The organism is Actinomadura rifamycini DSM 43936 (assembly GCF_000425065.1).
In the GTDB taxonomy this organism is placed as follows: Bacteria; Actinomycetota; Actinomycetes; order Streptosporangiales; family Streptosporangiaceae; genus Spirillospora; species Spirillospora rifamycini.
In genome coordinates, this window is record NZ_AULB01000020.1 from 1 (window position 1) to 56,587 (window position 56,587).

Genomic DNA, 56,587 nt, shown 5'->3' on the forward strand with positions numbered 1-56,587 from the left:
CCGACGCCGAACTCGGCGCCGAGCTGCGCGAACGTTTCGCCCTTCTTCAAGTACGCCAGCGTCATCAGCGCCTGCATGCCCGCCGTCAGTGCCCGGCCCTTGCTGCCGGCCTGCTTGCGGTGGCGGCCGACGACCCCGGTCACGTACTGCAGCGTCTGACGCGACAACGGCAGCGAAGAACGGTAGAAAAGCATGTGAAGCCTCTGGTGGGATCGGGCGGTGGTGAGAGACCACCCGTCCTACCAGGGGTTCTTTACGTTCCGGGGCCCGCCACACCGCCCGCGATCATGATGTGATCACCCCCCGCAGGACGCTGCTGGAAAAGGTTCAGTGGGTGGGACCGCGTTGGCTACCACGTCGAGAAGGTCGGCGTAAAACTGCACTTCGACGTAAACTCGCGGCTGGCGGCCGTCGCCAGCGATATGCGGACCGGTCCTCAGGTAACGCTGGACGGCGTCGATTTGGTGGCGCGGGTGCCGTCGGTCATGGAGCGGTGGGTCGAGGACTACGTCACCGCCAAGGGCTTACCTTTCTACTATGGTGGCAACTATTCCCCCGGGTCGCCCGACCTCGGGTTCTACCTACTGGTCCAGCGGGCCGGAGACCGCCTCCTCACCCGCCCTCTCATGTTCAACGAGGTGGTTGCCGACAACAGTGAACTGATTCCCCGCATCGAATGGTCAATCGTCTAAAGACCGTGTCTTGCGCGGTGGGTTTGATTAGGCGCTTGTAGCAGGTAGGGGAAGCGAGATCGAGAAGGGCCAGGTAGCTGCGGGCGTTGCGTTCGTAGCGCGGGGACAGGATCCAGTAGCCGGTCAGCCAGGAGATGGCGCGCGCAATCCAGCTGACGGTGGTAGTTCCCGGTTGCTAGCGGGGTGCCCCGTCGCGCTCGTCTCTTTGGGTGAGGCGCTGGAGTTGCCCTTCGTGCACGTCGCTCACCCACTCCCAGCCGGGCTTGGCCGATGGACCGACCCGTGGGTCGGCGGGGTCTTGGCCGTTCCGCAACGCCAGTACGTACGCCCGATCCCGGTCGATCCGTTCCTGTACCTGGTCGGCTCCGCCGACGGAACCGTGGCCCGGGACGACGACATCGACGTCGCCCGCCACGCCCTCCAGCAGCCGCAGCGCGGTGAGGTGGTCCTCGATCGGGTTCGCGGTAGCGCCCAGATTGAGCATCGGAACCAGGACATCAGAAAGCATGTCGCCGGCGACGAGAACCCCACGTTCCTCGATCAACAGCGCCGCGTGGCCCGGGGCATGCGCTTGATGCTCAATGATCCGGACTTGAGGGCCCTCCCAAGGAATGTACGTGGTTTCGGCGGGCAGGCCGGTGATGAGGCCGAGTAGTTCCAGCGGTACCTGACCGGCGATTTCCGTTTCGAGTAGGTGATCGGCGATGCGGGCCTTCGCGCCCGAGTCCGACAGTTCCGCTGCGATAGTTGCTGCGCAGCGCGCCGTGCCGTAACGGGGAGCTGCGCCGAGGCGGGTGTGCCAGAGCAGGTGATCCCAATCCGGATGCGTGGAAAACCCTGCCACAACGGACTCGCCCAACTCGCGAAGGTCGTTCGCCAGGCAGTCGAGCTCGGAGCCGGTCACCCCGGGGTCGATGAGCAAAACACCGGACCGACCCTGCACCACAACGGCGTTGCTCTGCACGAACTCGCTCTCGTGGACCAGCACACCCTCCGCGACCTGCCTCAGCACGAGCAGCCGCCGTCCGGCCCGACGGTGCGGCCGCCAGGCGAGACGCTCATCGAACGCGAAACGCTGCGCATCAAAAGACCTCCTTGGTCACGGGTACGACACTAAGACCACCGGACACCGCAGAACTCATCGCGACCCCACGGGAAAGACCCGGAACCACATCCAGCCGGATACCGACGAGACCGGTACCCGAGAGCGCCGACGTCCCGAGCAGGCCCAGGGGCGGTGAAGTCGATGTCCTTCAGCATCGGGTCGGGGACGAGTGCCTCGATCGACGTCACTCACGTGGGCCCTTCCCAGGCCGTCGCCCCTTCGGACTTACTGAATCTGCCTTTCCTGCTGGGGCGCTGAATCCGGCTGGTTGGCGAGGTGCTCTCGGCGGTAATGAGAGTCCTGTGGACGACGCCCGCCCGAGACCTTCACGCCGGCTGCGATGGTGCGGATGGACTCGCCGCGCCCGCGGCGGGCGAGGATGGCGGCGCGTTCGTCGGCGTCCACTCCTGGTTGACGTCCGCCGACCAGGGCCACGGGCGCGGGCGGGCCGCCGTCAGGCTGGGCCGGTCCTCGATGGCGTGCTTGCCGCTGATCTTTTCCTCGAACACCCGGATGCAGTCCACTGCGGCAAGGGCGTCGTGCTGCCGGTCAGTGTTCTGCTTGTCGGTGCTGACGCGGACCATGCTGGCCAGGGCCACCCGAACCCGACCACGGCTTCCAAGCCTGTTACCGCACCAAACGCGCGACCCCTGGAACGAGAGAAGGGATGGACCTGGATCCCTTGTCCTCGTTAAATGACTTCACCCTGCCCTGGTGTTGGACCGGGCCACCCCGATCACGGTGCCGACGGTCGCGGCGGCGTCTCCGCAGTGCTGCAAGTACGTGTGAGTGGCACCGGCCGATCAGCCAACTCCGCCTGCGCACCGAGCCGCGACCTACGGGCTGGAGCCGATCGTGGTCCGGTGGCGACGACGGGCGACGCCGTCCACACGATGCGCGGTCTCTGGGTGTTTGCTGTGAAAAGAGCCGGTGCGGCGTGGGTGGATGGGCGGTGTGCCTCCCGGTAGTCGGGTGTCGCGGGCCGGGCTCACATGGTTCTCCCAGGAGTACTCAGAAACCGGCCATATCGCCCAATCATGATCTGGCCATGACAGGAATCGAGATACAGGGGCTGACCAAGCGCTACGGGGCCGACACCGTGGTGGACGACGTGTCGTTCACCGTCGAGCCCGGACAGGTGACCGGGTTCCTCGGGCCGAACGGCGCCGGCAAGTCGACGACGATGAGGATGATCATGGGTCTGGCCGCTCCCACCCGGGGGTCGGTCACCATCGGCGGGCGCCGCTACCGCGACCTGCCCGTGCCGCTGACCGAGGTGGGGGCGCTGCTGGACGCGGGGGCCGTCCACGGTGGCCGGAAGGCGTACGACCACCTGCTGGCGCTGGCCGCCGGCAACGGCCTTCCCCGGCGCCGGGTGGACGAGGTGCTGGCCAGTACCGGAATCGAGAGTGCGGCCGGGAAGCGGGCCGGGGGCTTCTCGCTCGGCATGCGGCAGCGGCTCGGCATCGCGGCGGCGCTGCTCGGCGACCCGCGGGTGTTGATTTTCGACGAGCCGGTGAACGGGCTCGACCCCGAGGGGATCCGCTGGGTCCGGGACTTCATGCGTTCGCTCGCCCGCGAGGGAAGGGCGGTGCTGGTGTCCAGCCACCTCATGAGCGAGATGGCGCAGACCGCCGACCACCTGGTCGTCATCGGCCGCGGCCGGCTCATCGCCGACACCGGCATGAGCGCGTTCCTGCGTGCCAACGGGGAGGGCACCGTGCTCGTCCGCACGCCCGATCCGGGTTCCTTCGCGGTCCAGTTGACCGCGGCCGGCGCCACCGTGCGGGAAGGGCCGGAAGCCTCGCTGGTCGTGTCCGGCATGACCGGTGAAGAGATCGGCAGGCTCGCCGCCTACCACGGCGTCGTGCTCGGCGAGCTCGCGCCGCAGCGGCCCTCGCTGGAGGACGCCTTCATGGAACTGACCAAGGACAGCATCGAGTACCAGGGAGCATCGGCATGAGCTCGCCCGCGACGACGACCGTCGGCACGCCCGCCACCGGGCACAGGGTGGGCTTCACCCACTCCCTGCGCGCCGAGTGGATCAAGCTGCGCAGCCTCCGCTCCACCTGGTACACGCTGGCCTTCCTCTTCCTGGTCGGGCCCGGCATCACCTTCCTCGCCATGAGCTCCGCGGGTGAGGGGTACTCGGCGCTGACGGCCGAGGAAAAGCGGTCGTGGGATCCGGTCGGCCTCAGCCTGAGGTCGTTCATCGTCGCCCAACTGATCGTCAGCGTGCTGGGCATCCTGGTCGTCACCTCCGAGTTCGCGACCGGCCTGATGCAAACGTCGCTGGCCGCCACGCCCCGCAGGCACCGGCTGCTGGCCGCCAAGACGGTGGTGGCCGCCGCGCTGGCGTGGGCGGCGGGCCAGTTGCTGATGCTCGCCTCGCTCCTCCTCGGCCAGTCCCTTCTGGCGGCGCAGGACGTGCCGTACGCGAAGCTCGGCGATCCGGGTGTGCTGTCCGCGGTGGCGGGCGGGGGGCTCTATCTCGCGGCGATCGCGCTGCTCGCGGTCGGCCTCGGCACGATCATGCGGGCCACGGCGGGAGCGCTGGCCAGCCTGGTGGGGGTCGTGCTGCTGGTGCCGGCCCTCGCGGAAATGTTCCCCTCCTGGCTCCAGGGCCTCTTCGACTTCTGGCCGACCCTGGGCGGAGCCGCGGTGCTCGCCGGCGTCCCGGATCCCGAGTACCCGCACCCCTGGCTGAACCTGTTCGGGATGTTCCTCGGGGCGGCCGCCGTCCTGGCCGTCGCGTTCGCCGTTTTCCGGCGCCGGGACGTGTGACGATTTACCAGGGTTCGGGTGCCAAGCGTCCATATCCTGGCTGACATGGGAGGGGCGGGGGCGATGACATCCAGGGGCGGTGACGAGCGGCTGCTGGTAGTAGATGACGAGGACACCGTCCGTGAGTTGCTCTCGGCGACGCTGCGTTTCGCGGGTTTCCAGGTGACCTCCGCGGCGGACGCCGCCGAGGCGGTCGCCGCGGCCACCGCGGAGCCTCCCGATCTGGTGCTGCTCGACGTCATGCTGCCGGACATGGACGGCTTCGAGGTGGTCCGGCGGCTGCGCGAACTGAGCCTCCCGGGCCGGGTCGGGCCGGTCCCGGTCCTGTTCCTCACCGCGCGTGATCAGCAGGCCGACAAGGTCACCGGGCTGTCCCTGGGGGCCGACGACTACGTGACCAAGCCGTTCGACCTGGAGGAACTGATCGCCAGGATCCGCGCGATCCTCCGCCGCACCACCGGTCACCAGGCGGACGTCCTGCGGGTGGGCGAGCTCGCGCTGGACGTGGAGGGGCACCAGGTGACGCGGGCGGGGCGGCCCGTCCGCGTCTCTCCCACCGAGCTGCGGTTGTTGCGCTTCCTGATGGAGAACGCCGGGCGCGTGGTGTCCAAGGCGCAGATCCTCGATCGGGTGTGGCACTACGACTTCGGCGGCGACGCCAGCATTGTCGACACCTACATCTCGTATCTGCGGCGCAAGGTCGACACCGGGGAACCCAAGCTCATCCATACCGTCCACGGCGTGGGCTACGTGCTCCGCGAGTCCCGGAGGTGAGGGATGTGCTCAGCCGGTTCTCGCTGCGGGCCAGGCTGCTGCTGCTCACCGCGTGCCTGCTGCTGGCAGGACTGACCCTCGTCAGCGCGGTCGTCTCCGACCACCTGGAGCGCTACCAGCTCGGCCGGATCGACGGCCAACTGCGCTCGCTGACCGCGATCATCGCCCGCCTGCCGTCCACCGGTCCGTCCCCGGCCGGAAACCTCCGCGACCGCAGCGACCTCCTCGACCCCGCGCTCGACCTGGTCGGCGCCCCCTACCTGGTGTACCTGGACCCGAACGGCGCGGTGGTGTGGGGCGCCCGCTCCACCAGGCTGGGCACCGCCGCCCTGCCGCCACCCGGCGAGCTGCGCGCGATCCCCACCAACGGAACGGACGTGACCCTGCGGGCCGCCGACGGCTCGGGGCGCTGGCGCGCCGTCGCCCGCCCGACCGCCGGATGGGACGGGACGGTGATCGCCTCCGCGCCCCTCACGGAGGCCGACGCCACCATCGCCAGGCTCCGGACCAGCAGCCTGGTCAGCGGTGCGGCGCTGCTCGTCCTGCTGACGGCGGTCGGCTGGTTCGCCCTCGGCCGGGGCCTGCGCCCGCTGCGCCGGATCGAGCACACGGCCGCCGCGATCGCCGGTGGCGACCTCACCCGGCGCGTGCCCGGGATCGCCCCGCCGAGCACGGAGATCGGGCACCTCGCGGCGTCCCTCAACACCATGCTCGGCCAGCTCGAACAGGCCTTCGCCGACCGGGCCGCGTACGAGGCCCGGATGCGCGCCTTCGTCTCGGACGTCAGTCACGAGCTGCGCACCCCGCTCTTCGTCATCAAGGGCTCGACCGACCTCTACCGGATGGGCGGGCTGCCCGGCCGCGCCGACGTCGACGAGGCGATGCGGCGCATCGACCGCGAGGCCGCGAGGCTCACCGCCCTCACCGAGGACCTGCTGCTTCTCGCCAGGCTGGACGAGGCGCCGGAAGGGCAGCTCGACCGTGCCCCGATGGACCTGCGCACCCTGGCCAACGACGCCCGGCACGACCTTCGCGCCCTGGACCCGTCCCGTCCGGTCGACCTCACCGGGCCGGGCGGCACCGGGACGCCCGGCCCGGCCCCCGTCCACGCCGACGAGTCCCGGCTACGGCAGGTCGTCACCAACCTCGTCGGCAACGCCGCCGCCCACACCCCGCCGGGCACCCCCGTCCGTATCGGGGTCGGCACGGTGAACGGTCAAGCCGTGTTGGAGGTCGCCGACGAGGGCCCGGGAATGACGTCCGAGCAGGCCGATCGAGTCTTCGACCGCTTCTACCGTACCGACCGCTCCCGAACCCACGCGGACGGCGCCAACGCCGGACTCGGCCTGCCCATCGCCCGCTCCCTGGCCCGAGCCCACGGCGGCGATGTCGAACTGGAGACCACCTTGGGCGAGGGTGCCCGCTTCCGCCTGACACTGCCACTTCTGGACGCTCAGCAGGCGTAGCCTGCCACCAGGTCGCCCGGTGCACCGTCGAGCGGTGGTCGGCGCACCGACGGTGCCGCGCCGCCTTGTCGGTACAGGCCGGTCTCAGGTTCTCCGTCACTGATTCTTCGACGTAGTGATTCTGTCAACCCTCGCATCGTGGTCGGCATGGGATTACGCGGAGAGCAACTCAAACACCACTCCGCTGGATGTGACCCGCATGAGGTTGAGCCGCTGGTCGTGGTGTCAGCGCGGGGCTCGCTGGTCGTAGTCGCGCTGACGCGCTTGGATTTCGGAGGCGTTCGCGACGGTCCAGTCGTAGAGGTGGGCGAACGGCTCGCGCAGGGATTCGCCGAGGGAGGTCAGCGAGTATTCGACACCCACCGGCGAGGTCGGCAGCACGCGGCGTTCGATCATGCCGTTGCGTTCGAGGCGGCGCAAGGTCTGCGTGAGGACGCGTTGCGTGATGCCGTCGAGGCGGCGCTTGATCTCGTTGAATCGGCGTGGTTCGACCAGGACCGCCATCACCATCATCGACCACTTGTCGGCGATCTGATCGAGGATCGGCCGGCTCGGACAGTCGGACCGGAACACGATGTCGTGCTCGGCGATGGTCCGGTAGACGGCCTCGGAAGTCGCCATAGCGGTATCCTCCACGATCCCTAGGATGCCTGAAGTGCGTTATTGACGCAGGTCAGAGACAGTTTCACAGTAGGTATACAGCAGGAACCAGAGTCCTGCCAGATACCTAGGAGAAAAGCCATGGGCCACGACGCGTACCAGACCTTGCGGGTCAGCCGGAAGGACGGAGTCGCGCACGTCACGATCGACAACCCGCCGGTCAACGTCCTCAGCGTCGCGGTCATGACCGATGTGCGGCGGCTGCTCACCGCGCTGGCCGGCGACGACGGCGTACGCGTGATCGTGTTCGGCAGTGCGGACCCTGACTTCTTCCTCGCCCACGTCGACATGACCGCCACCCCGGACGCCCTCGCCGAACTCATGGCCGACCTGCCGGACGGCGTCAACGTCTTCCAGGCCGTCGGGGAGCAGCTACGCCGCCAGCCTCAGGTGACCATCGTCAAGCTCGCGGGCAAGGCGCGCGGCGGCGGTGCCGAGTTCGTCGTGGCCGCGGACATGGCCTTCGCGGCGATCGACAAGGCCGGGCTCGGCCAGGTCGAAGCCCTCATGGGCATCGTCCCCGGCGGCGGCGCTACGCAGTACCTCAGCGAGCGCGTCGGCCGAAACCGTGCCTTGGAAATCGTGCTCGGTGCCGACCTGATGGACGCCGAGACCGCCGAGCGGTACGGCTGGATCAACCGAGCCGTCCCCGCCGACCAGCTCGACGAGTTCGTCGACCGCCTCGCCGGTAACATCGCCGCGCTGCCCGACGGCGTCGTCGCCGCAGCCAAGCGCACCATCGTCCCCCACGATCATGCTGATGGCCTGGCGCGGGAAAACGATGCTTGGGCCGGGCTCGTATTCCGCCCCACCACGGCACAGCTCATGGGCGCCGGGCTGGCCAACGGTGCCCAGACCCGGGACGGCGAACAGGACCTCGAGGGTCTGTTCCGCAATCTCGCCGGGCAGATGAATAAGCGCCTGTGACAAGCCGAATACCTTGTCGGTGGCGGGCGACCGGGTCAAGATGCCAGTGCAGCGCAACGGTGTCGGTTGACCCGCCGGCACCGGTAAAGGCCCCGGCGGTCTACGTCGGGATCCGTTGCGCGTCGGCGGGTCCGGATGCGGCCGCGGCGCGGTCGAGCAGCTCGGTCAGGAGCGCGCGCTCACCGGGGGAGTAGAGGCCGGTGTCGTCCATGACCGCTTTCAGGGCCACGGCGCGCCAGGCGAGGTCGGGCGGGCTGCTCGCGGCGGCTGTGGTGATCGCCGCGAGGACCGCTTCGCGCAGCCGGTCCGCGAGGGCGGGATCGCGTTCCTCGGGCGGCGTCGCGATGAGGTTCATCGTGACGCCGACGCAGGCGGAGTGCATCATGCTGACCGCCGTGTCGACGCCGACGACGAGGCGGCCGGCCTCCGCGATGCGTTCGACGAGCATGTGGAGCCGCGCCACGCCCTGTTCGGCGGCGGGGTGCCGGTGCCCGGGGTTGGGCTGGGCGTACATCAGCAGGTAGTGCGCCGGATTGTCCAGGCCGAACCGGACGTGCAGATCCCACCCGCCGCGCAGGTCGTCGACCGGATCGTCGGACAGCTCCTGGGCCTGTTTGCCCGCGAGGTAGCGCTCGAAGCCGTCCGCGGCGACGGCTTCGAGCAGCCCGTTCATGTCGGAGAACTGGCGGTACAGGGTGGGGGACTGCACCCCCGCGGCCGCGCTGACGGCGCGGGTGGTCACGGCTTCGCGGCCCTGCTCGTAGAGCAGCCGGGTCGCCGCGTCGATGATCCGCCGGCGGACCTCACCTCGTTCGCTCACGTAGCGATGCTAACAGAATTGTGTTGCCAACGGTTGCGTTGGCGTTGATAGTTGTTTAGCGTTAGCGATGACAACTAGGAGTGGTCATGAACAGATCGGTACCGACGCGGATCGTCATCGCGGCGTTCCTGGCCGGGGCCTTGGTGCTCGGCGTGGTCGCGTGCGGCTCCGGCACAGACGCAAGAGACGCCGCCGTCCGCCCGGCGGCGTCCAGCACGGGCGACTCGTCGACGCTGCGCGACCGCACCGAACTGGTGAGGGGGCTGGAGGCGCCCTGGGGGCTTGCGTTCCTTCCTGACCGCTCGGCGCTGGTTTCCCTGCGGCTGTCCGGACGGATCGTCCGCGTACCGGCGGACGGCGGCGAGGCGCAGACCGTGGGCACGGTCCCCGGCGTCCGGACCAGTTCGGAGGGCGGGCTGCTCGGGCTGGCCGCCTCGCCCCGGTTCGCGTCGGACCGCACCGTGTTCGCCTACGTGTCCAGTTCACCCACCAACCGCGTGGTCGCGCTCCGGATCGCCGAGGACTACCGGTCCCTCGGCCAGACCCGCGTCCTGCTGGACGGCATCCAGACCGCCGACCGGCACCACGGCGGCCGGCTCCGCATCGGCCCCGACGGCAACCTGTGGATCGGGACGGGCGACGCGTTCGAGCCCGAGAACGCCGCCGACGACAGCTCGCTGAGCGGCAAGATCCTTCGGATTCGCCCGGACGGGTCGATCCCTCGCGACAACCCGTCCGGCACCGCCGTCTACTCCAGTGGACATCGCAACGTCCAGGGCATCACCTTCGCACCGGACGGCACCATGTACGCGTCCGAACTCGGCCACCGCACCTGGGACGAGGTGAACGTCCTCCGCCCCGGGCGGGACTACGGCTGGCCCGAGACCGAGGGCGTCGAGGGTGACACCGGGGAACGGCCGATCGCCACCATCCATCCCGACGAGGCGTCCCCCTCCGGAGTCGCCTACGCGCGCGTCTCGCTGTGGATCGGCGCGCTCGGCGGGCAGCGCCTCTGGCAACTGCCAGTCGAGGGCCGGCGCGCGACCGGACGGCCGATCCCGCACCTGGTCGAGACGTATGGACGAATCCGCACGGTCGAGGCGGCACCGGACGGGTCCCTGTGGATCATGTCGTCCAACACCGACCGCGCCACCTGGGGCGGCACCGACGCGCGCCCCGGCGACGACCGCATCATCCGGATCCAACTCCCCGCACAGAGCCGAGGAGGAGCGCGATGAGCAGCCACGGCGACCGGTTCACCTCCGAACCCGATGTCACACCCGAACGGAAAACGGAGTTCCTCCCCGAATCCACTCGCCGGACGGTGCTCAAAGCCATGGCGGCGACGGCGGCGGGAACGGCCGCGGTCGGGACGGGTGCGGCCGCCGCCCCGGCGGCCGCGGCCGAAACGGCAACGGCCGGGGCCGCCACCGCACCCGCCCAGTCCATCGCCGCCGGGTCGTCGGTGGAAATCTCGCTGAAGATCAACGGGCAAGCGCGCAAGGTCACCTTGGAACCGAGGGTGACGCTGCTCGACGCGTTGCGTGAACGCCTCGGCTTGACCGGCACCAAGAAAGGCTGCGACCGGGGTGAATGCGGAGCGTGCACGGTGCTGGTCGATGGTGAGCGGGTCAAATCCTGCCTGACCCTGGCGGTGATGCAACGCGACGCCGAGGTCACCACGATCGAGGGGCTCGCGGACGGCGACGACCTGCACCCGGTGCAGGAGGCGTTCATCGAGCACGACGCGTTCCAGTGCGGCGCCTGCACTCCCGGTCAGATCATGTCCGCCGTCGCCTGTATCAACGAGGGCCGTACGGGTTCGGAGACGGAGATCCGCGAGTGGATGAGCGGCAACCTGTGCCGCTGCGCGGCATACCAGAACATCGTCGCCGCCGTCGGTGCGGCCGCCAAGGAGGTACGGCGGTGAGGGCCTTCGGATACACGGCCGCGGGCAGCCCGGCCGAGGCGGTGCGGATCGCCGCCGCCACGCCCGGTTCTACATTCGTGGCGGGCGGCACCGACCTGCTGAACCTGATGCGGGACGGTGCGGAGGCCCACGACCACCTCATCGACCTCAACGCTCTCGACCTCGACGGCGTCGATCTCGCCCCCGGGACGCTGCGCGTCGGGGCGCTGGCCAGGATGCGGCAGGTCGCCGAACACCCCGCAGTGCGCCGGGAGTTTCCCGTCCTGTCGGAGGCACTGCTGGCCTCGGCGTCCCCGCAAGTCCGCAACATGGCCGCGATCGGTGGAAACCTGCTGCAGCGCACCCGGTGCGGGTACTTCCGGGACGCCGGCTCGGCGTGCAACAAGCGGACCCCGGGCAGCGGTTGCCCGGCGCTCACCGGACACAACCGGGGACACGCGATCCTCGGCGGCAGCGACCACTGCATCGCCGCACACGCTTCGGACATGGCGGTGGCACTGACCGCGCTGGACGCGTCCGTGCACCTGCTCGGCCCCGGCGGCGAACGGGACGTCCCGATCGGCGACTTCTTCCTCCTTCCCGGATCGGCGCCCACCCGGGAGACCGCGATGCGCCCGGGCGAACTGATCACCCGGCTGGACGTGCCGCGCACGCCCCTGGCCGCGCGTTCGCGCTACCTGAAGCTGCGCGACCGCGCCACCTTCGAGTTCGCGGTGGTGTCGGTGGCGGCCTCGCTGCGCACCAGGGGCCGCGCGGTCGAGGACGTACGGCTGGCGTTCGGCGGGGTGGGAACGCGTCCGTGGCGCGACGTCCGCGTCGAGGCGGTTTTGCGCGGCCGTCCTCTCACCGCGGCGTCGATCACCGAGGCGGGACGCGTCCTGGTTCGGGACGCGCGCCCGCGCGAAGGGAACAGGTTCAAGGTCGAACTCGTCCAGCGGGCGCTGGAGAGCGTCCTCGGCGAGCTGGGAGGGGTCCGATGACCGAGCTGGTCGGCCGGGGCGTTGAGCGGGTCGATGGCCGCGCGAAGGTCACCGGCGCCGCCCGCTATGCCGCGGACAACGAGGTGGCCAACCCGCTGCACGGATTCCTGGTGATGAGCACCATCGCCCGGGGCGAGGTCACGCAGATCGACACCGGGGCGGCACTGGCGCATCCGGGTGTCGTTCAGGTCTTCACGCACACCACCATGCCGCGGTTCAGGACGGTGCCGGGCTTCCCCTACAACAGGACGTTCATTCCGATCCAGGACGCGCGGATCCACCACAGCGGGCAGCCGGTCGCCTATGTCGTGGCCGAGACCCTGGAGCAGGCACAGGAGGCCGCCACCCTGGTGAAGATCCGCTACCGGACGGAAAAACCCACCGCACGACTGGAGGACGCGATCGACGAAGCGTTCCTGCCGGACGCTTTCCGCGAGCGGCCCAACGAGGTCGAGCACGGTGACGCCGAAGCGGCGTTCGCGCAGGCCGACGTTCGGATCCAGCAGACCTACACCAGCCCGATGCAACACCACCACCCGATCGAACCGCACACCACCACCGCCGTCTGGGGCGACGGCGGCCTCACGCTGTACGAAAGCGCGCAGGGCGTGATGCTCACCCGGATAGCGGTGACGAACGCCTTCAGGGATGCCGATGGCAACGCTCCCGATATCCGGATCATCTCGCCCTACCTGGGCGGCGGCTTCGGCGCCAAGGGACCCACCTATCCGCACACGCTGCTCACCGCCGCGGTGGCGCGGGAGCTCGGCCGCCCCGTGAAGCTCGTGCTGTCGCGCGCGCAGATGTTCACGTCCACTGGTCACCGCGCCGAGTACCGCCACCGCATCCGGCTCGGCGCCACGCGGCGCGGCGAGCTGACCGCCCTCGTCGACACCTCGACGGCACAGGTGACCCGCACCGACGAGCGCGTCTTCAACGCCAGCGACTCCGCCCTCAACCTCTACACCTGCCCGAACATCCACGTGCGACAGATGGGCGTGCGGCTGGACCTGCCTACCTCCAGCTACATGCGCTCACCGGAGACCACCGCGCACTTCGGCCTGGAGACCGCGCTGGACGAACTGAGCTACGAGCTCGGCATCGACCCCGTGGAACTGCGGACACGCAACCACCGCACCGTCATCAACCCCAACACTGGCGAGCCCTACGAGAAGCACCTGCTGGAGTGTTACCGGGTGGCCGCCGAGGCGTTCGGCTGGTCGCGCCGCAACCCCGAGCCGGGGGCGACCAGGGACGGCGACGAGTACGTCGGCTGGGGCATGGCCACCGAGACCCACACCTACTCGGCGAACCCGTCCCAGGCGCAGATCGTGATCGGCGTGAACGGGCGGGCGACCGTCCGGGCCGCCACCCAGGACATCGGCACCGGCACCTACACCGTGCTCACCCAGGTCGCCGCCGACGGGCTCGGCATGCCGCTCGGCCACGTCACCACGCTGCTCGGCGACACCGCCTTTCCCAACGCGTCCCTGTCGGCGGCGTCGGCCACGATGGCCAGCGTGGCCGGGCCGGTCTCCGATGGCGCGGAGCAGGCACGCAAGGCCGTGATCGAGCTCGCCGTCGCCGACCCGCGCTCCCGGCTGCACGGCGTGCCCGCCGAGAACGTCATCGTCGAAAACGGCCACCTGTTCGCGCGCGGCGACCGCCGCCGGAGGGACAGCTACCACGCCGTCATGGCTCGCCATGGCGGCGAGATCCGGGTGCTCGGCAGCAAACCCAACACCGGCGGGCACACGTTCGGCGCGGTGTTCCTGGAGGTCCGGATCCGACCACGACTCGGCAGCATCCGCGTGAGCCGGGTCGTGACCGCCTACGACCTGGGACGGGTCCTCAACCGCCGGACCGCGCACGGCCAGGTCATGGGCGGCGTCACCTGGGGCATCGGCTTCGCGCTGCTCGAGCAAACGATGGTGGACCCGAACACGGCGCGCGTGGCCGACCCCAGCCTGTCCGGCTATCTGGTGCCGGTGAACGCCGACACGCCCAAGCTGGAGGTCATGTTCGTGGACCGCCCCATCGGCGACAGCGAGGCACTGGGCGCCCGAGGCTTCGGCGAGACACCGGGGACGGGTGTACCCGCGGCCATCGGCAACGCGATCTACCACGCCACCGGACGCCGCCTCCGCGACGTCCCCTTCACCCGGGACAAACTCCTCTGACCGCAGGCCCCGGCGCAAGCCGACCCTGGGCAACGCGGCTCGGCCCGGGGCAGGAACCGATTGATCCAGCCAAAACGGTCGTGGAAGAACCTCGCGAACGTCGAACGCGCACCGCCGACTGGGGCGTCTGGTTCAACCACCGGTTCTGAACAGCACGATCGACGACATCCCACCCGCCGAACACCATTCCCGACCGGCGGCTGGAGTCAGCCACAGGCCCTTGCTGTTGTCGGCGGCCCCGATGCGGCAAGTGATCTACAACGTAAAGGGGACCGGTTGGGTCACAAACCTTCGAGGGCGGCTGCCCACCTTGTCGTCTCGGGACGCTAGGTCATCTGCACCGGGTCGGGGCTGGGTCAAGTTGATCGGCGTTCGATGACGTGGACGCTGGGGCGGAGGGTGGAGAAGTCTTCGGGTTCGCCGTCGAGGGAGCGTTGCAGGGCGTGGGCGAGGTCGGCTCCGAGGGAGCCGCTGTCGAGGGCGACGGTGGTCAGGGGAGGCACGGCGAAGGTCGCGGCGGCGATGTCGTCGGAGCCGATGACCGCGAGGTCGTCCGGGGCTGAGAGATCGATGGCGCGCATTCCTGCGAGGAGGGCGAGTGCGACCTCGTCGTTGTAGGCGCAGACGGCGGTCGGAGGGGCGGCGGCGTTGCGCCATTGCGACACCGTTCGTGCGGCCTGGTCGGCGTCGAGGGGGACGGGGGCGGCGAGCGGGGGTGCCAGGTCGGCGGCTGCGCATGCTCGTGTGACGCCGTCGAGACGGCTGTTGGCCAGTTCGGCGAGTCGGGGGTCGTCGGGGAGGGCGTAGGCGATCTGTCGGTGGCCTCGGGTGATGAGGTGTTCTGCCTGCATGCGGCCGACGCCGCTGCTCCAGGGGGTGTCGGCGAGGCCGTTGTCTTGGGGCGGCTGGGGGAGGACCAGGCCGACGCCCGCTCGTCGCATGGCGTCCTGTTCCTGTCGGGTGAAGGGTTGCATGCCGAAGACGGCTGCGGGGGCGAGGGCGGTGTTCAGTGCGGCCAGCCGTTCCGGCCCGCCGAGGTGGATGTGGGTGACCAGGGTGAGGCCGGCCTCGGTGAGTACCCCGGCGGCGGAGTCGATGAGCCGGTTCATGGCCGGGCCCTGCGGCCAGGGGGGAAGGACGAACAGGACGATGTCGCTCCTGCCGCTGCGCAGTGTCCGGGCGGGAGCGTACGGGACGTAGCCGAGGCGGGCGGCGGCCTGCAGTACGCGTTCCCGGGTCGCCGGGGGGATCGACTGGTTCGGCTTGTCGTTGAGGACGAAGCTCACCGTCGCGCGGGACAGGCCGCTTTCCCGCGCCACGTCGGCGCTGGTGACCCTGCGTGATGGCTTCTTCGCTGACACCGTCGCTCCCGCCGTCGGAACCTCGTCGTGCTGCAAGCAACCGATGTTAGCCGTCGGTTACACGTGTAGGTCCTTGCGCAGGGGCGTTCGAGGGGTGAGCTCTCAGGGGGTCACCATGAGCCGGGTGAGTCGGCGGAGGTGGCGGCGGAAGCGCTGCAGGGTCTCGGGGTCGTCGGGCGGCCTGCGGCGGCTGGAGGCGTCGGGGTAGCCGCTCAGCATGTAGGCGTGGACCGACCAGACGAGGGTCCACATGTGCGCTTCAGGGTCGAGTTCCGGCTTGATGACCCGGGTGAAGAGTTCGAAGCCCGTCTGCTGTGCGGGCGCGCCGATCTCTTCCTCCAGCCCGGTGATGTCGCTGGCGTCGGACATCCAGCGGTGGAACCACAGCCTCGGCACTTCGGGGTTCTCCAGGCACAGCCGCAGGTAGCGGTCGATCATCCGGAACAGCCCCTCGGCATCGGGTGCGAAGTCTTCGCCGACCTCCTCCAGATACTCGTCGATCTGCCGGGCGACCTCCTCGAACGCCGACAGGTACAGGCCGTGTCGTCCTCCGTGGCGGTCGGTCACCGTGTCCACGGTGACGTCGGCGGCGTCGGCGATCATCTGCGTGGACACCGCGTCGTAGCCGAGTTCGGCGAACAGATGGGTCGCCGTGGTCCGTACCCGCTCGTCTGCTTCCTCGCTTCGGCCGTCGGGCCCGGGACCGGCGCGCTCATCTCCGTCTGCCATCTGGATCACCACCAGGTCATCCGGCTGAAGGACCAGTTCGTTCCACGCTACCTGCCTCGATGCGGCCTCCTGGGAGGACGTCCGGTGGGGCCGCTCGGCCCGCGCCCTGGGCGGGCGCGGACCGGGCGGCGGTCAGCGTGCGGCCTCGCCCGTTTCGGTCTCCTCCAGGCGCTTCAGCTTGGGGACCAGCGCGACGGCGAGGAGGCCGGCGACCGCGAAGCCGGCGGCCAGCCGGAAGGCGTTGGTGAAACCGGCGTCCAAGTAGAACTGGGTGCCATGCACGACTCTGCCGTCCCGGGCCATCATGACGAAGAACAGTTGTGTCACGACGGTGAGGAGCGTGCCCTGAAGCATGTTCTGAAGACCGTTGGCGCGTGCCTGCTCGGCCGGGGACACCACCTCGATGACCATGACCGGGACGAGCGCGACGATCATGCCGAGGCCGATCGCCGACACGATGCCGACCGTCATCAGCTGCGGCACGGTGTGGTGGAAGTGCGCCGTCAGCCCGTAGCCGACGGCGGCGAACAGGGCGGCGGACGCCAGGAGGTATCTGCTGTCCACGCGACGGGCGAGCCACCCTGTCGCGACCGCCGTCAGGATGATCACGACGCTGGCCGGTGCGCCGATCCACGCGAGCTTGGTGGCGCTGAACCCCAGCCCGTCGGAAACCGCGGGGATCTTCGGCATCAGCCCGAGCAGTTGGCTGATCGTCCCGGCCGACAGGACGGTGCCGGCGAGCAGTGCCGTCGCCAGGAAGACCGACCAGACGCGGCGGCGGGACAGCATCGAGAGCTCGTAAAGAGGGTGTGCGACGCGGCCCTCGACGACGACGAAGGCGATGATCGCCACCGCTCCGCCGATGACGGAGGCCAGGAACCCGGCGCTGGACCAGCCCCAGTCGCTTCCCCTGCCGACGCCGTAGACGATGGCGGAGACACCGCCGCCGAGGAGCAGTCCGCCGGCCCAGTCCATCGGTGTGCGCTCCTGCCGGACCGGGCTCTCCGGGACGACGGTCAGCAGGAGGACCAGGCTCGCCGCGGACGCCGCGGCGAGGAACCACATGGCGCTGCGCCAGCCGTGGCCGTCCAGGAGCCAGCCGGACAGGAAGGGCCCGAACAGCGCGACGAGGCCGACTCCGCCGCCGATCAGCCCGCTGGCGGGGCCGACGAGGCGCGGCGGGAACACGTCCCGGGCGATGGCGAACACCAGAGCCGCGATCGGCGCGTAGAACCCGGCCACGCCGCGGCCGAGCAGAAGGACGGCGAAGTTCGGCGCGAGGGCCGAGACCAGGTCGCCGATCACGCCGAGGACGGTGAGGACGATCATGACGCGCCTCTTGCCGAACAGATCGGCGGCCCTCATCACGAAGGGGGTGAGGAACGCTCCGATCAGTGAGCTGACCAGCACGAACCAGGCGATCTGCGTCGTGTGGAAGTGGACGGCGATCTGGGATTGGGCGTTGCCGGCCAGCAGGCCCGTGACCGACAGCAGTTGGGCAGGCCATATCAGGGCCACCAGCAGGAGTAGGTAGCGCCCGGTGAAGCCGTTGTGCTCTGCCCCGGGCCGTGAGGCGGCGGTCGAGGTCATGGGGGTGGTCCTCTTTCGGAGGTGGGAGGAAAGGGTGACTCAGGACGGACGTCGCCCAGCAGCTGACACGTGTAAGTGCAGAGTGGTCTGGGAGTGCCGGCTGCGGGGGAGAAGCCCTCGACGTCGAGGATCACTTACACGTGTAACTTCGAGTGCAGGGCAACGTAACAGCGGGGGAGTGTCGTGGCAAGGGTCTGGATGCGGGGTCGAGGACCCGTCGTCGTCCCATGGCCTCCGAGATGTCGGCCGGTCGCCGGTGAGTCGGCTCTTGCCGCGGTGTGAGCTCGGCTGTTAACGTCCTCGCAGCGTTAGTAACACGTGTAAGTAACTCGAGCGGCGGTCCGCTCGCTTCCGAAGCCACCCCGGAGAACGTGTTGTCCGAACCTGTTCCCCTGCCGTCCGTCGCGACGCACGAGACGTCCGCGTCCCCGGACGGGCCGAGCCGTGTCGGCGGCGGGTTCGTCGCGGTCTACGTCGTGGCGTACCTCGCCGTGTACATCGCGGTCATGACACCGGTGCTGGCGTCTCTCGCCATTCGCCTCGAGCAGATCGACCCCGATGGCAAGGAGGCGGCTCTCGGCCTGGTGGTCGGGGTGGGGACCCTCGTCGGGCTCGTGTCCGGTCTGGTCTTCGGGGTGCTCAGCGACAACACCGCCTCCCGGATGGGGCGCCGCCGTCCCTGGATGCTGGCCGGCATGCCGGTGCTGGTCGCCGGTGCGCTGCTCATTGCGGCGTTCGGGTCGGTGGCCGGGGTCCTGGCGGGCTACGTGGTCATGCACCTGGGCCTGAGCATGATCATGTCGCCGCTGACGGCGATCCTGCCGGACCAGGTGCCCGAGGAGCAGCGCGGGAAGGTCGGCGGGCTGATCGGGTTCACCGCGCAGATCGCCGGGGTGGCCGGGTTCCAGTTCGCGGGCGCCCTCAGCGGCTCGACGACGCTGCTCTTCCTGGTGCCGGTACTGGTGGCCTGCGGCGGAGTGCTGGTGCTCGTCGTGCGGATGCCCGACCCGCGGCTTCCGAAGGACGCGCGCCGGTCCGGCGACCTGGCCGGGCTCGCCCGCAGCCTCGTGTTCGACCCGCGGCGCCACCCCGACTTCGGGTGGGCCTTCGTGGGGCGGTTCCTGATCCAGTTCAGCCTGATGGTCCTGTCGACGTACCAGCTGTACTTCCTGACCGATCACCTGGGATACGCGCTGGACGACGTGACCGGGCTGCTCGCGATCACCGGCGGGGCCGGGCTGGTGATGACCACGGCGGGGGCGGTCGCGAGCGGTTTCCTCTCCGACCGGCTGAGGCGCCGGAAGCCGTTCATCTACGCGGCGGCCGGTCTCTTCACGGTCGGTTTCCTGGTCGTGGCCTCGGCCTCCTCGTTCGCCGGCGTGCTCGTCGGCTCGCTGTTCATCCTCTTCGGAGCCGGGGTGTTCGGGGCCGTGGACCTGGCGCTGGCGGCGGACGTCCTGCCCGACCGGGAGCGGGAGGCGGGCAGGTTCATGAGCATCTTCCACATCGCCAGCGCGCTTCCCCAGTCGGCGGCGCCGGTGGTGGCGCCGCTCGTCCTGGCGCTGGGAGGCGGTGGGAACTATCCGCTGCTGTTCGTGTTCGCGGCGGGGGTCGCGCTCCTCGGCGGACTGAGCGTCCGGCCGATCAAGGGGGTTCGCTAGCGTGCTACTTACACGTGCTAGTAACCGTGCGCGCTTCGGCCGAATCTTGATGAGGGGGACCATTCGATGACAGCACACGTCGGCACCATCCGTTTCGAGCATCTGCGCGAGCCGCTGGGCGTCGGGACGCCGCGTCCGCGCGTGTCGTGGATCGTCGAGGCAGGCGGGGACGGGTGGACGCAGAGCGCGTACGAGATCGAGGCGCGCGGCGAACGGGTCCGGGTCGATTCCGGTGAGTCGGTGCTGGTGGCGTGGCCGTTCGCGCCGCTGGCGTCGCGCGAGCGGGTCGCGGTGCGGGTGCGCGTCCAGGGGCCGGACGGTTGGTCGCCGTGGAGCGGCGGGGCGCACGTCGAGGCCGGGCTGCTGAAGCCGGACGACTGGTCGGCGCGGTTCGTCGGCCCCGGTGAGGGCTCGCTGGTCCGCGGCGAGTTCGAGGTGCGCGGCCCGGTGCGGTCGGCGCGGCTGTACGCGACGGCCCTCGGGGTCTACGAGGCGGAGCTGAACGGGACGGTCGTCGGCGATCACGTGCTCGCCCCGGGCTGGACGGCCTACGGCCATCGGCTGCGCTACCAGACGTTCGACGTCACCGGGCTGCTGCGGGAAGGCGCCAACTGCCTCGGGGCCGTGCTCGGCGACGGCTGGTACCGGGGACGGCTCGGCTTCGAGGGCAAGCGCGCCCTGTACGGCGACCGGCTCGCGTGGCTCGCGCAGCTCGAGGTCGTCTACGAGGACGGGACGGGCGAGCGGTTCGGCACCGACGCGTCCTGGCGGGCGGCGTCCGGCCCGCTGGTGTCGTCGGACCTGTACGACGGCGAGGTCCACGACGCGCGGCTGGAGCGTCCGGGCTGGTCGTCGCCCGGCCACGACACCGGCGGCTGGTCGCGGGTCGAGGTCGTGGAGCGCGACCCGTCCACGCTCGTCGCCCCGACGGGACCGCCGGTGCGCAGGACCGAGGTCCTGGCGCCCGTGGAGACCGGGACGAAGCCGGACGGCACCCGGATCGTCGACTTCGGCCAGAACCTGGTCGGCAGGCTGCGGGTCACCGCGCGCGGCCGGGCCGGGGAGAAGATCGTGCTGCGGCACGCCGAGGTGCTCCAGGACGGCGAATTGTGCACCGCCCCGCTGCGCACGGCCCAGGCGACCGACACCTACGTCCTGCGCGGCGGCGAGGACGAGACGTGGGAGCCGCGCTTCACCTTCCACGGGTTCCGCTACGCCGAGATCAGCGGTCCGGTGCGGGACGTCGCCGCCGTGGTGTGCCACTCGGACCTGGAGCGCACCGGCTGGTTCACCTGCTCCGATCCGCTGGTGGAGCGCCTGCACGAGAACGCCGTCTGGAGCATGCGCGGCAACTTCCTCGACGTGCCCACCGACTGCCCCCAGCGGGACGAGCGCCTCGGCTGGACGGGCGACCTGCAGGTGTTCGCGCCGACGGCGTCGTTCCTGTTCGACAGCGCCGGCCTCCTGACGTCCTGGCTCGCCGACCTGGCCGCCGAGCAGCGGCGGGACGGCCTGGTGCCCTTCATCGTGCCGAACGTGATGGGGGCGACCACGAACGCGGCCGCGGCCTGGGGCGACGCCGCCGTGATCGTGCCCTGGGTGCTGTACCGCCGGTACGGCGACGCGGGCGTCCTCGAGTCGCAGTTCGCCGGAATGCGCGCGTGGGTCGACCACGTCGCGGGGCTGGCCGGGCCGGACGGGCTCTGGAACAGCGGCTTCCAGTTCGGCGACTGGCTGGACCCGACCGCGCCTCCGGAGCGGCCGGAGCAGGCGAAGACCCCGCCCGAGATCGTGGCCACCGCCTACTTCGCGCGGTCGGCCGACCTGCTGTCGCGGGCCGCCGCCGTCCTCGGCCGCGCCGAGGAGGAAGGCCGCTACCGCGCCCTGGCGGACAGGGTCCGCCGGGCGTTCCAGGACGAGTACACCACCGCGTCCGGCCGGCTGCTCAGCGACTCGCCCACGGCGTACGCGCTGGCGCTGGAGTTCGCGCTGCTGCCCGGCTCCGCGCAGCGTCGCCACGCGGCGGCGAGGCTCGTCGAGCTGGTGCGCGGAAGCGGCTACACCATCGCCACCGGGTTCGTCGGGACGCCGCTGATCTGCGACGCCCTCACGGAAGGGGGGCACGTCGACGCGGCCTACCGGCTGCTGATGCAGCGCGAGTGCCCGTCGTGGCTCTACCCCGTCACCATGGGCGCCACGACGATCTGGGAGCGGTGGGACAGCCTCCTGCCGGACGGCACCGTGAACCCCAGCGGCATGACGTCCTTCAACCACTACGCGTTGGGCGCCGTCGCCGACTGGCTGCACCGCACCGTCGCCGGGCTCGCCCCGGCGGCGCCCGGCTACCGGGAGATCGAGATCCGCCCCCGGCCCGGCGGTGGACTGACCCGCGCGGGCGCCCGGCTGCGCACGCCCTACGGCGCCGCCGAGTGCTCCTGGCGGATCGAGAACGGACGCCTCGCCGTGAAGGCCGTCGTCCCCGCGAACGCCACCGCGCACGTCGCCCTGCCGGGCGCCGACCGGTTCACCGTCGGCTCGGGTGCCTACCGCTGGGACGTCCCGTACGCCGCCGACGGGGACGACGCGGCGCCGCTCACTCTGGACAGCACCCTCGCGGAGGTCGCCGACCGGCCCGGCGCGCGGCAGGTCCTCGGCGACGCGATCGTCCGGCGGCTTCCGGAACTCGCCGAGCACGTCGAGGCGGGGCTGGGTGCCGTCCAGCAGAACATGACCGTCCGCGAGGCGATCGCGATGATCCCGGGCGGCGGCGACGAGTTGCCCGCCGACATCGAGGCCGGCTTCGCCCGGCTCGGCTGACCGAGAGAGAAGAGGCATCATGATGCGACTCGCCGACCGACGCGTGCTGATCACGGGGGCGGGCTCCGGCATCGGCCGGGCCACGACGCTGCGGCTGCTCGCCGAAGGCGCCCGCGTGGTGGCGGGCGACATCGCCGAGGACGGGCTGAAGGAGACCGCCGCGCTGGCCGCGGAGGCCGGGACGGCCGACCGGCTCACCGTCACGCCCGTCGACATCGCCGACGAGGCCGCGGTCGGCGCGGCCGTCGCCGCGGCGGTCGAGAGCCTCGGCGGCCTGGACGCCCTGGTCAACACGGCGGGCATGCTGCGCGGCGCGCACACCCACGAATGCTCGCTGGAGCTGTGGAACCGGGTCATCGGGGTGAACCTCACCGGAACCTTCCTGATGACGAGGGCCGCGCTGCCCGCGCTGCTGGAGTCCGGGCGGGGCGTGGTGGTGAACTTCAGCTCCACCTCGGCGTTCTTCGCCCACCCGTTCATGGCGGCCTACTCGGCGAGCAAGGGCGGCATCGCCTCCTTCACCCACAGCCTCGCGCTCGAGTACTCCGAGCAGGGCCTGCGGGCCGTGAACATCGTGCCGGGCGGCATCAGCAGCGGCATCACCGACAACATCGCCGACCTGGTGCCCGCGGACGTCGACTGGAACCTCTTCCTGAAGCTGACCCCGGCGATCGGCGACGGCATGCCCGGCCCGGAGAACGTCGCCGGGGTCGTGGCGATGCTCGTCTCCGACGACGGCGCGTTCGTCACCGGCACCGAGATCCGCATCGACGGCGGCGCCCACCAGTGACCCCGCCGCCCCCGGCGGACCGACCCGCAACCGACATGAAAGGAACCGCGAACGTGCCGCGAACCGACCCCGCCGGCCTCCCGCTGGAGCGGAAGGCCGCCCTGCTGTCAGGGCGCGACTTCTGGAGGACGGAGCCGGTGGACGAGGCGGGCGTCCCCTCGATCGTCCTGTCCGACGGGCCGCACGGCATCCGCCTCCAGAAAGGGGAGGCCGACCACATGGGGGTCCACGCGAGCCTCCCGGCCACGTGCTTCCCGCCCGCCGTCGCCATCGGGTCGAGCTGGGACGTCGAGGCGGCGGCCCGCCTGGGCGCCGCCATCGGCCGCGAGGCCCGGGCGCTGGGCGTCGACGTGGTCCTCGGCCCGGGCGTGAACATCAAGCGCTCGCCGCTGTGCGGCCGCAACTTCGAGTACTACTCCGAGGACCCGCTGCTGTCCGGGGCGCTCGCCGCAGCGCACGTGAACGCCCTGCAGGGTGAGGGGCCGGGGGCGTCGGTGAAGCACTTCGCGGCCAACAACCAGGAGACCGACCGGATGCGCGTCAGCGCGGACGTCGACGAGCGCACCCTGCGCGAGATCTACCTGCCCGCGTTCGAACGCGTCGTCACCGACGCCCGGCCCGCGACGGTCATGTCGTCCTACAACCGGATCAACGGCGTGCCCGCCTCGCAGAACCGGTGGCTGCTCACCGAGGTGCTGCGGGAGGAATGGGGGTTCGACGGGGCCGTGGTCTCCGACTGGGGCGGCGTCTACGACCGGGTCGCCGCGCTGGCCGCCGGGCTCGACCTGCAGATGCCCGGGGACGGCGACGGCGACGCCGCGGTCGTCCGCGCCGTCCGGTCCGGCGACCTGGACGAGGCCGTCGTGGACGCGAGCGCCCGCCGCGTCGCGGACCTGGCAGGCCGCCGCGCACCGGCGACGGGAGTCTTCGACACCGACGCCCACCACGCCCTCGCCCGGGAACTCGCGGCGTCCTGTGCCGTGCTGCTGAAGAACGACGGCGCCGCCCTGCCCATCGGCGCGGACGTGCGGCGCATCGCCGTCATCGGCGAGTTCGCCGCCGCGCCGCGCTACCAGGGCGGCGGCAGCTCCCACATCAACCCGACCCGCGTCGACGCGCCGCTGGAGGCCGTCCAGGCGCTGGCCGCCGACCGCGGTCAGACCGTGACCTACGCGCGCGGGTTCGCGCTCGACGGCGACGGCGACGGGACGGACCTGCGGCGGGAGGCCGTCCGGGCGGCGGAAGAGTCCGACATCGCCGTCGTCTTCCTCGGCCCCGCCAAGGACGCCTCCGAGGGATACGACCGCGCGGACATCGACCTGCCCGCCGAGCAGGTCGAACTCGTCCGCGCCGTGGCGGCCGCCGCCCCGCGGACCGCGGTGGTGCTGTCGAACGGCGGGGTGGTCTCCCTGGAGGGCTTCCACGACGACGTCGACGCGATCCTCGAGGGCTGGCTGCTCGGCCAGGCCGGGGGAGGGGCCGTCGCCGACCTGCTGTTCGGCGTCGCCGTCCCGTCCGGCCGGCTGGCCGAGACGATCCCGCTGCGCCTGCAGGACACCCCGAGCCATCTGAACTTCCCCGGCGAGCAGGGGCACGTCCGGTACGGCGAGGGCGTCATGGTCGGCTACCGGTACTACGAGACGGCCGACCGCGCGGTCCGCTACCCGTTCGGCCACGGCCTGAGCTACGCCACGTTCGCGACCGGCGACATGGACGTCGCCATGACCGGAGAGGACACCGCGACCGTCACCGTGACCGTGACCAATACGGGGGAGCGGGCGGGCGGGCACGTCGTGCAGGTCTACGTCGCCACGACCGCCGGGCCGGTCCGCCGTCCCGCCCGGGAACTGCGCGCCTTCACGAAGGTCTTCCTCGACCCCGGCGAGTCGAGGACGGTCGAGTTCCCGCTCGACCGGCGCGCGTTCGCGTTCTACGACGTCGAACTCGGCCGCTGGGCGGTCGCGCCCGGCGACTACACGGTGCAGATCGGTGAGAACGCGGCCCGCGTCGTCGCCGAACGGACGATCACCCTCACCGGCGACGCGGTCGCCGCGTCCCTGTCCCTGGACTCCCCGGTCGCCGACTGGTTCGGCCACCCGGTCGTCGGCCCGGTCCTCACCCGGACTCTCAGCGCGGGCATGACCGACGAACAGCGACGGGAGTCCGAGAAGCACGCCGACATGCTCGACATGGTCGCCTCGCTGCCGATGCGGCAGTTCCTGGCGTTCGTCAGCGTCCCCGCCGAGGACCTCGAGGCGATGATCGAGCTCAGCGAGCAGGCCCCGGCGTCCGCCCCGGCCTGACGAACCGCCGTGGCCCGCCGAGCGGTCCGCGCCGGGCCACGGCACCCACCCACCCCGCACACCAGGAGTCCCCCATGCCCCCCACCCCGCGCAGACGGCTGCGCGCCGGCGTCGTGGCGCTGCTGACGGCGATGGCCGTCGTCGTGGTGCCCGGCGCCGCCGCGGCCGCCCCGCCGTCCCCCTTCGGCGCCGCCTTCGCCCGCCAGTTCGCCGACCCGCCCGCCGACGCGCGGCCGAAGATCCGCTACTGGTGGGCGTGCGGGCAGATCGCGCCGGAGGAGATCGAGACCGAGATCGAGGCGGTCGCCGACCGCGGGTTCACCGCGGTCGAGATCGCCTGCATGTTCAGCACGGACCCCGGCGAGTACGGCTGGGGCGGCCCGGTCCTCACCGACCGGCTCCGGCGGGCCGTCGAGGCCGGACGGCGGCACGGCGTCCGCGTCGACCTCACCGTCGGGCCGTCCTGGCCGCTGGTCGTTCCCGGCCTGACCCCGGACGACCCGCGGGCCGCGCAGGAACTCGCCTACGGGCGCGCGACCGTGAAGGGCGGCGCGGCCTACGACGGCCCCGTGCCGGCCGCGCCGGAACCGAAGGCGGGCGTCACCAAGCAGACGCTGGTGGCGGCGCAGGCGATCCGCTGCGCGCAGGAGTGCACCGGGACCAAACCCGTCGAGCTGGAGAAGAACTCCCTGGTCGACCTGACCGGGTCGGTCCGCGACGGCCGGATCACCTGGACGGCGCCGGACGGCGGGGAGTGGCTGCTGTTCGGCTACTGGCAGCGCGGCACCGGTCAGGCGCCCGTCTCCGGCCAGTCGGTGTCGGAGCAGGCCGCCCACGTCGTCGACCACTTCAGCGCGGCCGGGGCCGAGGCGGCGACGGGCTTCCTCGACGCGAACGTCCTGACGCCGGAACTGCGGCGCCTGCTGAAGCGCAACGGCGGCGACCTCTTCGAGGACTCCCTGGAACTCGACTCGGCGCAGCACTGGACCTGGGACCTGACGACCCGTTTCCGCAAACTGCGCGGCTACTCCCTGCGCGACAACCTGCCGGTGCTGTTCATCGAGAACATCCACCGCCAGTACACGTCCGCCACCCCTGCGGACGAGCCCGACTTCACGTTCGGCGACGGCAGCGGCGAGCGCGTCCGCGACGACTACTACCGCACGCTGACCGACCTCTACATCGACGCGCACGTCCGTCCCCTGCAGAAGTGGGCGCACTCGCGGGGACTGCGCTACCGCGCCCAGCCCTACGGCACGACGGTCGACACACCGACGATCGACGCGGCCGTCGACGTTCCGGAGACGGAGTCGCTCGGAGGCAGCGGCGGTTACACCGACGAGCCCTCCCGCTGGATCGCCGACGGCGCCGTCCACCTCGGCGGCAAGAAGGTGTACTCGCTGGAGTGCTGCGCCGCCTACGACCATGCCTACGCGCAGACCTGGCCGCAGATGCTGGGGCACTTCAACACGGCCTTCGCGCACGGCGTCAACCAGGTCGTCTTCCACGGGTTCGCCAACGAACGCGCACTCGGCTCGCAGTGGCCGGGCTTCTCCCCGTTCACCATGCAGGCCGGCGGCAACGGCTTCTCCGAGGCCTGGGGTCCGCGGCAGCCCACCTGGGACGACACCGGCGAGATCACCGACTGGACGGCGCGCATGCAGTACGTGCTGCGCCAGGGCCGCCCCTCGGTCGACCTCGCCGTCTACCGGCACGAGTACGGCGCCGAAGTGCAGGTGCCGAACACGGCGGGGTTCACGCACGACTACGTCGGCCCCGACCAGCTGGACGGGACACGGGTGCGGAACCGCCGGCTCGCCCCGGACGGGCCCGCCTACCGCGCGCTGATCCTCGAACGGCAGGCCACGCTCCCGGTGGAGACCGCGCGGCTGCTGCTGCGGCACGCGGAACGCGGCCTGCCGATCGTGATCGTCGGCGACCCGCCGTCCCGGACGCCCGGCGCCCGCGACGCGGCCCGGCAGGACGCCGAGCTGGCACGGATCGTCCAGCGGCTCCTCGCCCAGCCCTCGGTCCGCCGCGTCCCCGACCGCGCGGCGCTGCCCGGGACGCTGCGCGGCCTCGGCGTGCGCCCCTCGGCGGAGACGGGCGCGGCGTCCGGGCTGCTCACCGTCCGGCGCGACCTGAACCGCGGGCGTCTGTACTACCTCCACAACCCCACCTCGAAGGCGATCACGGCTTCGGTGGCGCTGGAGGGGAACGGCCGTCCGTACGAGCTCGACGCGTGGACCGGCGAGATCACCCCGATCGGCCGATACCGGGTCTCCGGAGGAAGGACGACCGTGCGGGTCGATCTTGCGCCGGGCGGTTCCACCGTGCTCGCGCTGGCCGGTCGCCCCGGCAGGCACGTGACCGCGACGTCCGCCGGCGACGTGGTCATGCAGAACGGCCGTCCGCACCTGCGTGCGACGGAACCCGGCGCCCACACGGTGACCTTCGACAACGGCAAGCGGATCCGCGTGAACGTGCCGAAGGTCGATCGGCCCGTGCGGCTGGACGACTGGACGTTGACGGTCGACGACTGGCATCGGGGCGCCGACGGCTCCCGGGAGATCACCCGGCACCGGATGCGACTCGACGCGCTACGGCCCTGGTCGCGCATCCCCGAACTCCAGGACGTCTCCGGCGTGGGGACGTACACGACGACGGTGCGGCTCGACGGCGCCGACGGCGCCCGCCTCGACCTCGGCGAGGTCACCGACACCTTCACGGTGACCGTGAACGGGCGCGCGATCCCGCCGTCCGACCAGGTCAGCGGACGGGTCGACCTCTCCGGTCACCTGCGCCCCGGTGAGAACACGATCACGGTCCGGGTGGCGACGCCGCTCCGCAACCGCCTCCGCGTCACCCCCGGATTCCCCGGCCAGGCGCAGCAGGCCCGCCAGGACTACGGCCTCATCGGGCCGGTCCGGCTCGTCCCTCACCGCCAAGTGCCGATCCAGAACTGACGACCGCATCTGAAAAGCATGTTCAGCCCCCGGGCGAAAGCCCGGGGGCTGAACGGGCGAGGGCCGGGCGAGGCGGCGGGCGCCGTAGCTGTTGCTCATCTGGCCGATCCGAAGTCGACCGACCGGGGAGAGCCAACATCGAGTCCGCACGTATTGATGCGGTCCGGCTATATCCGCTGATCCACTGGGTGCTGCCGGTCGTTCGTCCATTCCGCGCCGACGAAATGCGGTGACTCTTCCGCCGGGCCTTCTTCGAGCAGCTTCAGGAAGTGCTTGACGACCGGTGCCTGGGGACGTCGCGGGTCGAACAGGATGCCGATCGGGCGGGTGAGTTCGGGCAGGACGAGCCGCCGCCGTTCGAGACGCGCGAACTCGATGAGCGGCAGGACGAGCCCGGGGACGGCCGACACCCCGAGCCCGGCGGCGGCGAGCCCGGCGACGGCGGCGATGTTGCGGGCCTCGGTCACCGGGCCGAGCCGCACCTCGGCCTCGCGCAGCGCCCGGTCGGTGAAGGCGCGGACGCTGCTGGCCGGGTCGAAGGCGATGAACGGCTCGTCGCCCAGCTCCGTCCAGGGGAGCGGATCCGGTTCCGCCGCGAAGCGGTGGTCGCGGGGGAAGACGCAGTAGAAGTGGTCGACGGCGATCTGGCGGAAGCCCAGGCCGTCCTGCGGGCCGGTCGGGACGGTGACCGCCAGATCGACGTGGCCGCCCCGGACCCGGTCGAGGACCTGGCCCAGTAGCCCGTCCTCAATTTGGACGCGGACGTCGGGGTGGTCGCGGCGGAACCGGGACACGATCGCGGGCAGCAGCGTGGCGGCCAGCGAGGGCAGCGCCGCGATCCTGACCAGGCCCCGGGTGCCGGCCAGGAAGCCGGTGAAGTGGCCGATCCCGCGGTCGAACTCCGCCACCACCCGTTCGGCGACCTGGGCGAACTCCTGGCCCGCGGGGGTCAGCAGCACCCGCCGCGTCGTGCGCTCGAACAGCACGACGCCGACGCGGCGCTCCACCTCGGCGACCGTCCGGCTCAGCGACGACTGGGCGAGCCGCATACGCTCGCCCGCGGCCGTGAAACTGCCCTCCCGGGCGACGGCCAGGACGATGCGCAGCTGCTGGATGGTCAGGTCCATGCGCTCTCCGCATCAATGTATGCGCGATCGATGTTGGACGAACAAGAGTGTCGGACCTCACACTCGTCGGCAACCCCGGAAAGGAGGTGGGCACATGGTGGCCGCGCTCGGCTTCGTCACCATCGGGCTGTTCCTCGCCCTGACCCTCACCAGGAAGGTGTCGGTGCTGCTCGCGCTCGTGCTGGTGCCGATCGCGACCGCGCTCGCCGGCGGGTTCGGCGGCGAGCTCGGCGGCATGATCGCCGACGGGATGGTCAAGGTCGCCCCGGTGGCCATCATGATCACCTTCGCGGTGCTGTACTTCAGCCTGATGATCGACAGCGGGCTGTTCGACCCGGCGATCCGCCGGGTGCTGCGCTGGGCCGCGGGCGACCCGATGAAGATCACCGTGGGCACGGCGGTGCTGACGCTGCTGGTGGCCCTCGACGGGGACGGGGCGTCCACGTTCCTCATCACCGTCTCCGCACTGCTGCCCATCTACAAGCGGCTCGGCATGCGGCCGGTGGTCCTGACCGGCGTGGTCTGCCTCGGCGCCGGGGTGATGAACCTGGTTCCCTGGGGCGGCCCGACCGCGCGCGCGATGGCGGCGCTCAAGCTGGACGGCTCCGACATCTTCCTGCCCGTCCTGCCCGCCATGGTCGCCGGGATCGCGTGGGTGCTGCTCGCGGCCTACCTCATCGGACGCCGGGAACGCGCCCGGCTGGCCGAGCGGGGCGAGGCGCTGCCCGACCCGGAGCCGGACGCGGCCCCCGCCGCGGCGGACGCGGCCCCGCGGACGGCACGGGCGCTCTTCTGGTTCAACCTGCTGCTGACCGTCGCGCTGATCGCGGCGCTGGTCGCGCAGCTGATGCCGCTCGAGGTGCTGTTCGCCGTGGCGTTCGTCGTCGCGCTCGCCGTCAACCGGCCGACGTGGCCGCGGCAGCAGGAACTGCTGGAGAAGCACGGCGCCAACGTCATCCTCGTCACGGCGATGATCTTCGCGGCGGGCGTCTTCACCGGCATCCTGGGCGGCACCGGAATGATCAACGAGATGTCCCGCGCCATCGTGTCGGTCGTCCCGGACGCCGCCGGGGGCCTCCTGCCGACCGCGACCGCCGTCACGGGCATGCCGCTCAGCCTGGTGTTCACCCCGGACGCCTACTACTACGGCGTCATGCCCGTCGTCGCCGAGACGAGCGCGGGGCTGGGCGGCGATCCCGCCGAGATCGGCCGGGCGGCGATCCTGGGGCAGATGACCACCGGCTTCCCCCTGAGCCCGCTGACCGCGTCCACGTTCATCCTCCTCGGGATGGCCAAGGTCGAGTTCGGCGCGCACCAGCGGTTCATCTTCGGCTGGGCCTTCGGCACCACGCTCGTCATGACCGCGGTCGCGCTGCTCACCGGCGCCATCTGACCATCGACCATCGGGGCTCCCATGACCGACAGCACGCCCACGAACACCACGTCCATGCGGATCGGGTGCGGCGCCGGGTTCGCCGGCGACCGCGTCGAGCCCGCCGCCGACCTGCTCGACCGCGGCGACCTCGACGTCCTCGTCCTGGAATGCCTGGCCGAGCGGACCATCGCGCTCGGCCACCGCCGCCGGCTGAGGGATCCCGCCCACGGCTACGAGCCGCGGCTGCGCGCCCGGCTGGCGGCGCTGCTGCCCCGGGCGGCCCGGCGGCGCGTGCCGATCGTCAGCAACATGGGCGCGGCCAACCCGCGCGCCGCCGGCGAGGCCGCGCGAGACCTGGCCCGCGAACTCGGGCTGGACGGCCTGCGGATCGCCGTGGTCACCGGCGACGACGTGCTCGACCGCATCGACCTCGGCGCCCCCGCCCTGGAGGACGGCAGGCCGCTGGCGGAGCACGGCCCCGTCATCTCCGCCAACGCCTACCTCGGCGTCGACGCGCTCATGCCCGCCCTGGCGGCGGGCGCCGGCGTCGTCCTCACCGGCCGGGTCGCCGACCCGTCGCTGTTCCTCGCGCCCCTCGCCCACGGCCTCGGCTGGGACCCGGACGACCTGCCGCGCGTCGCCGCCGGGACCATGACCGGCCACCTGCTGGAATGCGCGGGGCACCTCACCGGCGGCTACTTCGCCGACCCCGGCCGCAAGGACGTCCCGGGCCTCGCCGACCTCGGCTTCCCCTTCGCCGACGTCGACGCCGCCGGGACGGCCGAGATCGGGAAGCTCCCCGGCACCGGCGGGCTGGTCTCCCGCGCCACCGTCCGCGAGCAGCTGCTGTACGAGATCACCGACCCCGCCGCCTACCTGACCCCCGACGTCGTCCTCGACCTGCGGGGCGTCACCGTCGAGGACGTCCGCCCGGACGTCGTGCGGGTGCGCGGGGCCGCGGGCCGCCCCCGCCCGGACACGCTCAAGGTCAGCGTCGGCTACCACGCCGGGCACCGCGCCGAAGCGGAGATCTCCTACGCGGGCCCGAACGCCCGGCGCCGCGCCGAACTCGCCGGCGAGATCGTCGCGGAGCGGCTCGGACGGGCCGGGGTGCGCCCGCGCACCGGCGTCATCGGCACGCCCGACGGGGAGTGCCGCCTGCGCGTCGCGGCGATCACGCCGACGCCCGAGCGCGCCGACGACGTCTGCCACGAGGTCGAGGCCCTCTACACGAACGGCCCCGCCGGGGGAGGAGGCGTCCGCACCCGGACGGACGAGGTCATCGGCATCGTGTCGACCCTGCTGCCCCGCGAAGCCGTCACCCCCGCCACGCACGTCCTGGAGGTCTCCGGTGCGCACGAGACTGCATGACATCGCGCACGCCCGCGCGGGCGACAAAGGCGATACTTCGACGATCTCGGTCTTCCCCTACCGCGACGAGCACTACGCCGACCTGGTCAGGGAACTGACGCCCGAGGCGGTCCGCCGCCATCTCGGCGTCCGGGGCGACGTGGTCCGCTACGAGCTGCCGAACCTGTGCGCCCTGCACTTCGTGTGCCGCCAGTCCCTCGACGGCGGCGTCACGACGTCCCTCGCGCTCGACACCCACGGCAAGAGCCTCAGCTCCCACCTGCTGTCCCTGGAGGTGGACGTCCGCGCCGCCGCCCCCTGAGCCGCCGGGCGCCGTTCACCAGGGCAGCGGATGGCGGAACTTGGCGTTCAGGAGGGCGCCGATCTCCGCCATCGCCAGCCGTGCGCGAGCGAGGTGGTCGACTTGCATCGCGAACCCGTGCGTCAGGCCCGGGTAGCGGGTCACGGTGGTCTGGACCCTGGCCTTGACGAGGCGGGACGCGTACCGCTCGCCCCAATCGCGAACCGGGTCGCATTCGGCCACCGCGACGATCGCCTGGGGAAGGCCGGACAGGTCCTCGGCCAGGATGGGGAGGACGTACGGCGAGGTGGATCCGAATCCCTCGCCGGACAGTTCGCGGAGGTAGCGGATGTCGTCGAGCGTCAGGCCGGGGCCGTGGGCGAACTCCGCGATCGACTCCGCGGCCATGTCGGCGTCCACGCCGGGATAGATCAGCACCTGGCAGCCGAGCGCGGGGCCGCCGTCGTCGCGTGCCTTGAGCGCGACGCCGGCGGCCAGCGTGCCGCCCGCGCTGTCGCCGACGACGCCGATGCGGCCGGGGTCGACTCCGAGCCGGGCGGCGTTCTCGGCGACCCACGCGGTGGCGGCGCAGCAGTCGTCCAGTTGGGCGGGCACCGGGTGTTCCGGCGCGAGCCGGTAGTCGACCGCGAACACCTTGGCGCCCGAGTGGTGCGCGAGGTTGATCGCCGTCGGGCGGAACGAATGGTTCGAGCCCATCACCATGCCGCCGCCGTGGAAATAGACCACGGCGGGAGACGGGGTCCGGCTACCGGGCGTGTAGACGTCGAGGCGGAGCCTTCCGCCGGGTCCGGGGATCCAGACGGTGTCGACCCCGGCCATGTCCGGCAGCCCCTCGGGATGCGGCAGCCCTTCCAGCCATGCGCGGACGCTCCGGAAACCGGCGTCCGCCATCCGGACGGGTTTCGTCGCGGCCCTGGCTTCCTGCAGCGCTCGCACGTCCGGGTCGAGCCTGGGGTCCATTCGTGCTCCTGGGGGCGTCACGGCGGCGGCCTGGCGGGACGTCCGGTTCAGACGGCGCCGCGGACGGCCAGTGGCGCCTCCGCGGGGTACTCGCGGGGAGCCATCTCGTAGGTCCTGTTCAGCAGCGCGATGAACTCCGGATCGGTCATCGGGTCGGTGGGCTCGGTGAACCTGACGCCCCTGCGCCTCAGGTCGTGGGCCAGCACCTCGAAGACCTTCTCGTGGGTCAGGTCGTCGGTGCGGTCGAGGTACGTGCGGACGTCCGACAGCTCGTCGAAGACCAGGGCGGTGTAGTGGAAGAGCGTCCGCATGTCGCGGTCGCGGTAGCGCGCGATCTCCTCGTCGCCGTTGCGGATCACCCAGTGGTCGGGGTCCTCGGAGTGCAGCAGCGACTCCAGGCGGATGTCGGGGTGGTCGCGTTGGTGGGCGGGGCCGTTGCTCTCCCTGCGGTGGTACATCTTCGAGTTGTCCGACAGGATGCACGTGTTGTCGAACGGGGCCCTGAACCGCTGCGGAGGCAGGTCGGGGCCGTCGGGCCAGTAGGTGAAGCCCCCGTCGATGTCGGAGTTGTAGAAGTACGTAATCATCTGCCCGGTCTTGACGGCCCAGTGGTCGAACAGGCCGGACTTCGCCATGACGCTGAGCAGCCAGATCGGCGTGTTCACGATCGAGCAGCCGCGCCAGTTGGCGCTGTCGAAATGGCCGGCGTCGAAGCTGTGCGAGGGGACTCCGGTGTTGAAGAGCATGTGGAGGGCCAGGCCGTACTTCGCGCCGTGCATCTCCCTGACCGGGTCCAGCAGCTTCTTGCTGAAGTAGAGGTCGTGGAGCTCGGGGTAGAAGACGACCCCTTCTTCGGCGAGGTAGTCGCGGAAGACCGGTGCGATGAAGTCCGAGAGGCTCACCTCGGCCGGGTCCACGTCGGCGCCGCCGGAGACGGCGAGGTACTCCTCCGTGGACGAGAAGTGGTGGGCGAGCACGAGCTTCCACGGAGCGTGCCGGCGGACGACGCCGAACAGGGCCTCGACCTCGTCCGGCTCGTAGAAGTCGTGGATGAGCGTGGGGTGCATGACCGGCGTGATGGGGTGGCGCTCCGTGGTCACGACGCTTCCTTTCTCGGCTGGAGGGCTCGGACGGCTCAGGCCAGCGGCTCGATGATCTCGATCAGATTGCCGCCCGGGTCCTGCACGAACACGACCCTCACTCCGTGCTCCGCCTCGGTCTTGAGCGGTCGCACGACCGCCGCCCCGGCGTCCACCGCGCGCTCCAGGGCGGAGTCGATGTCGCCGACCCGTATTCCCAGCACGATCCCGCCGGGCTCCGGGACGGGCCGGGCCGGGAACTTCAGCAGGACGAGCGTGCAGCCCTCGTCGTTCGCGGCGTGCGTGATGATCTCTTCGAGCTCCCACTCGGTGCCCGCGCTGGACTTCACCCGCTGGATGACCTTGAAGTCGAAGGCCCGGCCGTAGAAGTCGAGCAGCGCTTCGGGGTCGTCGGTGACGATCTTGACGAAGGGCACGGTCGCGGGGATCGTCGCGGCATCGGCGGTGGGTGACATGTGTTCGGCTCCTTTGCGGATCTCAACGGCCGCCGGACCGGGGAGTCCGCTTCTCCCGGAAGGCGCCGGCGGGCCCGGGGGTCACCAGGTGACGGGGAGGTCGGTCATGCCCCCGGTGAGGACGCCCTCCAGGTAGACCGGTTCACCGGCGAGCTTCAGTTCGGGCAGGCGGCGGAACAGGGTGGCGATGCCGACCTGGAGTTCCATGCGGGCCAGCGGGGCGCCGAGGCAGTGGTGGAGCCCGTGGCTGAGGGTGAGGTGCGGGTTGCGCTCCCGGGTGACGTCGAACCGGTCGGAGTCGGCGAAGACGCCGTCGTCGTGGTTGGCGGTGCCCAGATCGACGGCGACCGCGTCCCCGGCCTTGATGAGGACGCCGTCGAGCTCCACGTCCTCGGAGGCGACGAAGGGGACGAGTCCGGCGAAGCCGCCCGTGTCGCGGTCGAGGACATAGCCGCCGTGCCGGAGGATCTCCTCGACCGCGGTCGGGATGACGCCGTCGATGTCGGCCAGCAGCGCGGCGTGCTGCGCGGGGTCGGCCAGCAGCGCCTGGACGCCGAGCTCGATGAAGTTCGCCGTGTTGTCGAAGCCGCCCGCGACCAGCAGCATCGCGATCTGGATGATCTCGTCGTCGGTGAGCCGGTCGTCGGCGTCCCGGGCGGCGACGAGGGCGCTGAGCAGGTCGTCCCGCGGGTCGTCCCGCTTCCGCGTCATGAGCTCCTGCAGGTAGAGGTACAGCGAGGTCATCGCCTCGGTGACCTCGTCCTCGGTCATGCCGGAGGTGGCGAGCATCGCGTGGCTCCACCGGACGAAGTCGCCCCGGCCGTCCTGCGGAACGCCGAGCATGTCGCCGATGACCCGGATGGGCAGCCGGAGCGCGAAGGACTCGACGAGGTTCGCGGGCGGCCCCGCCGCGACCATCGCGTCGACGAGTTCGTCGGCGATGTCCTGGACCTTGCCGCGCAGCCGCTCGACGCGACGCAGCGTGAACGCCTTGGACACCAGCCGGCGGAACCGCGTGTGGTCCGGCGGGTCCATGAACTGCAGGGTCTGGGTCAGGAACGCCGGGAACTCGAAGGCGTAGGGGACCGGGCGTCCGTCGGTGAAGGGCTTGCGCACGAAGCGGCGGTCCTCCAGCACGGCGCGGCAGGTCTCGTGTCGGTGGAGCATCCAGCATTCGCCGCCGACGGGGAACGCCACCTTCGTCATCGGACGGTCGTCGCGGATCGCCCGCATGATCTGCAGGGCCTCGGCCGGGGGGACCGGGCCGAACGGGAACTCGGCTTTGGCGACGGTCATGGTCGTGTGTCTCCTGGGTCTGGTGCGCGGGTCAGCTGGGCTCGACGGGGGCGCCGGTCTCGTCGTGGACGGTGATGGCCGAGGTCGGGCACAGTTCGAGGGCTTCGAGCACGTCGTCGGAGGGGGCGACCGAGGCGGCGACTGGCCGGGACCTGCCGTCCTCGAGAACGAAGTGGCCGCCGGCGGCGGTCACGCACATCTGGTTGCCGATGCAGCGGCGCCGGTCGACCTCGACCGTCCACCGGCCCCCGCTCACGACCGGTCTCCGGGCTCGTCGATGCCCATCAGCTCCGTGATGCGCGCCTCGGAGGGGTCGCAGATCTCCTTGATCCGGTCGGCGACCGTCTCGGGGGTGAGCGCGGGGTCGTGGACGCCGGGGGTGGTCATCATGACCTGCCGGGAGACCGTGCCGCCGGCGGCGTTCAGCACCTCGCCGGTGAGGGTGCAGGCCGCGTGGGCGAGGTAGGCGGCGACGGGGGCCACCATCTCCGGCGGCATGTGCGCCTTCATGTACTCGGCGGTGCCGGGCGGCAGCGCGTCGGCGGCCACGTCCATCATGCGGGTGCCGGCGCCGGGCGCCACCGCGTTCACCTTGATGCCGTGGGCGGCCCCCGCGACGGCGAGGTTGCGGGTGAGGCCGTAGACGGCGCCCTTGGACGACCCGTAGTGCACCATGTCCGGAACGCCCATCATCGCGGCGGAGACCGTGTTGACGATGCGTCCCTCTCCGGCCTCGGCGAGGTGCGGCCACGCGGCCTTGGCCATGAGCAGGGCGCCCTTGAAGTGGACGTCGAGGAACGCCTGCACGGTGTCCGGGGTGAGGTCCTCGAACGTCGAGAGCCGGTAGTTGCCCGCGTTGTTGATCAGCGCGTCGATCCGTCCGAACGCCTCCAGAGCGCCGTCGACGATCGACCGGGCGCCCTCGGCGGTGGCGACCGACCGGCAGTTCGCCACGGCGGAGCCGCCCGCGGCGGTGATCTCCTCGACGACGTGCGCCGCGGGTCCGGGCGACGGCGCGCCGCCGTCGGTGTCGCCGCCGAGGTCGTTGACGACGACGTTCGCGCCGCGACTCCCCAGGAGCAGGGCGTGGGCCCGGCCGATGCCGCGGCCCGCGCCGGTCACGATCACCGTCTTGCCGGTGAAGTCGAGCATGGTGGTTCCTCTCGGTGCGCGTGTCAGGGACGGGTGGTTCCGCCGGAGACGTCCACCCGCGCCGCCCAGATCGACCCCTGGGCGCCCTTGCGGGACGCCTCCCAGTCGAAGACCTCGAAGCCGCAGCACAGGTAGAGGGTGGTGCGATCCGGGCCGCCCAGCCCGCAGGCAGTGCTGGACCCCGCCTCTTCCGGCGGGACGGTGACGCGGCCGGTCACCTCGCCGCCCTCGACGATCCGCAGCGCGCGGAACGCGGGCGGCTGGGCGACCCAGACGGCGCCGTCGGCGTCCATGCACATCCCGTCGGGCAGCTCGTCGAGCTCGGCGAACACGCGGCGTCCGGTCAGCGCCCCGTCCGGCCGGACGTCGAACGCGGTGAGCCTGTTGGCGAACGCCTCGGCGGTGACGACCGTGGACCCGTCCGCGCTGATCGCGATGCCGTTCGCCCCCATCAGATCGCCGGCCTCGGTGGCGACGCGCGCCGTGCCGTCCGGCTCCACGATCAGGATGGGGGAGGGCGCCGGGGCCTCCTGCGCCCACAGGTTGAAGCCGAGCTGGGTGACGTACGCGCGCCCGGCGGCGTCCACCACCATGTCGTTGATCGGCCCGGCGGCGAGGTCGCGCAGGTCGGCGTGGACGGTGACGGCGCCGCCGCCGTCCACGGCCAGGACGAGCTTCTCGAACATCGAGTTCACCAGCATCCGGCCGTCGGGCAGGAAACCGGTGCCGACCAGGATCACCGGCTCGCCGTCGCGGCCCTCCCGGCCGGACAGGTCGACCAGGGTCTCGGGGGTTCCCCCCTCCGGGGGCAGGGCCAGGACGCGCGCGTTGTACATGTCGCTGAAGACGAAGCGGCCCTCGTGCCAGCGCGGGCACTCGGTCCAGCTGAAGCCCTCGGCGATGCGGTCGGCGGTCGCCTCGAACATGGCGTGCCTCATTTCGGGGTGGTGGTTGCGGTGGCGTCGAAGAAGAGGTGGTCCGCGGGATCGGGGGCGCGGAGCATCGCCCAGTAGTCCACGAGCCGCCACGGGCAGCTGATCCAGGCGCGGCCGGCCTCGTTGCGGTAGTAGCCGTTCGCCGTGCCGCCGTGCCGCCAGACCGTCCTGTCGAGGGACGCGTCGACGCGCCGGTTGTACTCGTCGGTCACGTCGCGGCGGGGCTCCATGGCGGAGCGGGAGTTCTCGACCAGATACCGGAGGCACTCGATCAGGTAGTGGACGTGTCCCTCGCTGACCGAGTTGTGGCCGCCGCCGTGGTTCGGGGCGGAGTTCGGGCCCGCCGTGACGAAGAGGTTCGGGAACCCGGGGACCGTGATCCCGAGGTGGGCGCGCGGGTCCTGGCCGGACCACTCGTCGGCGAGCTTGCGGCCGTCCCGCCCGATGACGTCCATGAACGAGAGGAACTCCAGCTTGAAGCCGGTCGCGAAGACGATGGCGTCGGCCTCGATGAACTCGCCCTCGGTCGTCACGACGCCGTGCGGCTCGATGCGCCGGAACGACGCCCGGTGCAGCGAGACGTCGTCGCGGGCGAGCGCCGCGAGGAACCCCGGGTCCTTGACGATGCGCTTCGCGTACGGGGGGAAGTCGGGGGTCAGTGCCGCGCGGATGTCGGGGCGGTCGGGGAACGTGCGCTCGAGGTAGTCGAGGCACGCGCGCAGGACGACGTCGTTGGCGGCCGACACGGACGGACGGTCGGCGTCCCACCCGGGGTCGATGCGCGGTTTGTCCCATCCTTTGTCGCCCGCGTACCAGTACGTCTTCACACGGAACCACTGCTGGTAGTACGGGATGTGGGACATCGCCCACCGGGCGCCCTCGGGGACGGCCTTGTCGACCATCGGCTCGGGCACCATCCAGTGGGGCTGCCGGCACACGACGTGCAGCTCCGCGACGCGGCCGGCCAGGCTCGCCGCGACCTGGACGGCCGTGCAGCCGGTGCCCAGCATGACGACGCGCTTGCCGGTCAGGTCCACCGCCGGGTCCCACTCGGCCGTGTGCATGACGGTGCCGGCGAAGGAGCCGATGCCCTCGATGTCGGGCGTCGAGGGCGCGTTGAGCATGCCCGTGGCGGTCACCACGGCGTTCGCCTCGTGCACCCGGACGGCCCCGTCGGCGGAACGGACCGTCACCCTCCACCGGCACGACGTCTCGATCCACTCGCACCGCAGCACTTTCGTCCCGAAGGCGATGTTGGGGCGGAGGCCGTACTTGTCGACCACGTGCCGCATGTACTCCAGGTACTCGGGGCCGGTCGGGTAGTACATCGACCAGTCCGGGTTGAGTTCGAAGGAGTACGAGTAGAAATGGCTGGGCGTGTCGACGGCCGCACCCGGATACACGTTGCGCGACCAGGTTCCGCCGATGTCGTCGCGCTCCTCGAAGATCAGGTATTCGAAACCCGCCTCGGCGAGTTTGACGCCCGCGTTCAGCCCGACCATTCCCGCGCCGATGACGATGACGCGGAAACCGTCCGGCGGCGCCTTGGTGGCGGGCACCTGCCGCCGGTCCGGCTCGAATCCGCACATCTCCCGCAGGTGCGCCGCGAACTCCCGCCCGACGGAGTCGTCCACGCACACCTCGGCCATGCGCAGGAACAGGTCGTCGTCCGGAACGGTCAGCCGCGGGGTCATCCCGCCTTCGAACAGCGCGAACGCCCGCGCGCGGACGTCCGCCGCGACCGTGTCCGGGTACCGGCCGGGAACGCCGGGCCCGTCGCCCCGCTCGGCGTCGAGCCTCGCGCGGAACTCGCTCAGCAGCGAGGCGTCGCCGGTCATGTGGACCATCGCCATGAGCAGCGGGCCGGGCTCCGCGGCGTCCACCGCGGTCCGCAGCCGCGCACGGTCCACGTCGGGCACCGGCCGCACGACATAGGTGGGTTCGGTCGGCGATATGACGGTCATGGGCACCGGAATCCTTCGCTCACTTTCGACGAGCCGCGCGCGGGCACCGGCGTCGCCGGTGCGGTGCGGGCGCTGCCCATCAGGAAATCGCCCGCCGACGGCCCGCGCCGCACGGCCGCCCAGTGAGTGGAACACTTCACTCGGCCGTTCATCGGAAATTGTGAGAAGGAAGGAAATAACGCAGAAACGCCTCCGGCCCCCGGAATTCGGTCCGGGGGCTGAAGGCGTCGGAATCGGGTCGGCGTCGGCGCCGTCCCGAAGGGTCAGACGACCACGCGGCGGCGCGCCAGGCGCCAGCCGTGCTCGAGGCGCCGCAGGACGTCCTGGTACTGGCCGAAGGCGAGGATCCGGCCGGTGCCGTCGTCGCCGCGGCCGACGAGCGTCCAGTAGCAGCGGGACCGCGCGGAGTCGGCGCCGTCGAAGTCGACCTCGACGTTCGTGACGACGTGCCGGGTCCCCGACCCGGGGCCCGCGACGCCCTTCTCCCGGTAGCCCGCCAGCACGCGGGCGATCTCGCCGGGTCCCCGGAAGGCGCCGTCGCGGGTCTCCCACACGCCGTCCGGGGCGAACAGCGCGCCCGCGTCGGCGGGGTCGCCCTCGTCGGCGAGGAAGGCGAAGCGCGACAGCAGGTCGCAGATCTCCGCGCGGTCGTCGCCGCGGCCGGTTCCGTTCGGCATCCCGCTCAGCTCCCTTCCCCGCGGTCGGCGGCGACGGCGCGGACCGCCTCCGCGATCGGGACGAACGGGTGCGCGGACGCCTCCATCGGGCCCTCGTGCATCCGGTTGTGGCAGATCGACACGGCGAGGCCGGTGTCGAGCTCCGCCCAGGAGATCGACCCGCCCGCGCCGGGGTGGTGCAGGATCCGGGGATCGGCGCCGACGGCCGGGTTCGCCGTCGGGCTGGACCCGCCCAGCCAGTAGCCGAACGCGCTGACCGCCGCGACGCCCCCGAGGTAGCGGTCGGGGACGCCGGCCTCGTCGCGGGGCTCGGCGAAGCCGTCCACGCGGTCGGCGGGCAGCAGCCGGACGCCGTCCAGCTCGCCGTGGCCCGCGAGCATGGCGAAGAACCGGGCGAACGAGCGCGCGTTGCCGATCGCGCCCGCCCCCGGGTTGACCGTCCGCCGCGCCAGCCCGGTGTTGTAGACGGTGGAGCCGGGGAACACCTGGCGCGGCATGCCGCGCAGGTAGTCGGCGGGCGCGTCGGGCGCCGGGTCGCCGCCGAGCAGCCGGGCGACCCGCGCGTCCTCGGACTCCGGCAGCGGCAGGAAGAGGTCGGTGATGCCGAGCGGCTCCACGATCTCCTCGCGGATGAGCGCGTCGACCGTCCGGTGCGCGGGATCGGCGCGCCGGGCGATCTCCCCGACGATCCAGCCCCAGATCAGCGCGTGGTAGGCGTTGGTGCGGCCGGGCTCGAACGCGGGTTCCATCTCGGCGATGGCGCCGGCCATCCAGTCCCAGTCGGCCTGCCGCTCGGGCGTGACGTCCGCCGGCATCCACGGGATGCCCGCGCGGTGGCTCAGCACGTCCCGGACGGTGACGGCCTCCTTGCCGTTGCGGGCGAACTCGGGCCAGTACGTCCCGACGGGTTCGCGGTAGTCGACGAGCCCGCGCGCCGCCAGGATGTGCAGCGCCGTGGCGGTGATCGCCTTGGTGACCGAGAAGACGTTGAACAGGGTCGTCCCGTCCACCTCCCGCCCGGTCCGCGGGTCGGCGGCTCCGGCCCACGCGTCGACGATGAGCTCGCCGTCCAGGTAGGCGGCGACCTGGAGGCCCTCCTCGCCGAGCTCGCGGGCCCGGTCGAGCGCCTTGGTGATCCTCGGATCCTGCTCGGGTGCGGCACCCATCTGTGCCCCTTTCTGCACGGGTACGGCGGCGGACGCGCGGGGGCGCGTCCGCCCGGTCAGGCGGAGCGGTCGGCCGCCAGGACCTCGAACATGCCGCGGGGGTCCGGCGGCTCGGTCTGCCGGCCGAGGTGGTCGGCGCGGGCCCGCAGCGCGTCGGCGCCCCGCTCGTCGTCGGAGAAGACCCAGAAGCGGCCCGCCGCGATCTGGTCGGTCATGTGCCGGGCCGCCTCCACCGGGTCGAGCCCGCTCGCGACGTTGGCGCGCCGCATCCAGTCGAAGAGGCGGTCGGAGTCGGGGTCTCCGGCGGGCGCGGCCTCCTGCGCGTCGAGGAAGATCCGGCTGCGCACCGAGTGCGGCAGCACCGCGCAGACCTCGACGGGCGCGCCGACCAGCCGCAGCTCCTGGTGCAGGCACTCGGTCATGGCGAGCACCGCGTGCTTGCTGACGATGTAGGGGGTCTGGAAGGGCACGGTCCGCACCCCGCCGACCGACGACAGGTTCGCCACGACGGCCGGACGCCCGGCGGAGATCATCCGGGGGACGAACGAGCGCACGCAGTGGTACACCCCGTCGACGTTGACCGACATCACCTGCCGCCACCGGGCGGCCGGCACGTCCCACAGCCGTCCGGCGGTCTCGATGCCGGCGTTGTTGATCAGCAGGTCCAGGGCGCCGAAGTCCGCGAAGACGTGCTCGGCCATGCGGTCGACGGCCGCGTCGTCGGTGACGTCCACCTCGTACGGGACGGCCCGGCCGCCGCCCGCGCGGACGTCGTCCGCGACGGCCTCGGCCCGGCCGCGGTCCACGTCGGCCACGACGACCCGCGTTCCGAGCGATGCCAGGTGGCGGACGAACCCCTCCCCGATCCCCGCACCGCCGCCGGTCACCAGCGCCGTTCCGTTCCCGAACCGTTCGGCTGCACTCGCCACACGTCCTCCTGCGGGCTCTGCGGTGTCGCGGCGCCCCGGACCGGCGGGCCGCGCGTCGGCCCACGGTGGCCGATCCGCCCGCGCGGTGGGGAGCGCGTCTCCCACTGGGCGGACGGTCCGTTCGGTGTTCCGGTCGGTGGACGCCCCCGGTCGGGCGATTACGCTTGTTCTCTAGGCTCGGATCGGCGGCACGAAGTCCAGCACCGGAAAGGGGGCTCGGCGTGAAGACCCCGGCGCGACGGACGTTGACCGAACGCCGATTCGAGGAGCTGCGGCTGTCGGTGGCGATGGCCGCCCGCGACCTGTTCGTCCTCGACGGCGGTACCGCCCCCACGGTCGACAGCATCTGCGCGCGCGCCGGGATCTCCCAGCGCACGTTCTACCGGCACTTCGCCGTCAAAGAGGACGTCGTCGTCCCGCTGTTCGAGCGGGCGGCGGAGCTGATCACCGAGGCGCTGGAGAACGCTCCCGAGGACGGCGACGTCGTCACCGTCCTCGCCCGGGTCTTCTCCTGGGACGTGTTCGAGGACGCCAGGCCGGGCGAGCCGTGGCGGCGGTTCCTCACCGTGATCACGGAGTCGTCGGAGTACCGGCTGCGCTGGCACGCGATCGACGAGCCGCTGACCGGCCCGGTCGCCGACTTCCTGCGGCGCCGCGGGCTCCTGGACGGGGGACCGTTCGAGAGCACCCTGCAGGCGGGCCTCGTCCTGCAGGCCACCCGGCTGGCCTACCAGCACTGCATCCGCACCGACGGCTCCAGCGACCTGGACAAGCTGCTCGAGCGGTCCCTCACGATCGTCGTGTCGTCCTGGAGCCAGGACGATCAGGCGCGCTGAGGCGCCTCGGCCCGCCCGCGCACGGCGGGACGGGACGGCCGCGTCCCGCTCCGCGCGGCCTTCGCGGCGGCCCAGATCCTCGCGGCGGTGCCCTGCAGGTCGCCGCCCAGCCGCTCCTGCTTGAGGACGCCCGCCGGTCCGGTGATCGACAGCGCCGCCGAGGCTCGTTCGGTGGGGCCTACCGCGGTCGCGAGCGAGGCGAGCCCGACCGCCGCGCCGTGCGCGTCGAAGGCGACGCCGAATTCGCGGATCTTGTCGAGCTCCCGCTCGAGCTGGTCGCGGGACCGCAGGCCGTAGGCGGTGGACGGGGGCGGCAGTTCGCCCCGCGGACGCTCCGCGGGGTCCAGCCCGGCGAGCAGGACGCGGCCCGCGGCCGTGTGCGGCGCGGGCTGGCGCGCCCCGACCTGCCAGCAGTCCCCGTCGTCCGGCCGCCCGCCCGCCCGCTCGACGTGCAGGATGTCCGCGTCGAGCAGGACGCTGAGATGGACCGTCAGGCCCGTCCGCATGTGCAGGTCCTGCATGAAGGGGCCCGCGACGCGGCGGATCCCGTCGCCCCGCACGACCAGCGAGCCGAGCTCGAAGATGCGCAGCCCGAGCCCGTACTCGAACCCGTGCCGCTCCACCCAGCCCAGCTCGACGAGCCGCTGCAGGATCCGGTGCGCCGAGGACCTGGGCAGGCTCGACCGCCGGGAGATCTGGGCGAGCGTGAGCCGCCGCGAACCGTCGAACACCCCGAGCAGCGACGAGACACGGTCGATCATCGCCGCCGGCGCCTGCTCCGCTTGCGATGAGGTCATGGCCCCTCCTCCAGCGCCGCGATCACTTGATGGCAGATCCTGCGCGTGTGGCAGAACCTGCCACGGTGGTGCGATGCTATGCAGAGTTCACATGGCTGTAAAGAGCAGACGAACGTTTGTTTGGTTTGTCGCCACGCTGCGCGACGGCGCGCTCGCGAAGGCCGGATCGATCGGGCCGGGCGCCACCGGCTGAGCCGACGGCGGCTCGCCTGACGGGCTCTTCGGCCGGCCGGTTCTCCCGCCCATTGGGAGGGTTCGTGGCCGACGTCTTCGGGGGTGCTTAGCGTCGGGAGGCAGGCGTTGCAGGTCACCGGCGGTGACCGCCCGGCACACCCACCCTGCCCGGCCCCGGCCCCGCCGGGCCCCGACTCCCTGGAGGTCTTCGTGACCACGACCCAGAACCCCTTGGACGACGAGGTCCGCGTGATCGAGGCGGTCGCGCCGCCCACCCGGTACGCGCGCGGATGGCACTGCCTCGGCCTGCGAGAGCAGTTCACCGACGGTGAGCCGCACGCGGTCGAGGCATTCGGGACCAAACTGGTGGTGTTCGCCGACAGCACGGGCAAGCTCAACGTGCTGAACGCCTACTGCCCCCACATGGGCGGGGACCTCACCCAGGGCGAGGTGAAGGGCGACGCGATCGCCTGCCCGTTCCACGACTGGCGCTGGGCCGGCAACGGGCGGTGCGCCGGCATCCCGTACTCGAAGCGGGTGCCGCCCCGGGCCCGGACGAAGTCGTGGCTCACGCTCGAGCGCAACGGGCAGCTCTTCGTGTGGCACGACCCGCAGGGCAACACGCCGCCGCCCGAGGTGACCATCCCGGAGATCGCCGAGTTCGGCTCGGACGAGTGGACGTCGTGGACCTGGAACAGCGTCCTGATCGAGGGCTCCCACTGCCGGGAGATCGTCGACAACGTCGTGGACATGGCGCACTTCTTCTACGTCCACTACTCGTTCCCGACGTACTTCAAGAACGTCTTCGAGGGGCACATCGCCAGCCAGTACATGAACGGCAAGTCCCGTCCCGACGTGGACCTCGGGACGCACTACTCGGGCGACGAGCGGACCAACGTCTCCGAGGCGTCCTACTACGGGCCGTCCTACATGATCAACCCGATGAAGGGCACGGGCGGCGGGGTGACCACCGAGTCCATCCTGATCAACTGCCACTACCCCGTGTCGCCGACCGGCTTCGTGCTCCAGTGGGGAGTGATGGTCAAGCGGCAGGAGGGCGTCTCCATGGAAGAGGCGGAGCAGATGGCGGAGGCGTTCGCCCTCGGCGTGGAGAAGGGTTTCATGCAGGACGTCGAGATCTGGCAGAACAAGGCCAAGATCGACAACCCGCTGCTGTGCGACGAGGACGGCCCGGTCTACCAGCTCCGACGCTGGTACGAGCAGTTCTACGTCGACGTCGAGGACGTCACCCCGGAGATGACCCAGCGTTTCGAGTACGAGATCGACACGCAGCGCGCCAACGAGTTCTGGGAGAAGCAGGTCGAGGAGAACATCGCCGCGGGCCGCCTCGTCAAGGTCGAGCCGGAGCCCGCGAAGGCCGAGGGCTGACCGGGCGCCACCACGACCGCGCGGGGTGCGGTGCGCACCCCGCGGGTCCCTTGCCGAGAACGGACGTCAGGAGTCGATACGTGCAGCCCGTGTCCTGCCATCTGTGCGGTTCGTGCGTACTGGTCAAGAAGAACAGCCTCGCGCACACCGAGGTCCAGTGGACGACCGACACGAACCGGTGCCTCGAACTGAACGAGCGGGCCGAGCGCGGCGTGCTCCGCGGCACCGTGCCCACCTGCCTGCAGTTGCGCGACAGCATCGAGGCGGCCGTGCGCTCCGGGGCGGTTCGGGTGCCCGTCCCGGACCTCGAGGACGGCGGGCCGTGACCGGAACCGGGGCATGCGCGGTGACGGTCGTCGACGTCGTCGAGGAGACCGCGGACGCCCGGTCGCTGCTGCTCGCCGCGCCGGACGAGGCGCGCGACCGGTTCGGCTACCGGCCGGGCCAGTTCCTCACGCTGCGGATCCCGGGCGACGGCGGCTCCGGGACGGCCCGCTGCTACTCGCTGTCGAGCGCACCGGGCGTCGACGAGCACCTGAAGGTCACGGTGAAGCGGGTGGCCGGCGGGTTCGGGTCGAACTGGATCTGTGACAACGTCCGGCCGGGTGACACGCTCGAGGTTCTTCCGCCCGCCGGCCTGTTCACGCCGGAACGCCTGGACGGCCGCCTCCTCCTCTTCGCCGGCGGCAGCGGCATCACCCCGGTGATGTCGATCGTCAAGGCGGTGCTGGCGCGGCCGGAGGGAAGCGCGGCGCCCGGCGGCCGCCCCCCCGCGCCGGACCGGTGCTCTGCTACGCCAACCGCGATGGCGAGGTGAAGATGCTGCGCAACGACGTCCTCGAAGAGGAGGACCTGGCGGAGGGCTGGGTGCTCGGCTGCCAGTCCGTGCCGGTGACCGACGGCGTCGACGTCACTTACGACTGAATGTCCCCGACGACGGAGACCGGGAACACGGTGCGGGGGGCCCGGCGGCGTTCCCGTCGCCGGGCCCTCCCCACGGACCGTCGCGTCACGTCCCGGGGACGGGCCGGGCGGCCGCGTGGCGGGCGGCGACGTAGCCGAAGGCGATGGCGGGCCCGATCGTGGCGCCCGCGCCGGCGTACTCGTTGCCCATCACCGAGGCGGACGCGTTGCCGGTGGCGTAGAGCCCCTCGATCGGGGCGCCGTCGCCGTCCAGGACCCGGGCGTGCTCGTCGGTGACGAGGCCGCCCTTGGTACCGAGGTCGCCGACGTCGAGGCGGACCGCGTAGTAGGGCCCGGCGCCGATCCGGTCGAGGTTGGGATTGGGCAGCGTCGGGTCCCCGTAGTAGTGGTCGTAGGCGCTGTCGCCGCGGCCGAAGTCCTCGTCGCGGCCGTTCCGGGCGAAGCCGTTGAAGCGCTTCACGGTGGTCTTGAGGGCATCCGCGGACACGCCGATGCCCCGGGCGAGCTCGTCGAGGGTGCCGGCCTCGGTGACCAGGCCGGTGGCGTACCAGTCCCGGGGGAACGGCTGTCGGCGTCGTGGTCGAAGCCGCCGGTGGCGATGACGACGCCGCGCCGCGCCCGGACGCGCAGGGTGCGGCCGCCGCGCTCCGCCACGGCGCCGGTCACCCGGCCCTCCTCGACGACCAGGTCGGTGAGCGGGGAGTCCAGTCACAGCGGGATTCGGAGGTCCCGCATCGTCAGCCGGAGCCGGACCACGAGCGAAGCGCCGAGCGTCTTCATGTGGCGGCGCCGCACGAGGTTGCCGAGCACCCGCCAGGCGGCGATCCATCGGGATGGCGGAGGGCGCGTACGCCTCCCAGGTCGGGTGGCTGCGGACCCGGCTCGGCGCGTCGTGGAGCGGGTTCCCGCCCGGCACCGACGACTTCGGCAACGCCCGCCTCGCCGCCGCGGGCGTCCCGATGGAACTGCGGCGGCAGATCCGGCGCGACCAGGTGGTGGCCACGCGGCGGGCGGCCGCCGCCGTGGACCACCTGTTCGAGCACTCCGGCGGTGAGGTCGTGCGCCCGGGCAACCCCGTGGAGCAGGCGTGGCGGAACATCCACACCACGCAGGCGCACGCCCTCATCGACCTCGACCGGACCCTGGCCATGTACGGCGCGGGCGAACTGGCGGTCGACGTCCATCCGCCGATGGTCTGAGACCGCCGCGCCCGGGGCGGGGAACACGGGCAGGTTCGTCACCTCATCCTTCGCCGAACCGCGCCAGCCCGGAGGTGAGCACCGGCGTACCGGCCCTGCCGACCTCGAACGCCGCGCCGCCGCCCGCCACGTCCGCCGCCAGCTCCAGGACGTCCCCGGGGACGACCGGCGCGGTGAACCGGCAGCTCGCGGCGCGCAGATCGGCGGGGTGCGCACCGATGCCGCGCGCGAGGACGAGGAGGCTCGCGGCCATCGTGCACAGCCCGTGCAGGATCGGGCGCTCCTGGCCGATCGCCCGCGCCGCCTCCGGATCGATGTGGATCGCGTGCCGGTCGCCGCACAACCGGTAAAGAGCGGCTTGCTCCGGGAACGTTTCGACCGGCAGCGTGTGGGTCGCGGACTCCCCGGCGGTGCGCGGGCCGCCCGGCCCGCGCTCCCCGCCGAACCCCCCGGCTCCGGGCGCGAAGATGGACCAGCGGGCGACGAAGCACGCGCTGTCCACCCGGACCTCGAAGACGGCCGCCGAGCCCTTGTCCCACACGGCCTCCGCCGCCGCCGACATCGTCAGCTCGCCGCTCGGCGGCAGCGGAGCCAGCACCGTCAGACGCTGCGCGCCGTGCAACCCGCGCGACGTGTCGAACGCGCCCGCCGCGCCCAGCGCGTCCGGTCCCCACTGGGCGAGCGCCAGCCCGAACGTGGGCAGCGTGCGGAGCCGCTCCTCGTGGACGAGGTCGAGTTCGCCGGCCTTCGCCCCGACGGCCAGCGCGTACAGGATCGCGTCCCGCTCGGTCCACGCGACCGTCCGCTCGCCGAGGGAGCGGCCCGCCCAGTCGCCCGCGTTCGTCACCGCGTTGTCGGCCGCCGTGTCCCCCCGGCCCATCAGGACGTCCGCTCCAAGATCAGCGCCATGCCCTGGCCGCCCGCGGCGCACATGGTGACGGCGCCGAACTGCCCGTCGCGGTGGCACAGCCCGTTGACCAGGGTGGTGATCATGCGGGCGCCGGTCATGCCGAACGGGTGGCCGAGTGCGATCGCGCCGCCGTGCGGGTTCACCGTGTCCGGGTCCAGGCCGAGGTCGTCGCACACCGGGAGGACCTGCGCGGCGAACGCCTCGTTGATCTCGACGATGTCGAGGTCGGACGTGCTCAGCCCGGCGTGGTCGAGGGCCCGGGTCATCGCCTCGGTCGGGCCGAGGCCCATGATCTCCGGAGAGAGCGCCGACACCCCGGTGGAGACGATCCGGGCCAGCGGCGCCAGCCCGAGGTCGCGGGCCCGCTCGTCCGACATGACGACGAGGGCGGCGGCGCCGTCGTTCAGCGGGCAGCAGTTCCCCGCGGTGACCGTCCCGTCCGGGCGGAACACCGGGGCGAGCCCCGACACCCCCTCGACGGTCACGCCCGGCCGCGGGCAGTCGTCGCGGGCGACCACCGTGCCGTCCGGGAGGACGACCGGGGTGATGTCGATGTCGAAGAACCCGTCGGCGATCGCCTTCTCCGCCAGGTTCTGGCTCCGCACCCCGAACTCGTCCTGACGCTCGCGGCCGACGCCGCGCAGCACCGCGACGTTCTCGGCCGTCTGCCCCATGGCGATGTAGGGGTCGGGGAGTCCGCCGGCGTCGCGTGGATCGGTCCACGGGGGAGCGCCCGCGGTGGAGCGGGCCTCGGTCCGGGCCGCCGCCTCGGCGTACCGCGGGTTGCGGGTGCCGTCCATCCCGTCCGCCTTGCCCTTGCCGAACCGGGAGACGGACTCGACGCCGGCGGCGACGAAGGCGTGCCCCTCGCCGGCCCTGATCGCGTGCAGTGCCATCCGGGTCGCCTGCACGCTCGAGGCGCAGTACCGCTGCACGACCGTGCCGGGGACCCCGTCGAGGCCCGCGCCGACGGCGACCTGCCGCGCGATGTTGTACCCCTGCTCGCCCGCGGGCTGCGCGCATCCGACGACGATGTCGTCGAGGGACGCCGGGTCCAGGGCGGGGATCTGCGCGAACGCGGCGGCGAGCATCTGCCCCAGCAGATCGTCCGCGCGGACGTCCTTCAGCGATCCCTTGAACGCCCGGCCGATCGGTGACCGGGCCATGGCGACGATGACGGCTTCGGGCATGACTACCTCCAATGAAGAAACCTGTGCCGGCGGAGCCGGGGGTGGCGGACCGGGCCGGTCAGCCCGCGCCGTAGACCGGCTCGGGAGCGGGGGAGCCGCCGATCAGGCCGCGCAGCGCGGCGCCGGCGTCCGCGGCGTCCCACCGCCGGTCGCGGTCGGCGACGGGGCCGTGCCGCCAGCCGTCCTCCAGGCAGATGCGGCCGCCCTCGACCTCGATCACCCGGCCGGTCACGTCCGCGGACTCCTCGGCGGCGAGCAGGGCCACGACCGGTGAGACGTTCTCGGGCGCCATGGCGTCGAATCCGCCGCCGGTCGCGGCCATCTTCTCGGCGAACGCCTGCTCGGTCATCCGGGTCCGGGCCGGGGGGCGATCACGTTGGCGGTGACGCCGTGGCGGCCCAGTTCCTCCGCCGCGACCAGGGTGAGGGCCGCGATCCCGGCCTTGGCGGCGCTGGAGGTCGCCTGGCCGACGCTTCCCTGCAGGCCCGCCGGTGCAGATTCCGTTCACTGTCTCTCCTCGTCCGTGATGCGCGCAGACGGTCCGCTCGCGAGGCGCGGTGGCGGGGCGCACCATGATGCTAAGTTACCTAACAAACATTTGACCAACAAGCGTGCCCGCAGGTCGGCGCGCCGGAGAGGGGCAGGGCATGGGCATCGCGTCGGAGACGAAGGACGGCGTCCGCGTCATCACGATGGACTTCCCTCCGGTCAACGCGCTCCCGGTGGCGGGCTGGCGCGACCTGGCCGCCGCCGTGGACGAGGCGGGCCGGGACGAGGACACCCGGGTCGTCGTGCTCAGGGCCGAGGGCCGCGGCTTCAACGCGGGGGTGGACATTAAGGAACTGCAGCGGACGCCCGGATTCGAGGCGCTCGTCGGGGTCAACCGGCAGTGCTACGCCGCGTTCAAGGCCGTCTACGAGTGCGCCGTCCCGGTGGTCGCGGCGGTGCAGGGCTTCTGCCTCGGCGGCGGTGTGGGGCTGGTCGGGAACTCCGACACCATCGTCGCGTCCGAGGACGCCTACTTCGGGGTGCCCGAGGTCGACCGCGGTGCGCTCGGCGCGGCCACGCACCTCGCCCGGCTGGTGCCCGGCCACCTGCTCCGCACCCTCTATTACACGAGCCGGACGATCCCGGCCCGGCAGCTCGTGCAGTTCGGCTCGGTCCTGGAGGTGGTGCCGCCCGAGCGGCTCGACGACGCGGCCATGGCGGTGGCCGGGGAGGTCGCGGCCAAGGACACGACGGTCGTCCGGGCCGCCAAGGAGGCGCTGAACGGCATCGATCCCGTGGACGTCAACCGCTCCTACCGGTTCGAGCAGGGGTTCACGTTCGAGCTCAGCCTGTCGGGGGTGGCCGACCGGCACCGGGACGCGTTCGTTGCCACCGGTGAGCCGCTGAAGGGGGACCAAGCGCGCTCCTGACGCGGGAGGCCGGCGCCGCCGCCGGACCGGCCGACGCCGCGATGCTCCCTTGACGTGTGATCCAGGTCATTTTACGCTCCCGAGGCTAACAAATGTTTGTTTTAGTCGCGGACGCGGCGGACGGGCGGAGGACCGGGAGATATGAGGCGACGTTTCATGGCGGCGGCCGCGGCCGCCGCGAGCGCGGCGGCGTTGCTCGCCGGATGCGGGAGCGGGGCGGGCGGCGGCGCCGGCGGCCCCTACCGGGTGCTGATGACCGCGGGGCTCAGCGCCCAGGGGACGCTGGCGGGCAACGCCGCGACGTCCGTGCTCGCGGTGAAGGCCGGCGTCGCGGCCGTCAACGAGGCCGGCGGCGTCGCCGGCCGCGAGGTGGAGCTGACCGTCGTCGACGACGAGGGCAACCCCACCACCGCCCTCACCAACATCCGGAAGGCGATCGCCTCGGACCGGCCCGACGTCGTCATCAACGCCGGACCGTCCCCGGTGACGGCCGCGACCCTGCCCGTGCTCGGGCAGCACGAGATCCTCTCCTTCAACATCGCCCCCACGGCGGACTCGGCGGATCCGAAGAAGAACCCGCTCAACTTCGACCTGACCGGCAACCCCGAGGACTACATCCGCGGCTTCGTCCCGTACCTGCGGGAGAAGGGGTACAGGTCGGCCGGGATCGTGCACGGCGGCACGGCCAGCGGTGTCACGTTCGCCGAGCAGATGGAGCCCGCGCTGGAGAAGGCGGGCATCACCGTGGCGGGGAACGAGGAGTACGACCCGGCGGCGCTCGACATGACGCCGCAGCTCCAGGCGCTGAAGTCGCGGAACCCGGACGTGCTGATCATGGACGGCTACGGGGCGCCGGTCGGGCACGTCCTCAAGGGCGTCGAGAAGCTCGGCTGGGACGTGCCCATCGTCGGCAACAACTCGGTGAGCGCGACCGGCCTCGTCTCGACGCCCCCGCCCGGCGGCGTCCTCGGCACCGCCCAGACCGAGAACCTCGTCATGCAGGTCTACACGAGCACCGTGCGCGATCCGGACGACACGGCCGTGAACGGCGTCGTCGCGGCCATGGCGGGGCTGGGGAAGATCGAGTCCACGCTCATCATGGCGACCAACTACGACGCGCTTCCCCTGATCGCCGCGGCGGCGGCCGACGCCGGCCGCTCCGACGACCCGAAGGCGCTCGCCGAGGCGCTCGAGAAGCCCGAGGTGCAGCGGGCGGCCAAGGTCGTGATCATCGGCGGCTACCACTTCCGGCCCGACTCCCACGGGCCCAACCTCACCGCCGAGGACTTCGACTTCGTCGCGCCGGCACCGCTCGAGAACGGCCAGTTCACGTGACGCGGCCCGGGCGCGCCGGCGGAGGCGGCCGGCCATGACGATCATCTGGGGCGGGCTGGCGCTCGGCGCGGTGTACGCGCTGGTCGCCATCGGCTACAACATCGTCTTCATCTCGTCGAAGACGTTCAACTTCGCGCAGGCGCAGCTGATGATGGTGGGCACCTTCGTCGCCTACACCGGTCTGGTGACGCTGCGGCTCCCGGTGGCGGTGGTGGTCCTGCTCGCCACGGCCGCGGTCATGCTCGTCGCGGCCGTCGAGGAGCGGCTGGCCGTCCGGCCGGTCGAGGATCCCGAGACGGTGCTGGTCACCACCCTCGGCGCGGGGGTGCTCATCAACGGCCTGACCCAGGTCGTCTGGGGCGGGCAGCCGCTGGCCGTGCCGTTCTTCGGCGGCGACGGGGTACTGGAGCTCCTCGGCGGACGGGTCTACCCGGTGGAGATCGCGCTCGTCGTCGTCGCCGTGGTCCTGGTCGTCCTGTTCGGCTGGTTCGCCCGCCGTTCTGTCACCGGCCTGACGCTGCTCGCGATGGCCGAGGACCGCGAGGCGGCGATGCTGCGCGGGGTCGACGTCCGCCGGCTGGCCTTCGGGGCGTTCGCCGCGTCCGGGGCGCTCGCCGGGCTGCTGGGCGTCTTCGTGGGCCCGAAGACCTTCGCCGTCGCGACCCTCGGCGCCTCGCTGGCGCTCAAGGGCTTCGTCGTCATGGCGATCGGCGGATTCGGGTCGATGCCCGGCACGCTAGTCGGCGGCCTGGTGGTCGGGCTGGCCGAGGCGCTCGCCGCCCGCCATCTGGGCAGCGAGTTCGCCGCGATCTCCGTGTTCGCCGTGCTGATCGCCATCCTGCTGGTCCGGCCGTCCGGGCTGTTCGTCCGCACGCGGGAAAGGCTGGTGTGACGATGGGCCTCTGGCGGGGACTGCGCGCCCTCCCTACCTGGACCGTTCCGGTGCTCTGCGCGGCCGTGCTCCTGCTGCTCCCGGCGTTCGGGCTCGGCTTCTCGGCCACCCGGCAGATCCAGCTCGCCTGCATCCTGGCCCTCCTGGTCAGCGGGCTCAACCTCAGCCTCGGCTACGCCGGGGAACTCGCGCTCGGCCAGGCGGCCATGTACGCCGTCGGCGCCTACACGGCCGGTCTGCTCTCGGTGGCCGGGCGCACCGACATCGTGCTGCAGCTCGCCGCCGCCGGCCTGGCGGTCCTGGCGGTGGGCGTGCTCACCGGGATGGTCGGGCTGCGGCTGGGGAGCTGGTCGCTGGCGATGACGTCGTTCTTCCTGGTGCTGATCGTGCCGGACGTCCTCGCCGTCTTCGACGACCGCACCGGCGGCCGGAACGGGCTCAGCGGCATCCTCGGCCCGACGCTGTTCGGCCGTCCGCTGGGTCCGACCGAGGTCTACCTCGTGATCGCGGTGGTGCTCGTCGCCTGGTTCGCGGTCATGCGCAACATCGCGACTTCCCGGCACGGCGTGGCGCTGCGGGTGCTGAAGCAGAGCCCCGTCCTGGCGTCGTCCATGGGGATCTCGGTCTTCCGGATGAAGCTGCTGGCGTACGCGCTGGGCGCCATTCCGGCGGGCCTCGCGGGCGCCCTCTTCGCGAACCTCGACCTGTACGTCTCGCCCGAGGCGTTCGGCTTCGTGCTCGCCACGACGATCCTCGCGGCGGCGATCCTCGGCGGCGTGACCAGCGTGTACGGCGCGCTGGCCGGGGCCGCCATCATGCAGTTCGGGCCGAACCAGTCCTCGCGGTTCCAGGAGTACGCGCTGGTCTTCACCGGCGCCTTCCTGATCATCGGCGGAGTCCTGCTGCGCGGCGGGCTGGCGGCCCCGGCCCGCCGCGCCGTGGCGCGCCTCGACCGGGCCGCGGGCATCCGCCCCCGGCCCGGGGCCGGTGCCGCGGAGGCGGACGTCCCGCGAATCCGCGGGACGGAGCTGGTCGTGGACGGCGTCACCAAGTCGTTCGGCGGCAACCGGGCCCTCGACGGGGTGAGCTTCCGCGCGGAGCCGGGGCGGGTGACCGCGCTGATCGGGCCGAACGGCTCGGGAAAGACCACGCTGCTCAACATGGTCTGCGGCTTCTACCGCACCGACTCCGGCCGCATCCTCCTGGACGGCGCGCGGCTGGACGGGTCCGCCGCGCACCGGGTGTCGCGGGCGGGCGTCGCGCGGACCTTCCAGACGCCCGGCGTCCCCGACGGGGTGACGGTGCTGGAGGCCGTTGCCGCGGGCCGGTACTCGGCGGACCGGGTGTCCGTTCCGTCCGCCGTCCTGCGGCTGCCGCGGTTCCGCCGCGCCCGGCGCGCGGACGTCGCGGAGGCCGAGCGCATGCTCGCGCTGGTCGGCATGGCGGAGCTGCGCGACGAACCGGCGTCCTCGCTGCCCCTGGGCATGCGGCGGCTGCTGGAGGTGGCGAGGTCCCTCGCCGCCTCGCCCGGGGTGCTGCTGCTGGACGAGGCCGCGTCCGGGCTGGACGAGGACGAGGTCGGGCGGCTGGCGGAGCTGATCCGGCGGATCCGCCGGGCGGGCGGGACCGTGGTCCTGGTCGAGCACAACTTCCGGCTCGTCCTGGACCTCGCGGACGACATCGTCGTGCTGGCGCACGGCCAGGTCGTCGCGCACGGGCCGCCGGCGGAGATCGAGACGAACCCGCGGGTGCTCGCCGAGTACCTGGGGGCCACCGAGGGGGTGTCATGACGGACGAGTCTCCGGACGCGTCCCCGCGGGAACCCGTGCTGCGGGCGCGCGGGCTCGCCACCGGGTACGGCGATCTGCGGGTGGTCTGGGACGTGAGCCTGGACGTGTGGCCCGGTGAGCTGACCGTGCTCCTCGGGCGCAACGGCGCCGGCAAGACGAGCACACTGCGGGCCCTCGCCGGCCTGAACACGGTGTCCGGCGGGACGGTCGAGCTGGACGGCGCCGACGTGACGCGGACGCCCGCGCACCGGAGGGTGCGGCGCGGCCTGGCGTACGTGCAGGAGGGCAAGCGCGTCTTCCACCGGCAGACGGTCGAGCAGAACCTCATCGTGGGCGGCTGCACGCGCCGCATGTCGCGGTCGGCGCTGCGCGGCGAGGCCGACCGGGTCT

Annotated in this window: 55 protein-coding genes (1 of these 55 cut by a window edge); 28 read left to right on the plus strand and 27 right to left on the minus strand. The window is 71.9% G+C overall.

Going from position 1 to position 56,587, the window contains the following annotated elements; genetic code table 11:
* Positions 1-194, minus strand: a 194-nt coding sequence (locus H505_RS51770; RefSeq protein WP_026403341.1) for a transposase family protein, incomplete at its 3' end; no start/stop codon positions are given.
* A gap of 279 nt (positions 195-473) precedes the next feature.
* Here H505_RS51770 and H505_RS0119615 point away from each other — a divergent pair.
* A complete protein-coding gene (locus H505_RS0119615) occupies positions 474-692 on the plus strand; it encodes a hypothetical protein (RefSeq protein ID WP_157433061.1) in 219 nt (72 codons plus the stop codon).
* Between the two features lie 175 nt (positions 693-867).
* On the opposite strand, the gene H505_RS0119620 is transcribed toward H505_RS0119615, so the two are convergent.
* A complete protein-coding gene (locus tag H505_RS0119620; protein WP_026403343.1) occupies positions 868-1,704 on the minus strand; it encodes an MBL fold metallo-hydrolase in 837 nt (278 codons plus the stop codon).
* A gap of 419 nt (positions 1,705-2,123) precedes the next feature.
* Entirely contained in the window at positions 2,124-2,396 is a 273-nt protein-coding gene (locus H505_RS0119625) for a recombinase family protein (RefSeq protein WP_026403344.1), read from the minus strand.
* Between the two features lie 449 nt (positions 2,397-2,845).
* On the opposite strand from H505_RS0119625, the gene H505_RS0119630 reads away from it, so the two are divergent.
* The 4 genes from H505_RS0119630 (at position 2,846) to H505_RS0119645 (ending at position 6,821) form a co-directional block, all read left to right on the plus strand.
* On the plus strand, positions 2,846-3,760 hold the full coding sequence (locus tag H505_RS0119630) for an ABC transporter ATP-binding protein (RefSeq protein ID WP_026403345.1): 915 nt from the start codon (positions 2,846-2,848) through the stop codon (positions 3,758-3,760).
* Entirely contained in the window at positions 3,757-4,581 is an 825-nt protein-coding gene (locus tag H505_RS0119635) for an ABC transporter permease (RefSeq protein ID WP_051300905.1), read from the plus strand. The genes H505_RS0119630 and H505_RS0119635 overlap by 4 nt, the downstream gene beginning before the upstream one ends.
* A gap of 63 nt (positions 4,582-4,644) precedes the next feature.
* The gene (locus tag H505_RS0119640; RefSeq protein ID WP_026403347.1) at positions 4,645-5,355 is read left to right on the plus strand and encodes a response regulator transcription factor; all 711 of its coding nucleotides are present in this window, start codon (positions 4,645-4,647) and stop codon (positions 5,353-5,355) included.
* A 5-nt stretch (positions 5,356-5,360) separates the two neighbouring features.
* Positions 5,361-6,821 (plus strand): sensor histidine kinase, encoded by a 1,461-nt coding sequence (locus H505_RS0119645; protein ID WP_034518812.1) that lies wholly within the window; start codon positions 5,361-5,363, stop codon positions 6,819-6,821.
* 225 nt (positions 6,822-7,046) lie between these two features.
* Here the strand turns inward: H505_RS0119645 and H505_RS0119650 are convergent, their stop codons facing one another.
* Positions 7,047-7,442 (minus strand): winged helix-turn-helix transcriptional regulator, encoded by a 396-nt coding sequence (locus H505_RS0119650; protein WP_026403349.1) that lies wholly within the window; start codon positions 7,440-7,442, stop codon positions 7,047-7,049.
* A 120-nt stretch (positions 7,443-7,562) separates the two neighbouring features.
* Here H505_RS0119650 and H505_RS0119655 point away from each other — a divergent pair, with 120 nt between their 5' ends.
* Positions 7,563-8,408, plus strand: a complete 846-nt coding sequence (locus H505_RS0119655) for an enoyl-CoA hydratase/isomerase family protein (RefSeq protein WP_026403350.1) — start codon at positions 7,563-7,565, stop codon at positions 8,406-8,408.
* A 100-nt stretch (positions 8,409-8,508) separates the two neighbouring features.
* Here the strand turns inward: H505_RS0119655 and H505_RS0119660 are convergent, their stop codons facing one another.
* Positions 8,509-9,228: a TetR/AcrR family transcriptional regulator gene (locus H505_RS0119660; protein WP_026403351.1), complete on the minus strand. Its 720-nt coding sequence runs from the start codon at positions 9,226-9,228 to the stop codon at positions 8,509-8,511.
* Between the two features lie 86 nt (positions 9,229-9,314).
* Here H505_RS0119660 and H505_RS0119665 point away from each other — a divergent pair, with 86 nt between their 5' ends.
* The 4 genes from H505_RS0119665 (at position 9,315) to H505_RS0119680 (ending at position 14,318) form a co-directional block, all read left to right on the plus strand.
* On the plus strand, positions 9,315-10,466 hold the full coding sequence (locus tag H505_RS0119665; protein WP_064743675.1) for a PQQ-dependent sugar dehydrogenase: 1,152 nt from the start codon (positions 9,315-9,317) through the stop codon (positions 10,464-10,466).
* 209 nt (positions 10,467-10,675) lie between these two features.
* On the plus strand, positions 10,676-11,158 hold the full coding sequence (locus tag H505_RS43055) for a (2Fe-2S)-binding protein (RefSeq protein WP_245592582.1): 483 nt from the start codon (positions 10,676-10,678) through the stop codon (positions 11,156-11,158).
* Complete coding sequence (locus H505_RS0119675; RefSeq protein WP_026403354.1) at positions 11,155-12,138, plus strand: FAD binding domain-containing protein; 984 nt, start codon at positions 11,155-11,157, stop codon at positions 12,136-12,138. Before H505_RS43055 ends, H505_RS0119675 begins: the two co-directional genes overlap by 4 nt.
* Positions 12,135-14,318, plus strand: coding sequence for a xanthine dehydrogenase family protein molybdopterin-binding subunit (locus tag H505_RS0119680; RefSeq protein WP_026403355.1), 2,184 nt, complete (start codon positions 12,135-12,137; stop codon positions 14,316-14,318). The genes H505_RS0119675 and H505_RS0119680 overlap by 4 nt, the downstream gene beginning before the upstream one ends.
* A 356-nt stretch (positions 14,319-14,674) precedes the next feature.
* Here H505_RS0119680 and H505_RS0119685 read toward each other — a convergent pair whose 3' ends face one another.
* The 3 genes from H505_RS0119685 to H505_RS0119695 all read right to left on the minus strand — a co-directional run bounded on the left by H505_RS0119685 (position 14,675) and on the right by H505_RS0119695 (position 17,998).
* Positions 14,675-15,679 carry a LacI family DNA-binding transcriptional regulator gene (locus H505_RS0119685; RefSeq protein ID WP_026403356.1) on the minus strand — a complete coding sequence of 335 codons (1,005 nt, stop codon included), beginning with the start codon at positions 15,677-15,679 and terminating at the stop codon, positions 14,675-14,677.
* A 102-nt stretch (positions 15,680-15,781) separates the two neighbouring features.
* Positions 15,782-16,408, minus strand: coding sequence for a TetR/AcrR family transcriptional regulator (locus H505_RS43060; protein ID WP_125620617.1), 627 nt, complete (start codon positions 16,406-16,408; stop codon positions 15,782-15,784).
* Between the two features lie 132 nt (positions 16,409-16,540).
* Positions 16,541-17,998 (minus strand): MFS transporter, encoded by a 1,458-nt coding sequence (locus H505_RS0119695; protein ID WP_026403357.1) that lies wholly within the window; start codon positions 17,996-17,998, stop codon positions 16,541-16,543.
* Positions 17,999-18,372: 374 nt separating this feature from the next.
* Here H505_RS0119695 and H505_RS0119700 point away from each other — a divergent pair, with 374 nt between their 5' ends.
* The 5 genes from H505_RS0119700 (at position 18,373) to H505_RS0119720 (ending at position 28,535) form a co-directional block, all read left to right on the plus strand.
* Positions 18,373-19,659, plus strand: coding sequence for an MFS transporter (locus tag H505_RS0119700; protein ID WP_051300907.1), 1,287 nt, complete (start codon positions 18,373-18,375; stop codon positions 19,657-19,659).
* Positions 19,660-19,725: 66 nt separating this feature from the next.
* Positions 19,726-22,476, plus strand: coding sequence for an alpha-L-rhamnosidase (locus H505_RS0119705; protein ID WP_026403359.1), 2,751 nt, complete (start codon positions 19,726-19,728; stop codon positions 22,474-22,476).
* A gap of 19 nt (positions 22,477-22,495) precedes the next feature.
* Positions 22,496-23,266: an SDR family NAD(P)-dependent oxidoreductase gene (locus H505_RS0119710; protein WP_026403360.1), complete on the plus strand. Its 771-nt coding sequence runs from the start codon at positions 22,496-22,498 to the stop codon at positions 23,264-23,266.
* A gap of 53 nt (positions 23,267-23,319) precedes the next feature.
* The gene (locus tag H505_RS0119715) at positions 23,320-25,569 is read left to right on the plus strand and encodes a glycoside hydrolase family 3 C-terminal domain-containing protein (RefSeq protein WP_026403361.1); all 2,250 of its coding nucleotides are present in this window, start codon (positions 23,320-23,322) and stop codon (positions 25,567-25,569) included.
* A 74-nt stretch (positions 25,570-25,643) separates the two neighbouring features.
* Positions 25,644-28,535, plus strand: coding sequence for a glycosyl hydrolase (locus H505_RS0119720; protein ID WP_026403362.1), 2,892 nt, complete (start codon positions 25,644-25,646; stop codon positions 28,533-28,535).
* 167 nt (positions 28,536-28,702) lie between these two features.
* On the opposite strand, the gene H505_RS43065 is transcribed toward H505_RS0119720, so the two are convergent.
* Positions 28,703-29,662: a LysR family transcriptional regulator gene (locus H505_RS43065; RefSeq protein WP_064743676.1), complete on the minus strand. Its 960-nt coding sequence runs from the start codon at positions 29,660-29,662 to the stop codon at positions 28,703-28,705.
* 94 nt (positions 29,663-29,756) lie between these two features.
* Here H505_RS43065 and H505_RS0119730 point away from each other — a divergent pair, with 94 nt between their 5' ends.
* The 3 genes from H505_RS0119730 to H505_RS0119740 are packed head-to-tail and all read left to right on the plus strand — an operon-like array spanning position 29,757 to position 32,709.
* Complete coding sequence (locus H505_RS0119730) at positions 29,757-31,055, plus strand: CitMHS family transporter (RefSeq protein WP_026403363.1); 1,299 nt, start codon at positions 29,757-29,759, stop codon at positions 31,053-31,055.
* Positions 31,056-31,076: 21 nt separating this feature from the next.
* A complete protein-coding gene (locus H505_RS0119735) occupies positions 31,077-32,408 on the plus strand; it encodes an acyclic terpene utilization AtuA family protein (RefSeq protein ID WP_245592576.1) in 1,332 nt (443 codons plus the stop codon).
* Complete coding sequence (locus H505_RS0119740; protein WP_026403365.1) at positions 32,389-32,709, plus strand: AtuA-related protein; 321 nt, start codon at positions 32,389-32,391, stop codon at positions 32,707-32,709. Before H505_RS0119735 ends, H505_RS0119740 begins: the two co-directional genes overlap by 20 nt.
* A 15-nt stretch (positions 32,710-32,724) precedes the next feature.
* Here the strand turns inward: H505_RS0119740 and H505_RS0119745 are convergent, their stop codons facing one another.
* From H505_RS0119745 to H505_RS0119795, 11 genes are all read right to left on the minus strand, one after another.
* Positions 32,725-33,669: an alpha/beta hydrolase gene (locus H505_RS0119745; protein ID WP_026403366.1), complete on the minus strand. Its 945-nt coding sequence runs from the start codon at positions 33,667-33,669 to the stop codon at positions 32,725-32,727.
* A gap of 47 nt (positions 33,670-33,716) precedes the next feature.
* Positions 33,717-34,769, minus strand: coding sequence for a hypothetical protein (locus tag H505_RS0119750; RefSeq protein ID WP_211238514.1), 1,053 nt, complete (start codon positions 34,767-34,769; stop codon positions 33,717-33,719).
* A 35-nt stretch (positions 34,770-34,804) separates the two neighbouring features.
* A complete protein-coding gene (locus H505_RS47845) occupies positions 34,805-35,224 on the minus strand; it encodes a VOC family protein (protein WP_051300908.1) in 420 nt (139 codons plus the stop codon).
* An 81-nt stretch (positions 35,225-35,305) separates the two neighbouring features.
* The gene (locus H505_RS0119760; RefSeq protein WP_026403368.1) at positions 35,306-36,520 is read right to left on the minus strand and encodes a cytochrome P450; all 1,215 of its coding nucleotides are present in this window, start codon (positions 36,518-36,520) and stop codon (positions 35,306-35,308) included.
* Between the two features lie 31 nt (positions 36,521-36,551).
* Positions 36,552-36,776 (minus strand): ferredoxin, encoded by a 225-nt coding sequence (locus H505_RS0119765; protein WP_026403369.1) that lies wholly within the window; start codon positions 36,774-36,776, stop codon positions 36,552-36,554.
* Entirely contained in the window at positions 36,773-37,672 is a 900-nt protein-coding gene (locus H505_RS43075; RefSeq protein WP_034518815.1) for an SDR family NAD(P)-dependent oxidoreductase, read from the minus strand. Before H505_RS43075 ends, H505_RS0119765 begins: the two co-directional genes overlap by 4 nt.
* Positions 37,673-37,695: 23 nt before the next feature.
* Positions 37,696-38,598, minus strand: a complete 903-nt coding sequence (locus H505_RS0119775; RefSeq protein ID WP_026403370.1) for an SMP-30/gluconolactonase/LRE family protein — start codon at positions 38,596-38,598, stop codon at positions 37,696-37,698.
* Positions 38,599-38,606: 8 nt separating this feature from the next.
* Positions 38,607-40,571 (minus strand): flavin-containing monooxygenase, encoded by a 1,965-nt coding sequence (locus H505_RS0119780; RefSeq protein WP_026403371.1) that lies wholly within the window; start codon positions 40,569-40,571, stop codon positions 38,607-38,609.
* Between the two features lie 263 nt (positions 40,572-40,834).
* On the minus strand, positions 40,835-41,248 hold the full coding sequence (locus tag H505_RS0119785; RefSeq protein ID WP_051300910.1) for a nuclear transport factor 2 family protein: 414 nt from the start codon (positions 41,246-41,248) through the stop codon (positions 40,835-40,837).
* Between the two features lie 5 nt (positions 41,249-41,253).
* Positions 41,254-42,414 (minus strand): serine hydrolase domain-containing protein, encoded by a 1,161-nt coding sequence (locus H505_RS0119790; protein WP_026403373.1) that lies wholly within the window; start codon positions 42,412-42,414, stop codon positions 41,254-41,256.
* 56 nt (positions 42,415-42,470) lie between these two features.
* The gene (locus H505_RS0119795; RefSeq protein ID WP_026403374.1) at positions 42,471-43,343 is read right to left on the minus strand and encodes an SDR family NAD(P)-dependent oxidoreductase; all 873 of its coding nucleotides are present in this window, start codon (positions 43,341-43,343) and stop codon (positions 42,471-42,473) included.
* A 245-nt stretch (positions 43,344-43,588) separates the two neighbouring features.
* Between H505_RS0119795 and H505_RS50640 the strand changes: the two genes are divergently transcribed.
* Positions 43,589-44,179, plus strand: a complete 591-nt coding sequence (locus H505_RS50640) for a TetR/AcrR family transcriptional regulator (protein WP_026403375.1) — start codon at positions 43,589-43,591, stop codon at positions 44,177-44,179.
* Here H505_RS50640 and H505_RS0119805 read toward each other — a convergent pair.
* Positions 44,167-44,976 (minus strand): IclR family transcriptional regulator, encoded by an 810-nt coding sequence (locus H505_RS0119805; protein ID WP_026403376.1) that lies wholly within the window; start codon positions 44,974-44,976, stop codon positions 44,167-44,169. The genes H505_RS50640 and H505_RS0119805 overlap by 13 nt on opposite strands.
* Before the next feature lie 384 nt (positions 44,977-45,360).
* Between H505_RS0119805 and H505_RS0119810 the strand changes: the two genes are divergently transcribed.
* The 3 genes from H505_RS0119810 to H505_RS43080 all read left to right on the plus strand — a co-directional run bounded on the left by H505_RS0119810 (position 45,361) and on the right by H505_RS43080 (position 47,356).
* Entirely contained in the window at positions 45,361-46,539 is a 1,179-nt protein-coding gene (locus tag H505_RS0119810) for a 3-ketosteroid-9-alpha-monooxygenase, oxygenase component (RefSeq protein ID WP_026403377.1), read from the plus strand.
* Positions 46,540-46,619: 80 nt separating this feature from the next.
* Entirely contained in the window at positions 46,620-46,865 is a 246-nt protein-coding gene (locus H505_RS0119815; protein WP_026403378.1) for a hypothetical protein, read from the plus strand.
* Complete coding sequence (locus H505_RS43080; RefSeq protein ID WP_157433062.1) at positions 46,862-47,356, plus strand: FAD-binding oxidoreductase; 495 nt, start codon at positions 46,862-46,864, stop codon at positions 47,354-47,356. The genes H505_RS0119815 and H505_RS43080 overlap by 4 nt, the downstream gene beginning before the upstream one ends.
* Positions 47,357-47,548: 192 nt before the next feature.
* Here H505_RS43080 and H505_RS51775 read toward each other — a convergent pair whose 3' ends face one another.
* Entirely contained in the window at positions 47,549-47,950 is a 402-nt protein-coding gene (locus tag H505_RS51775; protein ID WP_026403379.1) for an FAD-binding protein, read from the minus strand.
* The gene (locus tag H505_RS52735; RefSeq protein WP_425248261.1) at positions 47,920-48,129 is read right to left on the minus strand and encodes an FAD-binding protein; all 210 of its coding nucleotides are present in this window, start codon (positions 48,127-48,129) and stop codon (positions 47,920-47,922) included. Before H505_RS52735 ends, H505_RS51775 begins: the two co-directional genes overlap by 31 nt.
* A 167-nt stretch (positions 48,130-48,296) precedes the next feature.
* On the opposite strand from H505_RS52735, the gene H505_RS0119835 reads away from it, so the two are divergent.
* Positions 48,297-48,662, plus strand: a complete 366-nt coding sequence (locus H505_RS0119835; protein WP_026403380.1) for a hypothetical protein — start codon at positions 48,297-48,299, stop codon at positions 48,660-48,662.
* Positions 48,663-48,705: 43 nt separating this feature from the next.
* Here H505_RS0119835 and H505_RS0119840 read toward each other — a convergent pair whose 3' ends face one another.
* The 4 genes from H505_RS0119840 to H505_RS51780 are packed head-to-tail and all read right to left on the minus strand — an operon-like array spanning position 48,706 to position 51,245.
* Positions 48,706-49,542: a MaoC/PaaZ C-terminal domain-containing protein gene (locus H505_RS0119840; RefSeq protein ID WP_051300913.1), complete on the minus strand. Its 837-nt coding sequence runs from the start codon at positions 49,540-49,542 to the stop codon at positions 48,706-48,708.
* Entirely contained in the window at positions 49,542-50,762 is a 1,221-nt protein-coding gene (locus H505_RS0119845) for an acetyl-CoA C-acetyltransferase (protein ID WP_026403382.1), read from the minus strand. The genes H505_RS0119840 and H505_RS0119845 overlap by 1 nt, the downstream gene beginning before the upstream one ends.
* Before the next feature lie 58 nt (positions 50,763-50,820).
* Positions 50,821-51,111: an SDR family oxidoreductase gene (locus H505_RS43090; protein WP_026403383.1), complete on the minus strand. Its 291-nt coding sequence runs from the start codon at positions 51,109-51,111 to the stop codon at positions 50,821-50,823.
* A complete protein-coding gene (locus H505_RS51780; protein WP_341849567.1) occupies positions 51,108-51,245 on the minus strand; it encodes a hypothetical protein in 138 nt (45 codons plus the stop codon). Before H505_RS51780 ends, H505_RS43090 begins: the two co-directional genes overlap by 4 nt.
* A 164-nt stretch (positions 51,246-51,409) precedes the next feature.
* Between H505_RS51780 and H505_RS0119855 the strand changes: the two genes are divergently transcribed.
* From H505_RS0119855 to H505_RS43095, 5 genes are all read left to right on the plus strand, one after another.
* On the plus strand, positions 51,410-52,180 hold the full coding sequence (locus tag H505_RS0119855) for an enoyl-CoA hydratase family protein (RefSeq protein ID WP_026403384.1): 771 nt from the start codon (positions 51,410-51,412) through the stop codon (positions 52,178-52,180).
* Positions 52,181-52,321: 141 nt separating this feature from the next.
* A complete protein-coding gene (locus H505_RS0119860) occupies positions 52,322-53,515 on the plus strand; it encodes an ABC transporter substrate-binding protein (protein ID WP_026403385.1) in 1,194 nt (397 codons plus the stop codon).
* Between the two features lie 34 nt (positions 53,516-53,549).
* Positions 53,550-54,407: a branched-chain amino acid ABC transporter permease gene (locus H505_RS0119865; protein ID WP_026403386.1), complete on the plus strand. Its 858-nt coding sequence runs from the start codon at positions 53,550-53,552 to the stop codon at positions 54,405-54,407.
* A 2-nt stretch (positions 54,408-54,409) separates the two neighbouring features.
* A complete protein-coding gene (locus H505_RS0119870) occupies positions 54,410-56,197 on the plus strand; it encodes a branched-chain amino acid ABC transporter ATP-binding protein/permease (RefSeq protein WP_026403387.1) in 1,788 nt (595 codons plus the stop codon).
* Positions 56,194-56,587, plus strand: partial view of an ABC transporter ATP-binding protein gene (locus H505_RS43095; protein WP_051300914.1) — the 5' portion only. 392 nt of this gene lie beyond the right edge of the window; only the first 394 of its 786 coding nucleotides appear in the window; the start codon lies at positions 56,194-56,196; the stop codon falls past the right edge of the window. Before H505_RS0119870 ends, H505_RS43095 begins: the two co-directional genes overlap by 4 nt.

Excerpts from the sequence above, each read along its gene's own strand:
- H505_RS0119780 (WP_026403371.1), bottom strand. The coding sequence starts at position 40,571 with ATGACCGTCATATCGCCGACCGAACCCACCTATGTCGTGCGGCCGGTG.
- H505_RS0119655 (WP_026403350.1), top strand. The coding sequence starts at position 7,563 with ATGGGCCACGACGCGTACCAGACCTTGCGGGTCAGCCGGAAGGACGGA.
- H505_RS0119705 (WP_026403359.1), top strand. The coding sequence starts at position 19,726 with ATGACAGCACACGTCGGCACCATCCGTTTCGAGCATCTGCGCGAGCCG.
- H505_RS0119860 (WP_026403385.1), top strand. The coding sequence starts at position 52,322 with ATGAGGCGACGTTTCATGGCGGCGGCCGCGGCCGCCGCGAGCGCGGCG.
- H505_RS0119710 (WP_026403360.1), top strand. The coding sequence starts at position 22,496 with ATGATGCGACTCGCCGACCGACGCGTGCTGATCACGGGGGCGGGCTCC.
- H505_RS0119865 (WP_026403386.1), top strand. The coding sequence starts at position 53,550 with ATGACGATCATCTGGGGCGGGCTGGCGCTCGGCGCGGTGTACGCGCTG.
- H505_RS0119695 (WP_026403357.1), bottom strand. The coding sequence starts at position 17,998 with ATGACCTCGACCGCCGCCTCACGGCCCGGGGCAGAGCACAACGGCTTC.
- H505_RS0119790 (WP_026403373.1), bottom strand. The coding sequence starts at position 42,414 with ATGGGTGCCGCACCCGAGCAGGATCCGAGGATCACCAAGGCGCTCGAC.
- H505_RS0119855 (WP_026403384.1), top strand. The coding sequence starts at position 51,410 with ATGGGCATCGCGTCGGAGACGAAGGACGGCGTCCGCGTCATCACGATG.
- H505_RS0119845 (WP_026403382.1), bottom strand. The coding sequence starts at position 50,762 with ATGCCCGAAGCCGTCATCGTCGCCATGGCCCGGTCACCGATCGGCCGG.
- H505_RS0119680 (WP_026403355.1), top strand. The coding sequence starts at position 12,135 with ATGACCGAGCTGGTCGGCCGGGGCGTTGAGCGGGTCGATGGCCGCGCG.
- H505_RS43060 (WP_125620617.1), bottom strand. The coding sequence starts at position 16,408 with ATGGCAGACGGAGATGAGCGCGCCGGTCCCGGGCCCGACGGCCGAAGC.
- H505_RS0119805 (WP_026403376.1), bottom strand. The coding sequence starts at position 44,976 with ATGACCTCATCGCAAGCGGAGCAGGCGCCGGCGGCGATGATCGACCGT.
- H505_RS0119650 (WP_026403349.1), bottom strand. The coding sequence starts at position 7,442 with ATGGCGACTTCCGAGGCCGTCTACCGGACCATCGCCGAGCACGACATC.
- H505_RS0119640 (WP_026403347.1), top strand. The coding sequence starts at position 4,645 with ATGACATCCAGGGGCGGTGACGAGCGGCTGCTGGTAGTAGATGACGAG.
- H505_RS0119835 (WP_026403380.1), top strand. The coding sequence starts at position 48,297 with ATGGCGGAGGGCGCGTACGCCTCCCAGGTCGGGTGGCTGCGGACCCGG.
- H505_RS0119730 (WP_026403363.1), top strand. The coding sequence starts at position 29,757 with ATGGTGGCCGCGCTCGGCTTCGTCACCATCGGGCTGTTCCTCGCCCTG.
- H505_RS0119720 (WP_026403362.1), top strand. The coding sequence starts at position 25,644 with ATGCCCCCCACCCCGCGCAGACGGCTGCGCGCCGGCGTCGTGGCGCTG.
- H505_RS0119630 (WP_026403345.1), top strand. The coding sequence starts at position 2,846 with ATGACAGGAATCGAGATACAGGGGCTGACCAAGCGCTACGGGGCCGAC.
- H505_RS0119775 (WP_026403370.1), bottom strand. The coding sequence starts at position 38,598 with ATGTTCGAGGCGACCGCCGACCGCATCGCCGAGGGCTTCAGCTGGACC.
- H505_RS0119785 (WP_051300910.1), bottom strand. The coding sequence starts at position 41,248 with ATGCCGAACGGAACCGGCCGCGGCGACGACCGCGCGGAGATCTGCGAC.
- H505_RS0119635 (WP_051300905.1), top strand. The coding sequence starts at position 3,757 with ATGAGCTCGCCCGCGACGACGACCGTCGGCACGCCCGCCACCGGGCAC.
- H505_RS47845 (WP_051300908.1), bottom strand. The coding sequence starts at position 35,224 with ATGTCACCCACCGCCGATGCCGCGACGATCCCCGCGACCGTGCCCTTC.
- H505_RS0119840 (WP_051300913.1), bottom strand. The coding sequence starts at position 49,542 with ATGGGCCGGGGGGACACGGCGGCCGACAACGCGGTGACGAACGCGGGC.
- H505_RS0119745 (WP_026403366.1), bottom strand. The coding sequence starts at position 33,669 with ATGGACCCCAGGCTCGACCCGGACGTGCGAGCGCTGCAGGAAGCCAGG.
- H505_RS43075 (WP_034518815.1), bottom strand. The coding sequence starts at position 37,672 with ATGCTCGACTTCACCGGCAAGACGGTGATCGTGACCGGCGCGGGCCGC.
- H505_RS43090 (WP_026403383.1), bottom strand. The coding sequence starts at position 51,111 with ATGACCGAGCAGGCGTTCGCCGAGAAGATGGCCGCGACCGGCGGCGGA.
- H505_RS43065 (WP_064743676.1), bottom strand. The coding sequence starts at position 29,662 with ATGGACCTGACCATCCAGCAGCTGCGCATCGTCCTGGCCGTCGCCCGG.
- H505_RS0119665 (WP_064743675.1), top strand. The coding sequence starts at position 9,315 with ATGAACAGATCGGTACCGACGCGGATCGTCATCGCGGCGTTCCTGGCC.
- H505_RS0119735 (WP_245592576.1), top strand. The coding sequence starts at position 31,077 with ATGACCGACAGCACGCCCACGAACACCACGTCCATGCGGATCGGGTGC.
- H505_RS0119760 (WP_026403368.1), bottom strand. The coding sequence starts at position 36,520 with ATGACCGTCGCCAAAGCCGAGTTCCCGTTCGGCCCGGTCCCCCCGGCC.
- H505_RS0119870 (WP_026403387.1), top strand. The coding sequence starts at position 54,410 with ATGGGCCTCTGGCGGGGACTGCGCGCCCTCCCTACCTGGACCGTTCCG.